At 70.0% G+C, this 55,358-nt stretch carries 56 protein-coding genes (1 of these 56 running past the window's edge); 20 read left to right on the top strand and 36 right to left on the bottom strand.

The genetic code is table 11. From position 1 onward, the window contains the following. Positions 1–371 carry the beginning of a sensor histidine kinase gene (locus tag ACWEOO_RS39615; protein ID WP_452147433.1) on the bottom strand. The gene continues 571 nt to the left of window position 1, outside the view, so 371 of the gene's 942 nt are visible here — the first part of the coding sequence; its start codon is at positions 369–371; its stop codon lies off the left edge, out of view. Next, a complete protein-coding gene (locus ACWEOO_RS39610; protein WP_452147432.1) occupies positions 347–697 on the bottom strand; it encodes a hypothetical protein in 351 nt (116 codons plus the stop codon). The genes ACWEOO_RS39615 and ACWEOO_RS39610 overlap by 25 nt, the downstream gene beginning before the upstream one ends. A 55-nt stretch (positions 698–752) precedes the next feature. Between ACWEOO_RS39610 and lipA the strand changes: the two genes are divergently transcribed. The 3 genes from lipA to ACWEOO_RS39595 all read left to right on the top strand — a co-directional run bounded on the left by lipA (position 753) and on the right by ACWEOO_RS39595 (position 3,806). Continuing rightward, positions 753–1,691, top strand: coding sequence for a lipoyl synthase (gene lipA / locus ACWEOO_RS39605; RefSeq protein WP_355688566.1), 939 nt, complete (start codon positions 753–755; stop codon positions 1,689–1,691). Between the two features lie 11 nt (positions 1,692–1,702). Continuing rightward, on the top strand, positions 1,703–2,398 hold the full coding sequence (locus tag ACWEOO_RS39600; RefSeq protein ID WP_355688567.1) for a DUF4191 domain-containing protein: 696 nt from the start codon (positions 1,703–1,705) through the stop codon (positions 2,396–2,398). 112 nt (positions 2,399–2,510) lie between these two features. Next, a complete protein-coding gene (locus tag ACWEOO_RS39595) occupies positions 2,511–3,806 on the top strand; it encodes a class I SAM-dependent methyltransferase (RefSeq protein WP_452147431.1) in 1,296 nt (431 codons plus the stop codon). Here the strand turns inward: ACWEOO_RS39595 and ACWEOO_RS39590 are convergent. Beyond that, positions 3,803–4,264 (bottom strand): RDD family protein, encoded by a 462-nt coding sequence (locus ACWEOO_RS39590; RefSeq protein ID WP_359932872.1) that lies wholly within the window; start codon positions 4,262–4,264, stop codon positions 3,803–3,805. The genes ACWEOO_RS39595 and ACWEOO_RS39590 overlap by 4 nt on opposite strands. A gap of 189 nt (positions 4,265–4,453) precedes the next feature. Here ACWEOO_RS39590 and glnA point away from each other — a divergent pair, with 189 nt between their 5' ends. Both glnA and ACWEOO_RS39580 read left to right on the top strand, forming a co-directional pair. Continuing rightward, positions 4,454–5,878, top strand: a complete 1,425-nt coding sequence (glnA, locus tag ACWEOO_RS39585) for a type I glutamate--ammonia ligase (protein WP_363713791.1) — start codon at positions 4,454–4,456, stop codon at positions 5,876–5,878. Between the two features lie 183 nt (positions 5,879–6,061). Continuing rightward, complete coding sequence (locus ACWEOO_RS39580) at positions 6,062–6,877, top strand: class II glutamine amidotransferase (protein ID WP_452147430.1); 816 nt, start codon at positions 6,062–6,064, stop codon at positions 6,875–6,877. Positions 6,878–6,894: 17 nt separating this feature from the next. Here the strand turns inward: ACWEOO_RS39580 and ACWEOO_RS39575 are convergent, their stop codons facing one another. Beyond that, a complete protein-coding gene (locus tag ACWEOO_RS39575; protein ID WP_452147445.1) occupies positions 6,895–7,725 on the bottom strand; it encodes a helix-turn-helix transcriptional regulator in 831 nt (276 codons plus the stop codon). Between the two features lie 111 nt (positions 7,726–7,836). On the opposite strand from ACWEOO_RS39575, the gene ACWEOO_RS39570 reads away from it, so the two are divergent. Together ACWEOO_RS39570 and ACWEOO_RS39565 are read left to right on the top strand one after the other, a co-directional pair. Then, the gene (locus ACWEOO_RS39570; RefSeq protein WP_452147429.1) at positions 7,837–8,850 is read left to right on the top strand and encodes an aldo/keto reductase; all 1,014 of its coding nucleotides are present in this window, start codon (positions 7,837–7,839) and stop codon (positions 8,848–8,850) included. Positions 8,851–8,968: 118 nt separating this feature from the next. Beyond that, positions 8,969–9,745, top strand: coding sequence for an SDR family NAD(P)-dependent oxidoreductase (locus ACWEOO_RS39565; RefSeq protein WP_452147428.1), 777 nt, complete (start codon positions 8,969–8,971; stop codon positions 9,743–9,745). Position 9,746: 1 nt separating this feature from the next. On the opposite strand, the gene ACWEOO_RS39560 is transcribed toward ACWEOO_RS39565, so the two are convergent. Both ACWEOO_RS39560 and ACWEOO_RS39555 read right to left on the bottom strand, forming a co-directional pair. Continuing rightward, a complete protein-coding gene (locus tag ACWEOO_RS39560; RefSeq protein WP_452147427.1) occupies positions 9,747–11,618 on the bottom strand; it encodes a glycoside hydrolase family 76 protein in 1,872 nt (623 codons plus the stop codon). A 113-nt stretch (positions 11,619–11,731) separates the two neighbouring features. After that, positions 11,732–12,481 (bottom strand): aldo/keto reductase, encoded by a 750-nt coding sequence (locus ACWEOO_RS39555; protein ID WP_452147426.1) that lies wholly within the window; start codon positions 12,479–12,481, stop codon positions 11,732–11,734. A gap of 122 nt (positions 12,482–12,603) precedes the next feature. On the opposite strand from ACWEOO_RS39555, the gene ACWEOO_RS39550 reads away from it, so the two are divergent. The 3 genes from ACWEOO_RS39550 (at position 12,604) to ACWEOO_RS39540 (ending at position 14,965) form a co-directional block, all read left to right on the top strand. Beyond that, a complete protein-coding gene (locus ACWEOO_RS39550) occupies positions 12,604–13,653 on the top strand; it encodes an LLM class flavin-dependent oxidoreductase (protein ID WP_452147425.1) in 1,050 nt (349 codons plus the stop codon). A gap of 122 nt (positions 13,654–13,775) precedes the next feature. Continuing rightward, positions 13,776–14,654, top strand: a complete 879-nt coding sequence (locus ACWEOO_RS39545; RefSeq protein ID WP_452147424.1) for a peptidoglycan recognition protein family protein — start codon at positions 13,776–13,778, stop codon at positions 14,652–14,654. Positions 14,655–14,659: 5 nt separating this feature from the next. After that, positions 14,660–14,965 carry a pyrophosphatase gene (locus tag ACWEOO_RS39540; protein ID WP_452147423.1) on the top strand — a complete coding sequence of 102 codons (306 nt, stop codon included), beginning with the start codon at positions 14,660–14,662 and terminating at the stop codon, positions 14,963–14,965. Here ACWEOO_RS39540 and ACWEOO_RS39535 read toward each other — a convergent pair. From ACWEOO_RS39535 to ACWEOO_RS39510, 6 genes are all read right to left on the bottom strand, one after another. Further along, complete coding sequence (locus ACWEOO_RS39535; RefSeq protein WP_452147422.1) at positions 14,953–15,519, bottom strand: HAAS signaling domain-containing protein; 567 nt, start codon at positions 15,517–15,519, stop codon at positions 14,953–14,955. The genes ACWEOO_RS39540 and ACWEOO_RS39535 overlap by 13 nt on opposite strands. Positions 15,520–15,598: 79 nt before the next feature. Continuing rightward, positions 15,599–15,838: a hypothetical protein gene (locus ACWEOO_RS39530; RefSeq protein ID WP_452147421.1), complete on the bottom strand. Its 240-nt coding sequence runs from the start codon at positions 15,836–15,838 to the stop codon at positions 15,599–15,601. Then, the gene (locus tag ACWEOO_RS39525; RefSeq protein ID WP_133781728.1) at positions 15,835–16,176 is read right to left on the bottom strand and encodes a PadR family transcriptional regulator; all 342 of its coding nucleotides are present in this window, start codon (positions 16,174–16,176) and stop codon (positions 15,835–15,837) included. The genes ACWEOO_RS39530 and ACWEOO_RS39525 overlap by 4 nt, the downstream gene beginning before the upstream one ends. A 61-nt stretch (positions 16,177–16,237) precedes the next feature. Continuing rightward, positions 16,238–17,806: a DUF6297 family protein gene (locus ACWEOO_RS39520; RefSeq protein WP_452147420.1), complete on the bottom strand. Its 1,569-nt coding sequence runs from the start codon at positions 17,804–17,806 to the stop codon at positions 16,238–16,240. Next, positions 17,803–18,447 (bottom strand): ABC transporter ATP-binding protein, encoded by a 645-nt coding sequence (locus tag ACWEOO_RS39515; protein WP_359932836.1) that lies wholly within the window; start codon positions 18,445–18,447, stop codon positions 17,803–17,805. Before ACWEOO_RS39515 ends, ACWEOO_RS39520 begins: the two co-directional genes overlap by 4 nt. Further along, a complete protein-coding gene (locus ACWEOO_RS39510; protein ID WP_359932833.1) occupies positions 18,444–19,079 on the bottom strand; it encodes an O-methyltransferase in 636 nt (211 codons plus the stop codon). Before ACWEOO_RS39510 ends, ACWEOO_RS39515 begins: the two co-directional genes overlap by 4 nt. 96 nt (positions 19,080–19,175) lie before the next feature. Here ACWEOO_RS39510 and ACWEOO_RS39505 point away from each other — a divergent pair, with 96 nt between their 5' ends. Continuing rightward, positions 19,176–20,156: a carbohydrate kinase family protein gene (locus ACWEOO_RS39505; protein WP_359932830.1), complete on the top strand. Its 981-nt coding sequence runs from the start codon at positions 19,176–19,178 to the stop codon at positions 20,154–20,156. Here the strand turns inward: ACWEOO_RS39505 and ACWEOO_RS39500 are convergent. Then, entirely contained in the window at positions 20,153–20,569 is a 417-nt protein-coding gene (locus ACWEOO_RS39500) for an ester cyclase (RefSeq protein WP_355688603.1), read from the bottom strand. The two genes, ACWEOO_RS39505 and ACWEOO_RS39500, sit on opposite strands and share 4 nt — an antisense overlap. A 73-nt stretch (positions 20,570–20,642) precedes the next feature. Here ACWEOO_RS39500 and ACWEOO_RS39495 point away from each other — a divergent pair, with 73 nt between their 5' ends. Then, positions 20,643–21,236: a TetR/AcrR family transcriptional regulator gene (locus tag ACWEOO_RS39495; RefSeq protein ID WP_452147419.1), complete on the top strand. Its 594-nt coding sequence runs from the start codon at positions 20,643–20,645 to the stop codon at positions 21,234–21,236. Here ACWEOO_RS39495 and ACWEOO_RS39490 read toward each other — a convergent pair. From ACWEOO_RS39490 to ACWEOO_RS39450, 9 genes are all read right to left on the bottom strand, one after another. After that, a complete protein-coding gene (locus tag ACWEOO_RS39490) occupies positions 21,224–21,910 on the bottom strand; it encodes a GntR family transcriptional regulator (RefSeq protein WP_355484395.1) in 687 nt (228 codons plus the stop codon). The genes ACWEOO_RS39495 and ACWEOO_RS39490 overlap by 13 nt on opposite strands. Positions 21,911–21,964: 54 nt before the next feature. Next, complete coding sequence (locus tag ACWEOO_RS39485) at positions 21,965–23,242, bottom strand: alpha/beta fold hydrolase (protein WP_452147418.1); 1,278 nt, start codon at positions 23,240–23,242, stop codon at positions 21,965–21,967. After that, a complete protein-coding gene (locus ACWEOO_RS39480; protein WP_452147417.1) occupies positions 23,239–24,063 on the bottom strand; it encodes an ATP-binding cassette domain-containing protein in 825 nt (274 codons plus the stop codon). Before ACWEOO_RS39480 ends, ACWEOO_RS39485 begins: the two co-directional genes overlap by 4 nt. Beyond that, entirely contained in the window at positions 24,060–24,863 is an 804-nt protein-coding gene (locus ACWEOO_RS39475; protein WP_452147416.1) for an ABC transporter ATP-binding protein, read from the bottom strand. Before ACWEOO_RS39475 ends, ACWEOO_RS39480 begins: the two co-directional genes overlap by 4 nt. After that, positions 24,860–25,843, bottom strand: coding sequence for an ABC transporter permease (locus ACWEOO_RS39470; RefSeq protein WP_452147415.1), 984 nt, complete (start codon positions 25,841–25,843; stop codon positions 24,860–24,862). The genes ACWEOO_RS39475 and ACWEOO_RS39470 overlap by 4 nt, the downstream gene beginning before the upstream one ends. Next, a complete protein-coding gene (locus ACWEOO_RS39465; RefSeq protein ID WP_452147414.1) occupies positions 25,840–26,793 on the bottom strand; it encodes an ABC transporter permease in 954 nt (317 codons plus the stop codon). Before ACWEOO_RS39465 ends, ACWEOO_RS39470 begins: the two co-directional genes overlap by 4 nt. After that, positions 26,790–28,484: an ABC transporter substrate-binding protein gene (locus ACWEOO_RS39460; RefSeq protein WP_452147413.1), complete on the bottom strand. Its 1,695-nt coding sequence runs from the start codon at positions 28,482–28,484 to the stop codon at positions 26,790–26,792. Before ACWEOO_RS39460 ends, ACWEOO_RS39465 begins: the two co-directional genes overlap by 4 nt. Then, positions 28,484–30,355 carry a glycoside hydrolase family 127 protein gene (locus ACWEOO_RS39455; RefSeq protein WP_452147412.1) on the bottom strand — a complete coding sequence of 624 codons (1,872 nt, stop codon included), beginning with the start codon at positions 30,353–30,355 and terminating at the stop codon, positions 28,484–28,486. Before ACWEOO_RS39455 ends, ACWEOO_RS39460 begins: the two co-directional genes overlap by 1 nt. Before the next feature lie 744 nt (positions 30,356–31,099). Continuing rightward, positions 31,100–31,171 (bottom strand): hypothetical protein, encoded by a 72-nt coding sequence (locus ACWEOO_RS39450; RefSeq protein WP_452147444.1) that lies wholly within the window; start codon positions 31,169–31,171, stop codon positions 31,100–31,102. Positions 31,172–31,241: 70 nt separating this feature from the next. Here ACWEOO_RS39450 and ACWEOO_RS39445 point away from each other — a divergent pair, with 70 nt between their 5' ends. Then, on the top strand, positions 31,242–31,862 hold the full coding sequence (locus ACWEOO_RS39445) for a hypothetical protein (RefSeq protein ID WP_452147411.1): 621 nt from the start codon (positions 31,242–31,244) through the stop codon (positions 31,860–31,862). Position 31,863: 1 nt separating this feature from the next. Here the strand turns inward: ACWEOO_RS39445 and ACWEOO_RS39440 are convergent, their stop codons facing one another. Together ACWEOO_RS39440 and ACWEOO_RS39435 are read right to left on the bottom strand one after the other, a co-directional pair. Beyond that, entirely contained in the window at positions 31,864–34,386 is a 2,523-nt protein-coding gene (locus ACWEOO_RS39440) for a polynucleotide kinase-phosphatase (protein ID WP_452147410.1), read from the bottom strand. Beyond that, positions 34,383–35,783, bottom strand: coding sequence for a 3' terminal RNA ribose 2'-O-methyltransferase Hen1 (locus ACWEOO_RS39435; RefSeq protein ID WP_452147409.1), 1,401 nt, complete (start codon positions 35,781–35,783; stop codon positions 34,383–34,385). Before ACWEOO_RS39435 ends, ACWEOO_RS39440 begins: the two co-directional genes overlap by 4 nt. Positions 35,784–35,999: 216 nt before the next feature. Here ACWEOO_RS39435 and ACWEOO_RS39430 point away from each other — a divergent pair, with 216 nt between their 5' ends. Then, positions 36,000–36,320, top strand: coding sequence for a hypothetical protein (locus ACWEOO_RS39430; RefSeq protein ID WP_359932792.1), 321 nt, complete (start codon positions 36,000–36,002; stop codon positions 36,318–36,320). An 18-nt stretch (positions 36,321–36,338) separates the two neighbouring features. Here ACWEOO_RS39430 and folE read toward each other — a convergent pair whose 3' ends face one another. Further along, on the bottom strand, positions 36,339–36,950 hold the full coding sequence (folE, locus tag ACWEOO_RS39425; protein WP_359932789.1) for a GTP cyclohydrolase I FolE: 612 nt from the start codon (positions 36,948–36,950) through the stop codon (positions 36,339–36,341). An 81-nt stretch (positions 36,951–37,031) separates the two neighbouring features. On the opposite strand from folE, the gene ACWEOO_RS39420 reads away from it, so the two are divergent. Together ACWEOO_RS39420 and ybaK are read left to right on the top strand one after the other, a co-directional pair. Continuing rightward, positions 37,032–37,697: a helix-turn-helix transcriptional regulator gene (locus ACWEOO_RS39420; RefSeq protein ID WP_452147443.1), complete on the top strand. Its 666-nt coding sequence runs from the start codon at positions 37,032–37,034 to the stop codon at positions 37,695–37,697. A gap of 31 nt (positions 37,698–37,728) precedes the next feature. Then, positions 37,729–38,217, top strand: coding sequence for a Cys-tRNA(Pro) deacylase (gene ybaK, locus ACWEOO_RS39415; protein WP_452147408.1), 489 nt, complete (start codon positions 37,729–37,731; stop codon positions 38,215–38,217). Here ybaK and ACWEOO_RS39410 read toward each other — a convergent pair. From ACWEOO_RS39410 to ACWEOO_RS39400, 3 genes are read right to left on the bottom strand one after another with little or no spacing between them, the layout of a single operon-like run. Continuing rightward, the gene (locus ACWEOO_RS39410; protein WP_452147407.1) at positions 38,204–39,508 is read right to left on the bottom strand and encodes a glycoside hydrolase family 32 protein; all 1,305 of its coding nucleotides are present in this window, start codon (positions 39,506–39,508) and stop codon (positions 38,204–38,206) included. The two genes, ybaK and ACWEOO_RS39410, sit on opposite strands and share 14 nt — an antisense overlap. Before the next feature lie 40 nt (positions 39,509–39,548). Then, positions 39,549–41,633, bottom strand: coding sequence for a phosphocholine-specific phospholipase C (locus ACWEOO_RS39405; RefSeq protein WP_452147406.1), 2,085 nt, complete (start codon positions 41,631–41,633; stop codon positions 39,549–39,551). A gap of 54 nt (positions 41,634–41,687) precedes the next feature. Beyond that, the gene (locus ACWEOO_RS39400) at positions 41,688–42,767 is read right to left on the bottom strand and encodes a 3-deoxy-7-phosphoheptulonate synthase (protein ID WP_452147405.1); all 1,080 of its coding nucleotides are present in this window, start codon (positions 42,765–42,767) and stop codon (positions 41,688–41,690) included. Between the two features lie 291 nt (positions 42,768–43,058). Here ACWEOO_RS39400 and ACWEOO_RS39395 point away from each other — a divergent pair, with 291 nt between their 5' ends. The 3 genes from ACWEOO_RS39395 to ACWEOO_RS39385 all read left to right on the top strand — a co-directional run bounded on the left by ACWEOO_RS39395 (position 43,059) and on the right by ACWEOO_RS39385 (position 44,476). Beyond that, the gene (locus ACWEOO_RS39395; protein WP_452147404.1) at positions 43,059–43,397 is read left to right on the top strand and encodes a hypothetical protein; all 339 of its coding nucleotides are present in this window, start codon (positions 43,059–43,061) and stop codon (positions 43,395–43,397) included. Between the two features lie 3 nt (positions 43,398–43,400). Beyond that, the gene (locus tag ACWEOO_RS39390) at positions 43,401–43,955 is read left to right on the top strand and encodes a histidine phosphatase family protein (RefSeq protein WP_452147403.1); all 555 of its coding nucleotides are present in this window, start codon (positions 43,401–43,403) and stop codon (positions 43,953–43,955) included. A 227-nt stretch (positions 43,956–44,182) separates the two neighbouring features. Next, positions 44,183–44,476 (top strand): WhiB family transcriptional regulator, encoded by a 294-nt coding sequence (locus ACWEOO_RS39385; RefSeq protein ID WP_131350551.1) that lies wholly within the window; start codon positions 44,183–44,185, stop codon positions 44,474–44,476. A gap of 12 nt (positions 44,477–44,488) precedes the next feature. On the opposite strand, the gene ACWEOO_RS39380 is transcribed toward ACWEOO_RS39385, so the two are convergent. Genes ACWEOO_RS39380 through ACWEOO_RS39355 form a run of 6 tightly spaced genes read right to left on the bottom strand, consistent with a single transcriptional unit; the run spans position 44,489 to position 48,751 of the window. Continuing rightward, positions 44,489–44,887, bottom strand: a complete 399-nt coding sequence (locus ACWEOO_RS39380; RefSeq protein ID WP_359932768.1) for a PLD nuclease N-terminal domain-containing protein — start codon at positions 44,885–44,887, stop codon at positions 44,489–44,491. 36 nt (positions 44,888–44,923) lie between these two features. Continuing rightward, complete coding sequence (locus ACWEOO_RS39375) at positions 44,924–45,814, bottom strand: ABC transporter permease (protein ID WP_359932766.1); 891 nt, start codon at positions 45,812–45,814, stop codon at positions 44,924–44,926. Further along, positions 45,801–46,583: an ABC transporter ATP-binding protein gene (locus tag ACWEOO_RS39370; RefSeq protein WP_452147402.1), complete on the bottom strand. Its 783-nt coding sequence runs from the start codon at positions 46,581–46,583 to the stop codon at positions 45,801–45,803. Before ACWEOO_RS39370 ends, ACWEOO_RS39375 begins: the two co-directional genes overlap by 14 nt. 25 nt (positions 46,584–46,608) lie before the next feature. Next, positions 46,609–47,670 (bottom strand): ABC transporter substrate-binding protein, encoded by a 1,062-nt coding sequence (locus ACWEOO_RS39365; protein WP_359932760.1) that lies wholly within the window; start codon positions 47,668–47,670, stop codon positions 46,609–46,611. A 33-nt stretch (positions 47,671–47,703) separates the two neighbouring features. Next, positions 47,704–48,612, bottom strand: coding sequence for a sulfite exporter TauE/SafE family protein (locus tag ACWEOO_RS39360; RefSeq protein WP_359932757.1), 909 nt, complete (start codon positions 48,610–48,612; stop codon positions 47,704–47,706). Between the two features lie 40 nt (positions 48,613–48,652). Continuing rightward, the gene (locus tag ACWEOO_RS39355) at positions 48,653–48,751 is read right to left on the bottom strand and encodes a putative leader peptide (protein ID WP_452147401.1); all 99 of its coding nucleotides are present in this window, start codon (positions 48,749–48,751) and stop codon (positions 48,653–48,655) included. 155 nt (positions 48,752–48,906) lie between these two features. Between ACWEOO_RS39355 and ACWEOO_RS39350 the strand changes: the two genes are divergently transcribed. Continuing rightward, on the top strand, positions 48,907–51,495 hold the full coding sequence (locus ACWEOO_RS39350; protein WP_452147400.1) for a family 78 glycoside hydrolase catalytic domain: 2,589 nt from the start codon (positions 48,907–48,909) through the stop codon (positions 51,493–51,495). Here the strand turns inward: ACWEOO_RS39350 and trmB are convergent. Both trmB and ACWEOO_RS39340 read right to left on the bottom strand, forming a co-directional pair. Then, entirely contained in the window at positions 51,479–52,192 is a 714-nt protein-coding gene (gene trmB, locus ACWEOO_RS39345) for a tRNA (guanosine(46)-N7)-methyltransferase TrmB (RefSeq protein ID WP_452147399.1), read from the bottom strand. The two genes, ACWEOO_RS39350 and trmB, sit on opposite strands and share 17 nt — an antisense overlap. Before the next feature lie 33 nt (positions 52,193–52,225). After that, complete coding sequence (locus ACWEOO_RS39340; protein WP_452147398.1) at positions 52,226–55,225, bottom strand: bifunctional [glutamine synthetase] adenylyltransferase/[glutamine synthetase]-adenylyl-L-tyrosine phosphorylase; 3,000 nt, start codon at positions 55,223–55,225, stop codon at positions 52,226–52,228. Positions 55,226–55,358: the final 133 nt, after the last annotated feature.

The following is a 55,358-nucleotide window of genomic DNA, read 5'->3' as shown; positions in this document are numbered from 1 at the left end:
CCGATACTGCTGATGTGGTGCGCGACGACGTCGTGCAGCTCACGCGAGATCCGCAGCCGCTCGTCGATCACCGCGCGCCGCGAGTTCGCCTCCTGCTGCGCGGCCAGCTCGGTCGCCTGCTGCTCGAGCTCGAACCGCTGCCGGGCGGTCGCCCACGCGGTCCGGCCCCAGAAGTACGCCCCGAAGAAGTAGAGGACGTTCAGCACGACCGTCAGGATCACGCTGGAGACGTACGGCGAGAACAGGGCGTGGTTCGGCCCGTCGATCGCGTTGTTCCGCAGCGCCGAGACGAAGTTCACCGCCAGCCAGCCGAACATGCCGACGAACACGACCGTGATCGCGGCCTTCATCGCCGCCGGTCCCGCGCCCACGCGACGGCGGCGTAGATCGCCATGAACATCGTCGCCTGGGTGACCAGGTTGCCCGCGAACGCGAACGCCGCGCGCTCGCCGTTCACCACGAACAGCACCGCGACCAGCAGCAGCACCGGGATCGGCCAGCGGCGGCGGAAGCACAGCGGCAACGCGGCGGCCGCGCTCAGCACGTACGGCTCCACCCCGCCGATGCCGAGGTCCACGTGCTGCGGCGCCGCGCCGCGGGCGAGTTCGGCGCCGAGCAGCCCGGCCAGCGCCATCCCGAGCCCCAGGAGTACGTCGTACCGCTGCTCGCGCGCGGTCGGCACCGGACGTGTCCACATTCTCATCAGCCTACGGGTGGAACGCGCCCGATCCGGGACGCGTACCCTGGAGGGCGTGACCATCGCCCCAGAAGGACGGAAACTGCTCAGGCTCGAGGTGCGCAACGCGGAGACCCCGATCGAGCGCAAACCCGAGTGGATCAAGACCCGCGCCAAGATGGGCCCGGAGTACCAGGCACTGCAGAAGCTCGTGAAGTCCGAGCAGCTGCACACGGTGTGCCAGGAAGCCGGCTGCCCGAACATCTTCGAGTGCTGGGAGGACCGCGAGGCGACCTTCCTGATCGGCGGCGACCAGTGCACCCGGCGCTGTGACTTCTGCCAGATCGACACCGGCAAGCCGGAGGCGCTGGACCGCGACGAGCCGCGCCGCGTGGCCGAGTCCGTGCGCACCATGGGCCTGCGGTACGCGACCGTGACCGGCGTCGCCCGCGACGACCTGGACGACGGCGGCGCCTGGCTGTACGCCGAGACGATCCGCCAGATCCACGAGCTGAACCCGGGCACCGGCGTGGAGATGCTCGCGCCGGACTTCAACGCCGTCCCCGAGCAGCTCGCCGAGGTGTTCTCGTCCCGGCCGGAGGTGTTCGCGCACAACGTCGAGACGGTGCCGCGGATCTTCCGCCGGATCCGCCCCGGGTTCCGCTACGAGCGGTCGCTGGACGTCATCACCCAGGCCCGCGACTACGGGCTGGTCACCAAGTCGAACCTGATCCTCGGCATGGGCGAGACCCGCGACGAGGTCAGCCAGGCGCTGAAGGACCTGCACGCGGCCGGCTGCGAGATCATCACGATCACGCAGTACCTGCGGCCCTCGGTGCGGCACCACCCGGTCGAGCGCTGGGTGCGGCCCGAGGAGTTCGTGGAGCTGGACGCCGAGGCGCAGGAGATCGGTTTCGCCGGGGTCATGTCCGGTCCGCTGGTACGGTCCTCGTACCGTGCCGGGCGGCTGTACCGTCAGGCCGTTGAGTCACGTATGAACAACCAGGACAGGTAGAGCAGGTAGAGATGGCCAAGAACGACGCGCCCGAAGAGAAGACCAGCCGGCTGAAGCAGATCCGGTCGGCGTACCAGCTGACCAAGAAGTCCGAGCCGCTGGTCGGCCTGGTGCTGGCCGGGATCTTCCTCGGCATCGTCGGGCTCGCCGTGCTCGGCGGGTTCCTGGTCGGGCCGCTGCTGGTGTGGATCCCGCTCGGCGTCGCGCTGGGCTTCCTGGCCGCGACCATCGTCTTCGGCCGCAAGGTCGAGAAGGCGGCGTACAGCCAGATCGAGGGCCAGGCCGGTGCGGCCGCCTCCGCGCTGCAGACGCTGCGCCGCGGCTGGAACGTGGCCCCGGCCGTCGCGGTCACCAAGAACTCCGACATCGTCCACCGGGTGGTCGGCCGGCCGGGCATCATCCTGGTCGGCGAGGGCCAGCCGAGCCGGGTGAAGAACCTGCTCGCGGCCGAGGCCAAGAAGCACAACCGGGTGGCCGGCGGCGCCCCGGTCACGCAGATCGTCGCCGGTCAGGGCGAGGGCGAGATCGACATCCGCAAGCTGACCAAGTACGTCATGAAGCTGCCGGCGGTCCTGCAGCCTTCCGAGATCACCGACCTGCTGCAGCGGCTGAAGGCGCTGGACGCGGTCCGGCCGCAGGTGCCGATGCCCAAGGGCCCGGTCCCGACCAGCCTGAAGGGCGCCCGCCAGGCGATGCGCGGACGGTGACCACAAGGTAACCAAGCTGCATGCTCGGCAGTTGATCTGTTCAGAGATGCGCCGTGGGGAGGCTGGTTGCCCTTAGGGTGCGACCAGGACGGATTACAGGGGAACAGCTGAAATGACGGATCTGATGCCGCGTGCGCAGCGTGCCGTGCACGAGCCGGTGGCCGAGACCTGGCCGACGCTGGCCCGGCCGCGCTCCAATCCGGTCCGTCGGTACGGCGCGGCGACGGCGATCCGGATGATCGCCAAGGACCTGCCGGCCACGATCCACCTGGACAGCAACCGTTCGTACGGTCTCGGCGGCCCGTCGATGCGCGTGCACCGGACGGCGGCCTTCCTGGACCGGCTCGGGCAGGACGCCGGATCCGGGTTCGGCGAGGCGTACCTGGCCGGCGACTGGGACCCGGAGCCGGGCACCGACCTGGCCGATCTGCTCGTCCCGTTCGCCGAGCGGTTCAGCAACGAGGAGACCCGGCACCTGCTGCCGAAGTGGGCGCAGTCGCTGCGCTGGCTGGTCACGAAGTCCCAGCCGGGCGAGCAGGACAACGACCGCGCCGGCGCCCGCGAGAACGTCAGCCGGCACTACGACCTCAGCAACGCGATGTTCTCGGAGTTCCTGGATCCGACGCTGACCTATTCGGCCGCCTACTTCGGCTCCGCCGATCCGACGGCGGACCTCGCAACTGCTGCGTACGAGGACCTTACGGATGCGCAACTTCGCAAGCTGGACGCGATCCTCGACGCCGCCGGGGTGCGGTCCGGGTCCCGGGTGCTCGACATCGGCTGCGGCTGGGCGAGCCTGGCGATCCGCGCGGCCCAGCGCGGCGCGTGGGTGACGGCGATCACGATCGCCTCCCAGCAGGCGTTGCTGGCGCAGCGCCGGATCGCCGACGCGGGCGTCGGGGACCGGGTGCAGGTCGCGCTGCGCGACTACCGCGACCAGATCGGCGAGTTCGACGCCGTGCTGAGCGTGGAGATGATCGAGGCGGTCGGCGAGAAGTACTGGCCGGTCTACTTCGACGCGATCGAGCGCCGGCTCGCGCCCGGCGGCGTCGGCGTCGTCCAGGCGATCGTGATGCCGCACGAGCGGATGCTCGCCACCCGGAACACCTTCACCTGGGTGCAGAAGTACATCTTCCCCGGCGGGCTGATCCCGTCGATCAAAGTGATCGAGGACGTCACCGCCCAGCACACCGGCCTGCGCGCCGAGGTGATCCGGCATCTCGGCGCCGACTACGCCCGCACCCTGCGGATCTGGCGGAACCGGTTCATCGAGCGCTGGCCGGCGATCGCGGCGCTCGGCTTCGACGACACGTTCCGGCGGATGTGGGAGTTCTACCTCGCCTACTCCGAGGCCGGGTTCCGGACCGGCTACCTGGACGACGTCCAGCTGCTGCTGACGCGGCGCTAGCGGCGTACGACGATCGTCTTCGCGGCGAGGTCGTGCAGGCCGCGCCGGTCGCGGTCGAAGACCACCGCGGGGATGACCAGGCAGATCAGCAGCGACCGGACGATCCCGGCCAGCAGTCCGGGCGGGGCGACGAACGTCTTGCCGGCGCGGACCGGGCGCACCTGCAGCCCGCAGATCCGGTGGCCGATCGTGCAGCCGAGCAGCCCGGTCAGGATCGCGGTCGTCCCGAAGAAGACCGCCGTGTTGATCGAGCCGTAGTTCGGGCCGCCGTCCCAGATCGGGCGGGCGGTGATCACGGACGTGATCAGGGCCGCGATCAGCCAGTCGATGAGCAGCGCGAGCACCCGGCGGCCCCAGGTCGCCGCCGAGGCCGGGCCGTCCTCGGGCAGACCCAGCCGATTGCCCGGGTAACGGAATTCTTCGGTGGGCCCGGTTGCGGCCGCCGGGGATGATGCCATGATGTCTAGCCTACGGACACGTCGTGAGCGGTCCCACGCGGGCCGCGATATCTCACGCCGTAACCGCCGTACACCAGTGGGTCAGCGCGGACACGCTGGGCGTAACATCCGCGAAACATCAGGGTCATGACGGAGAAACCGGCGGGCCCTACGTTCAGATGCAATCTCTGAGCCACCCTAGGAGTACGTATGTTTTCCAGCGCTGAGGAGCTCCTCGCCTACGTCAAGAACGAGGGCGTCGAGATCGTCGACGTCCGGTTCTGCGACCTGCCGGGCATCATGCAGCACTTCACCGTCCCGGTGTCGTCCTTCGGGCCCGAGGTCTTCGAGGACGGCCTGGCGTTCGACGGTTCGTCGGTCCGCGGTTTCCAGCAGATCCACGAGTCCGACATGAAGCTGCTGCCGGACCCGACCAGCGCGTACATCGACGAGTTCCGCACCGCGAAGACGCTGGTGATCAACTTCTTCGTGCACGACCCGCTGACCGGCGAGGCGTACAGCCGTGACCCGCGCAACATCGCCCGCAAGGCGCAGGAGTACCTGAAGTCGACCGGGATCGCCGACACCGCGTTCTTCGCGCCGGAGGCCGAGTTCTACGTCTTCGACGACGTCCGGTTCGAGACCAAGTCGAACGGCGCGCACTACTCGATCGACTCCGTCGCCGGCGCCTGGAACACCGGCCGGGTCGAGGACGGCGGCAACCGCGGCTACAAGGTCCGCTACAAGGGTGGCTACTTCCCGGTCGCGCCGACCGACCACTTCGGCGAGCTGCGCGACGACATCACGCTGGCGCTGGAGCGGTCCGGCCTGATCGTCGAGCGCGCCCACCACGAGGTCGGCACGGCGGGCCAGGCGGAGATCAACTTCCGCTTCGACGAGCTGCTCAAGGCCGCCGACGACGTGATGAAGTTCAAGTACATCGTCAAGAACAAGGCGTGGGAGGCCGGCAAGACCGCGACCTTCATGCCGAAACCGATCTTCGGTGACAACGGCTCCGGCATGCACTGCCACCAGTCGCTGTGGAGCAACGGCGACCCGCTGTTCTACGACGAGTCCGGGTACGGCGGTCTGTCCGACACCGCCCGCTGGTACATCGGCGGTCTGCTCAAGCACGCCCCGTCGCTGCTGGCCTTCACGAACCCGACGGTGAACTCCTACCACCGCCTGGTGCCGGGCTTCGAGGCGCCGGTCAACCTGGTCTACTCGTCCCGGAACCGCTCGGCCTGCATCCGGATCCCGATCACCGGATCGAACCCGAAGGCGAAGCGGATCGAGTTCCGCTGCCCCGACCCGTCGGCGAACCCGTACCTGGCCTTCGCGGCCCAGCTGCTGGCCGGCCTGGACGGTATCCGCAACAAGATCGAGCCGGCCGACCCGGTCGACAAGGACCTGTACGAGCTGCCGCCGGAGGAGCACGCGGGCATCGCCCAGGTGCCGACCTCGCTGCCGGCCGTGATCGACGCCCTCGAGGCCGACCACGCCTTCCTGCTCGAGGGCGACGTCTTCACCGAGGACCTGATCGAGACCTGGATCGACCTCAAGCGCGAGCAGGAAATCGCCCCGATCCAGCTCCGCCCGCACCCGCACGAGTTCGAGCTGTACTACGACGTCTGAGTTGTAGCTCCCGAGAAGCCCACCCGGTCCGTCCGGGTGGGCTTCTTCGTGTTTCAGGGGTCGTTCTGCACTGGCGTGTGGGTCCTTGGACTCTGGGGCGACAGCGATCCGGCTTCGTACCGTGGAGGGTCCCGGCGGACGACTGATGAGGGGGTTCGGGACATGTGTCGATGGCTTGCCTACTTGGGAGAACCCCTCAGACCGTCCAGGCTGGTCCTGGACTCGCAACATTCGCTGGTCGCGCAGTCGCTCGACTCGCCGTTGGGCGCGGAGACGGTGAACGGTGACGGGTTCGGGTTCGGGTGGTACCCGGGCGATCCGGAGCCGGGTGCGGAGCCCGGGCTCTTCCACAGCATCGAGCCCGCGTGGAACGACCAGAACCTGAGGGAGTTGACCCGGGCGGTCGAGTCGTCGCTGTTCTTCAGTCATGTGCGCGCCGCGGCCGGCCCGCCGATCCAGCAGACGAACTGCCATCCCTTCCGGTACGCGAACTGGCTCTTCATGCACAACGGCGTGCTGGCCGGCTTCGGTTCGGTCAAGCGTGACCTCACCTTCGCAGTGGATCCGTCGCTGTATCCCCACATCAAGGGGACGACCGATTCCGAGGTGCTCTTCTATCTGGCCTTGACCCTCGGGCTGCAGCAGGAGCCGGTGAGCGCCATGTCGAAGGCGGTGCAGATGGTGGAGTCAGTCGGGCACGACCATGGAGTCAGCTTTCCTGTTCAGGGCACTGTCGCCGTGTCGGACGGCAAGACCATCTGGGCGTTTCGCTACTCCTCGCAGCATCGCAGCCGCACCCTCTTCCACTCGGTCGACATCGAGACACTGCAGCAGATGTACCCCACCGAGGAGCGCCTGCGCTCCTTCGGCCGGAACGCACACGTCGTGGTGTCGGAGCCGCTCAACGATCTTCCCGGCGCGTTCGCCGAGGTCCCCGAGTCGACCGTCGCGATCCTCGACCAGTCGGGCTACCACCACGAGCCGTTCCTTGCCCAGTGACGCCCGGCGCCGCAGGGTCAGGCGAAGGACTGGGTACCGATGACGCGGAGGAGTTCCAGTTTTTCGCGGGCTTCAGTGCCTTCGATCGGGACGAAGGCCCGGATCCGGAGGTCTGCCTCGGGGGTGAGCAGGAGTTCGCAGGTCAGGTCGAGGGTGCCGACCTCGGGGTGCAGGATGCGCTTGCTGGCGAGGCGGCAGACGGCGACCCGGTGCAGCTCCCACAGGTCGCGGAACTCCTGGCTGCGGTCGAGGAGCGCGTCGACCAGTTCGGTGACGTCGCGGTCGCCGTTGCGGCGGGCGTGGGTGGCGCGGAGGTCGGCGACGTGGGCGGCCGAATGGGCCTCCCAGTCCTCCTCGGGGAACAGCCGCCGGGTGCCGGGTTCGGTGAACCACGCCCAGGTGAGGTTCCGGCCGGCTCCGCCGCCGAGCACGACGTCGGCCAGGTGGTTCTGCCAGAGCACCTCTTCGATGTCGGTGGTGATCGCGACCGGGATGTCGTCGAGCCGCTGGACCAGCCCGATCAGGCCGGGGTTGATGTGCCGCCCGGCGCGGCGCAGCGGCGGCGTGAATCCGGCCAGGTGGTACAGATGGTCGCGCTCGTCCAGGTCACAGCGCAGCGCGCGGGCCAGGCCGGCGACGATCGGCTCCGACGGGTTCGCGCCGCGGGACTGCTCCAGCCGCGAGTAGTAGTCCGTGGACATCCCGGCCAGCTGCGCGACCTCCTCGCGGCGCAGTCCCGGCGTACGGCGGCGTGCGCCCTCCGGGAGGCCGACGTCGGCGGGCCGCAGCACCTCGCGGCGGCGTCGGAGGAAGTCGGCCAGGGCGTCACGATCGATCACACGTTCCATCATGCGTGACCGGCCAAGCGGGTATCCAGGGACAACCTGTCCGTGGATGAAGTGGGCCTTCTCCGCGCCCGGCGGCGGGACCAGGGTGGAGGCAACCAAGGAGGATCAACCATGCATTACCGCACACTCGGCCGGACCGGTATCAAGGTCAGCCCGTACGCCCTCGGCGCGATGATGTTCGGTGCCGTCGGCAACGACGACCGCGACGAGTCCGTCCGGATCGTCCACAAGGCGCTCGACGCCGGGATCAACTTCGTCGACACCGCCGACATGTACTCCCACGGCGAGTCCGAGGAGATCGTCGGCGAGGCGCTCAAGGGCCGCCGTCAGCACGTCGTCCTGGCCACCAAGTCGCACCTGCCGATGGGTGACGACCCCAACCAGCGCGGCAACTCGCGGCGCTGGATCATGACCGCCGTCGAGGACTCGCTGCGCCGGTTGCGGACCGACTACATCGACCTGTTCCAGATGCACCGGCCCGATCCGGAGACCGACGTCGAGGAGACGCTGTCCGCGCTGACCGACCTGATCCGCAGCGGGAAGGTCCGCGCGATCGGTACGTCGACGATGCCCGCGAGCGAGATCGTCGAGGCGCAGTGGGTGGCCGAACGGCGCGGTCTCGAACGGTTCCGCACCGAGCAACCGCCGTACTCGATCCTGAACCGCGGGATCGAGCGCGAGGTGCTCCCGATGGTTCAGAAGTACGGGATGGGCGCTCTGGTCTGGAGCCCGCTCGCGGGTGGGCAGCTGACCGGGCGGGCGCCGTCGGACCTGCGGCGGACGGCGATGTTCCGGCACATGTCCGACCAGCGCCGCCTCGACGCCGTCGAGCAGCTGGTCCCGGTCGCCGACGCCGCCGGGCTCAAACTCACGCATCTGGCGATGGCGTTCGCGATCGCGCACCCGGCGGTCACGTCCGCGATCATCGGGCCGCGGACGATGGAACACCTCGACGACGCCCTGGCCGGAGCCGACGTCGTCCTCGGCGACGACGTGCTCGACCAGATCGACAAGATCGTCCCGCCGGGCACCGACGTCGGCCGCCTCGACATGGACTACAACACTCCCGCGATCCTCGACGCGGGCCTGCGGCGCCGGAACCTCGGCGACCGGCCGGCGGCCTAGCAGCCGGCGGCGGTTCCCGGCGGTCCCTGGTCCTGGCACTCCCAGGGACAGCGGGACCTGGTTGGCCCGGTCGCGATCGCGGATCCTCGGTGGTGGGACCACTGAAAGGACTGTTGCCATGAGCAAGCTCGCTCTCGTCACCGGAGCCACCTCCGGCATCGGCCGGGCGTTCGCCGACCGTCTCGCGGCCGACGGCTACGACCTGATCGCCGTCGGCCGCAACACCGACCGCCTCGACCAGCTCGTCGAGGCCCGGCCGGACGTGAAGATCTCGCCGGTGGCCGCCGACCTCTCGACCCTCGACGGCATCCGGGCGGTCGCCGACCTGGCCGCCGCCGAACCCGTCGACCTGCTGGTGAACAACGCCGGCGTCGCGCACTACATGCCGCTCGCCGAGCTGCCCGCGGACAAGGCGGCGGAGCTGGTGATGGTCAAGGTTCTCGCTCCCACCCTGCTGACCCGGGCCGTGGTCGGCGGGATGCAGCAGCGCGGCAGCGGGGCGATCGTCAACGTGGGCGGGATGATCGCGTTCAGCGGACCGGCGCCGAGCACCGTGATGCCGCGGCGCGCCGTGTACGCCGGGGCGCTCGCGGACCTGCTCACCTTCTCCCAGACGCTGAGCGCCGAGCTGGAAGGAACCGGCGTCAAGGTGCAGGCGCTTCTTCCCGGTGTGGTCGCCACCGAGTTCCACACCCGTCAAGGGCTCGATCTGAGCGCGATTCCGCGGATGAGCGCCGAGGACGTCGTCACGGCAAGCCTGCACGGGCTGGAACTCGGCGAGACGGTCACGGCTCCGGGAGTTGAGGACCTCAAGCTCCTGGAGACCGTGTTCGCCGCGGACCTGGCCGCGTTCGGCGGCCAGAGCCCGCAGCTGGCGACTCGCTACCGAGACTGAATCAGTTGTACGTCGCCGTCACGTGGTAGACGCGGCCGCCCCAGCCGTCGTCCGGGAACGAGTCCGAGATGCGTACGTACCCGGCCTTGTCGGCGCCGAGGTGCGGCGTCAGGTCGAAGGTCCGGACGGCCTTGTTCTCGCCGTCGTGGTACGGGGTCGTCTCGGTCGCCACCGTCGTCCAGTTCTGCCCGTCGCCGCTGACCTGGATCACGAACTGGTTGTCGATGGTCAGCGCCACGGACGCCGACGTCGCGTCGGACGGGAACGGGAACCGGTAGACGAAGTACGAGTGCCCATCGGCGAACCGGTTCTGGACGCCGTTGCTCTGCGACCCGTCGGCGTCCCACAGCCACGGGGTCTCGGCCGCCGTACCGGTGTCGAAGTCGGCGGTGTGCGCGATCAGGATGTCGGACCGGGTGCTGTACGACAGCTGGGATCCGGACGTCACCGCCGCGGTCACCGAATGCAGACCGTCGGCCGTCCCCGCGGGGATCGTGACGTCGAGCTCGACCGACGTCTGCACCGGCACGGCGTTGCCGCGCGTCCGCAGCGTCACCGTGGAACGAGCCGGCGTCACCGTCCAGCCGGAGGGAGCGGTCGCCTGGACCACAGCCTGGAGCTGGTCGCCGACCGGGCCGGTGGCTTGGACGTCGACCTTGACCTTCACGTGCGTCCCGCTGCCGGTCGCAGGCATCACCACGGGCAGGGCGGGATCGGTCGTCGCAGACAACGACCGCGTCGGCGGCGTGGCCGGTACGGCGGCGATCAGGGCGCTCAGCGCACTGGCCTGGGTCCGCCAGTCGAAGACGTTCGGGGTCGCGCCGGACCACCGCTCACCCAGCCGGTCGGAGGCGTCGCGGTCGTTGTTCCAGACCGTGGCGGCCTGCTGTGCCACGAAGTCGGTGTAGCGACGGTCGCGCGTGGTGTCCGCGAGATCCATCCAGTAGCGCATGAAGATGCCCTTGAACTGCTTGCCGTTGTCGTCGCACGTGCGGCCGGGGACGTCGCAGGCCTCGGTCAGAACCCCGTCGGTCACCAGTCCGCCGGGAGCGATCGCAGCGTCGGCCAACCGCCGTACCGTGGTCAGCAGTTTCGGGTCGCGGGTCGCGCGGTAGAGCTCCAGGCCGGCACCGATCGCGAGGCCCTGGTTGTAGCTCCAGACCGTGTCGCCGTTGCTCTCGCAGTTGCTCCGCAGGCCGTCGTTGACGAGGCCGGCCGAGTTGATCATGCCGCTGCCGGTGAACCAGGTCCAGCCTTCCTTCGCGCGGCCGAGCCAGCGCTGGTCGCCGGGCATCCGGTTGTGCAGCTCGGCGGTGAGGCGGATCCACAGGCCGTTGGTGACGGCGTTCTTGTAGGTGCGCTCACCGTCCCACCACACGCCGCCGCCGCACGAGCTCGGATCCCAGTAGCCCTCGACGTACTCGGCGATCGTGACCGCCATGTCGAGGTACTTGCGGTCCTTGGTCAGGTCGTACGCCTGGATCCAGGTCAGGCCCCACCACTCGGAGTCATCGATGGCGCGGCTGGTGAAGTTCCCGAGCAGCGGGTCACCGGACAGGTACCCGGCCGGGAAGACGCCCTTGTCCTTCTCGAACGTGTTGTCCAGCTGCCCGAGATAGCGCCGGTCGCCCGTGCGCTGCATGTAGTCGCCGATGGTCTGCAACGCGACCGCGGAGTTCCACCAGCTGGACGGGAACCAGGCCTTGTTCGGCTCGTACGAGCTCATCAGCTGGTCCGCGGCGACCCGGGCGCGGGCGACCGCGCTCGCTCCGTCGGCGGCGCCCGTGGCGCCCGCGGACTGTGGGGCGAGGGCCGCGGCGAGCAGGATCGCCCCGGCCGTGAATACCTTCAGAATCTGCACACGACGATTCACGCGCTCTCCTCGAGATGCTTCGTGGCGGCTCGGCGCACCGAGGTTTGGAAACGTTTCATCAAGCTTCGAGGCAGTATCGTCGTCGCCCCAGACAACGATGTCAATGGTGAGTGTCAGGCCAGAATCGCGGCAATCTCGTCCAGCTGCTCCGCCGTGAGCGCGCCGTACCGCAGTGCACCGGCGTTCTCCTCCACCTGCGCGAGCGTCCGCCCGTCCGAGTTGAGCACGTCGCGGATCGCGTCGAGCCGGCGCAGCGACTCGGCCTGGTCACCGCCGCGGAAGTCCCACCCGTGCCGTACGTCGTCCGCGGGCAGCGTGCTGTCCTGGTCGAACTTCCCGGTCAGCAGACCCATCCCGAGCGGACCGCGCACGATACTGGCCAGCCCGCGCTGCTCACACAACTCGAGTACGTCGACGTTGCCGCCGAACACATTGAAATGCTGCTGGATCGCCTTGCACTGCGGGCTCTTCGCGAACAGCGCCGCGCGCTCGGGGTCGTCCGTGCTCCACCCGATCGCGCGAATCTTGCCGACGGCAACCAGCTCCTCGAAGACCGCGAGCACGTCGTCCGCCTTCGCGAGGTCGTAGCCGCCGAGGTGGAACTGGTACAGGTCGATGCGGTCGGTGTTCAGCCGCCGCAACGACTCGTCACAAGCCCACCGGATGTACTCCGGGTCGCCGTTCTCCCCCGGCGCCTCGCGGGTCTCCTCGACGTAGGTGTACCCGGCCTTCGACGCGATCACGATGTCGTCGCGGACATCCCCGAGCGCCTCCGCGATCAGCTTCTCGCTGTGCCCGCAGCCGTAGACGTCCGCGGACCGGACCCCCCCTGGCGGGCGTGCGGCCCGCCGATGGCCCAGCACCCCATCCCGAGCGCACTGATCTCCGTCGCACCGATCGACCGCCGAATCATGGGAACCTCCAGTGTCGACCAGCACGCGAGACACCCAAAGTCTAGTAAATGACTGAACTTAAACTGCTTCGCATGACCTTTCTCTGGTACATCCCGAACCAGGTCGGCCCCGGGCACCGTGGGGACGACGCCGTCCAGGGACACAACAGCATCGAGCGGCTGACCGAGCTGGCCCGGCTCACCGAGGAGCACGGGTGGTCGGGTGCGCTGATCGGCACCGGGTGGGGCCGGCCGGACACGTTCACCGTCGCGACCGCGCTCGCCGCGCGGACCACGACGTTCCAGCCGCTGGCCGCGATCCGGCCCGGGTACTGGCATCCCGCGCATTTCGCGTCCGCGGCGAGCACGCTCGACCAGCTCACCGGCGGGCGGCTGCTGATCAACATCGTCTCCGGTCAGGACAACCTCGCGGCGTACGGCGACAGTGAGGGCGACCAGCCGCAGCGGTACGCCCGGACCAAGGAGTTCCTCCAACTGGTCCGGCGGCTGTGGACCGAACAGGACGTGACGTTCACCGGCGAGTACTTCTCCGTCACCGGCTCCACGGTCGCGACGCGGCCCGTCGTACGGGAAGGGCGGCCGCATCCCCGGCTGTACTTCGGCGGCGCGTCGGACGCGGCGCAACGGGTCGCCGCGACGGAGGCCGACGTCCAGCTGTTCTGGGGCGAGCCGCTGGACGGCGTCGCCGGGCGGATCGCCCGGCTGCGCTCACTGGAGCAGGAGCTCGGTCGCGAGCATGCGCCGCTCGAGTTCGGGTTGCGCATCACGACGCTGGTTCGGGACACGACCGATCAGGCCTGGGCCGACGCCGAGGCGAAGGTCGCCGAGATGGCCGAGAAGCAGGGCTCGCGGGACCGCCGCTGGTTCAAGGCGGTCGGCCAGCAACGCCTCCTCGACCTGACCGAACGCGGCGAGGTCCTCGACGACAACCTCTACACCGCCCCGGCCAAGTACGGCGGCGGCGGCGCCGGCACCACGTGGCTCGTCGGCTCCCCCGACGACGTCGCCAAGTCCCTGCGCAGATACCGCGACCTCGGCATCACCCACTTCATCCTCTCCGACACCCCGTACCGCGAGGAAACCGCCCGCATCGGCGACCAACTGCTGCCGCTGCTCGGCTGAGATGGTCCCCCTGACTGAAAGGATGTGCTCCATCGCTTGACGTGTGCGTGCCGGCCGTGATCGGTTGATTACCGAGCGCCAACCGCGGGTATGTGGCGTTGTGAGGCATGTGAGGAGCACTGATGGTCGATTACCTGCCCCGGTCCGCATGGAACGCGCGGCCGCCCAACGGCGGGCCGGGAAACCTGACCGTGTCGCGAGTCGAAGGTGCGGTCATCCACTGGCCGGGCACCGGATCGACGTCGGTCATCCACACCAAGGCCGCGGTCGCGTCCGCGTTGCGCGGGTGGCAGGACTACCACATGGACACCCGCGGCTGGTCGGACATCGCGTACCAGGTGGCCGTCGACCAGGCCGGCCGGGCCTGGACGCTGCGCGGCCTGCGGACCCAGTCCGGCGCCAACGGCGACACCGACGTGAACGAGCGGTACGGCGCGATCCTGCTGATCCTGGTCACCGGGGAGCAGCCGTCGGCCGCGATGAAGGCGACCACCCGCGCGGTGATCGCCGACTTCCGCAGAATCTACCCCCGCGGTACGGCGATCCGGCCGCACTCCGCGGTCCGCCCGGAGCCCACCGACTGCCCCGGCGACCCCGCCCGCGCCGCGATCGCCCGCGGCGAATTCACCCCTGGCCACTCGGAGGACGACGACATGACCCCGGCGCAGATGCAGGAACTGAAGAACTTCATCGAGGCCCGGACACAGGCCTACGCGCTCTGGGTCCACAAGCAGCTGCGCCGCGACCTGTCCGCGGTGGTGAAGGCGTACGCGCTCGACATCAAGAACTACGAGCGCCAGACCGATGCCGCCGACGCCGCCCGGGCCGCCGCCGCGGTCTGGGCGACCGCCCCGACGAGCCTGCAGGCCAACGGCGAGGCTCCGGCTGCTCCGGAGCAGCCGGCCGCGCCGGACCCGAACGTCGATCCGGAGCTCAACCTCCCCGACCTCGACCCGTTCCCGGACGCCCCGGCCGAGGATGCCGCCGACGCGTCCAAGTAGTCGGGATGGACCTCGAGCAACTGTCGGAGCGGCTGGAGAAGATCTCGGTCGGGTACGGCGAGCGCCTCGGCTTCGACCGTGACCCGGACTGGTTCCTGCTCAAGCTCCAGGAGGAGGTCGGCGAGCTCACGCAGGCCTACCTCCAGCACACCGGCCGCGCCCGCGCCAAGGGCGCGACACCGGACGGCATCCGGGACACGTTCCACCAGGAGTTCGCCGACGTGCTCTGCCAGCTGCTGCTCTTCGCGCGCCGGCACGACGTGGATCTGCCACGCGAGATCGAGCGGAAGTGGCTGGTCTACGAAGCCTGAGTGCTGCGGCCCGGGCCGGCGTTCCTGATCAGCAGCCCGAGCACGACGAACGGCGCCAGGCCGACCAGGATCGCGATCGGAACCCCCAGCCACGCCGGCAACGTGAAGCCGGTCTGCAACGTCACCAGGAAGTACACGAAGACGAAGCCGAACGGCCAGACGAGGGTGCCCAGCCATTTCTCGCCGCGGGTCCACCGGTCCGACGTCCAGAGCAGAACGGCGCCGACGACCCAGCCGATCAGTGCGAGGAACCCGCCCAGCGGGAGCAGGCACAGCGCCAGCACCTCGCGGCCGCGGAACCTCGGGCGGTACCGGTCGACCAGCACCAGCCCGTCCGTGGACGCCGCGACGAGTTCGTCCGGGTCCCCCAGCCGCTGCAGCATCCGCCGTACGTCGTCCTCCGACGTCGCTCCCGCGGCCCGGGCCTCCGCGATGTGCGACGTGACGTCGGCGAGCAGGTCGGTCCGCCGTCCCTCGGGCAGCGGCTCGGCCGCCTCGGTCAGGTACTTCAGGTAGGCGTCGACGAGGTGATCGCCGTCCGGTCGCACGCTCACGCCGGGGCCTTCGGGTTCCGCGCCTCGACGAACACGGCGATCAGCAGCGCGAACTCCACGACCGTCGCGATCGCGACGCTCAGCCAGAGCGGCGGCTGGAACCTCTCGGCGCCGACCGCCGCGGCCAGGCGAGCGTGCCGACGATCTTCCAGACCCAGGTCCAGCGGTTCGACGCCCACAGCAGCCAGACACCGACCAGCCAGCCGACGATCGCCAGGAACGGCCCGAACACCAGCAGCGCGAGCGCACCCCAGTCCCACGGCCGCAACCGCGGCTCGGCCGCCGGCACCACCACGCCGCCCGTCATTTCCCTGTTCATCCCCGTCTCCCACTCTCCAGGATCGCGTCAACCGAGGCGCAGAACCGTTGCCAGTCCGCCGTGAACGCGGCCAGTGCCTGGCTGCCCTCGGCCGTCGATGTGTAGTACCGCCGCGGCGGCCCGGACTCGGACTCGCGCCAGCTCGTCTCCACCAGACCTTCCCGTCGCAGCCGGGCCAGCAGTGGATAGATCGTGCCTTCGGTCGTCACCAGACCGTCGACCTCGCCCAGCGCCTTCACCAACTCGAAACCGTAACGGGGCTCTCCCTGCAACAGCGCCAGCACGCAGAACTCCAGCGTCCCGCGGCGCAGTTGCGTGAAGACCTTCTCCGCTACCATGCGAGACAAGGTACCTGTCCGCACCAAGATGCGGCAAGGATGGCTGCCGCGTCAGCGATCCTCAGTCGGTTTTCGGGCGGACGGCCAGCATCGCGAGCAGTACGACGCCCGGGACCACCACGACCCAGAGCGGGCTGAGGTTGAGCAGCACCGGCGCCAGGCACAGCACGAGCAGGTCGAAGCCGCGGGCCGGCTGCGAGAACAGGCCGGGCGGGATCGCGCCCATCGGCGACGTGACCAGCGGGCCGGCGTACGACGGCGGCCGGGCCGACGCCTGCCGGACGGCGCCGGAAATGATGCCGGCGGCAACGGCGAAGGAGGCCGACGCGCTGCCGATCGCCGGGAAGGCGCAGGCGGACCAGACGATCGTGAACAGGCCGGGGACGACCGCCATGATCACCCGGAGCTCGCGCAGGTCCCAGCCGAGCGCGCGGACCAGACCGGTCGAGCGGCAGGCGGTGCGGAGGCCGTCGAGCATCGGCCGTACGGCGATGAAGCCGGCGATCGCGGCCGCGACAGGGACCAGGATGTGGAAGCCGGCGCCGTGCACGGCGTACGGGACCACGAGCAGCGCGAACGCGACGGCGAGCCGCCGCGGCCAGCGCAGGATCCGGAGAAACTCGCGATGCACGAGCGCGGCGCCCTGCGCACCCCGCCCGCGCCGCGAGTGCACCCGGCCCTTGAGCCGCCAGTGCCGTCCGGCGATCACGTCACCGAGCATGCTGATGTCGAGACTGCTCGCCGCCCCCGCCAGTCCGGCCAGCAACTCCCCACCCGCAATCACACTGATCCGCCCCAGCCGGTCCAACGTCCGCGAGACGAGGAAGACCAACACAGCGCACACAACGACTGCTACCGCAAACACCAGCAGGGGGACGGCGCCGGACCGATCGTCCTGGATCTGGCCGAACGCGAGCGTCGGGTAGCCGTACTCGTCGACCAACTGCGACGCCAGGACCACGGTGCTGGACTGATCCTCGCGCGGCTGGAAGGCCAGCAGCACCGCCGGCACCACGGCGGCCAGCAGCAGGACATCCGCGACGCGCAACGCCCATCGGCTGCGTCGCGCCGATTGCTGCGCCCACACTGTCGCGACCGCGGCGCAGACCAGCGTCGCGCCGATCAGAACGGCCGCCAGAAGTACGTCGGTCAGCGAGGCTCCGAGGAGTGCCCAGACGAGCGCGCCGACGACGACGCCGAGCACCGCGACAGATCCCATCACCAGCCGGTACGCCGGGCGCAACAAGGCGGCTCGGTCGACCGGAGTCGCGAGCAGCCAGAAACCGGTGGCGCGCGACGCCGACACCGGCCCGATCGCGAGCAGCACCCGGAGGGTGATTGCCAGCAGCAACGGTACGGCGATCCACGGCATCCAGTCGGCGAGCTGACCGCACGTCCGCGACGTACAGCCGGACGCGTTCGAGTTCAGGTGCCGTACGACGTTGCCGCCGGTCGCGCCGGCCATCGCGATCGTGAACAGGACCAGGTAGACGTCCTCGAAGATCTCCCAGAACGACCGGTCCGCGTGCTGCCGGCGCGTCGTCCGCATCCACTGCCGCAGCGACCGCGACGACGGGATCGCCCCGAAGTCCGCCGGATCGAACTCGACCGGCCCGTCGGCAGCGCTCATGGCAGCGGAGTGAGCGTGACGACGGAGTCCGCGACCGTCTCGACGAGCGCCGGGTCGTGGCTGGCGAAGAGGATCGCCGTCCCGGACTTCTTCTCCGCGACGAGGCGCTCGGACAGCCACTGCACACCGCCGGTGTCGAGCCGGGCCTCGGGCTCGTCGAGGACCATCAGCTTGCGCGGGCGGACCAGCGCGGTCGCCAGCGCGAGCCGGCGGCGCTGACCGGACGACAGCGAGCCCGGCAACTGGTCGGCGGCCGGCAGCAGGCCGATGTCGTGCAGAGTGGTGTCCACGAGGTCTTCGGGCGACGCGTTGCCGTGCGCACGGGCGAGCAGGTCGAGATGCTCGGCCGCGGTCAGGTCCGGGAAGAAGTCCAGGTCGTCGAGCAGCGTGGCGACATCCCGGCGAACGGCATCGGCCCGCTCGTCGATCGGCACGCCGTCGAGCAGGATCTTCCCGGCGGCCGGTTCGGCCGCGCCGACGATGCACTTGAGCACGGTCGTCTTGCCGGCGCCGTTCGGCCCGACCAGCGCGATCGCCTGACCGGCCGCCAGCGTGAACGTGAGACCCTCGATCACCGGCCGGTCGCCGTACTTGTGCTGCAGATCCGCCACCGAGAGCCGGGGCGCCGCCTTCTTGCTCACTTCTTGCGGACCAGCGTCAGTCCGTCGCCGATACCGAGCATGATGACGTCCACCCGGTCGTCCTGCGCGACGTGCGCGTTGAATTCCTTGCGGTCGGCGGGCCCGTCCTCGTCGATCACCCGGCCGCCGGCCAGCGTGTTGTCGAACAGCAGCAGCCCGTTCGGCCGGATCAGCGGCAGCACGGTCTCGAAGTACCGGATGTACCAGTCCTTGTCGGCGTCGACGAAGGCCAGGTCGAACTCGCCGTCGAGCCGGGCCGCCGACTCGTGCGCGTCGCCGATCCGCAGGTCGATCTTGCCCGCGACGCCGGCCCGCTCCCAGTACTTGCGGCCGATCGAGGTCCACTCCTCGCTGACGTCCAGGCAGATCAGCTCGCCGTCGTCCGGCAGCCCGCGGGAGATCGCCAGCGCGGAGAACCCGGTGAAGGTCCCGATCTCGACCGCCCGGCGGGCGCCGATCAACCGGGTCAGCGTGGTCAGCAGGCCGGCCTGGTCAGCGGTGGTCAGCATGCCCGCGGGGCTGCCGAGTTCCTCGGTCTCGGCGCGCAACTCGGTCGCGATCTCGTCCAGCGGCATGCCGTGGGCGAGCATGTATTCGTGCAGTTCCTCGGTCACCGGCACCTGATGGCCCATGGAAATCCAGCCCTCCGTGTATTAGATCGGTCGCCTGTAGTCTCTATGGGTTGTTCGTCGCTCTGACACCCACCCCACCCGAGGGAGCACCCAAGCATGCGCATCGCCGTCGCCGGATCGATCGCGTCCGACATCCTGATGACGTTCCCGGGCCGGTTCAAGGACCAGTTCCTCGAGGAGCAGCTGCACAAGGTCTCCCTGTCGTTCCTGGTCGACGAGCTGGTGGTGCACCGCGGCGGCGTCGGCGCGAACATCTGCTACGGCATGGCCCAGCTCGGGTTCCCGTCGCTGCTCGTCGGCTCGGTGGGCGCCGACTTCGCCGAGTACGGCGCGGCGCTGACGGCGGCCGGCGTGGACATCTCGCACGTCCGCGTCTGCGCAGACGTACACACCGCGCGGTTCACCTGCACGACCGACCTGGACGCGAACCAGATCGCCTCGTTCTACACCGGCGCGATGGCCGAGGCGCGCGAGCTCGACCTCGGCGCGATCCACCAGGCCGCGGGCGGTGTCGACCTGGTGCTGATCGGCGCCGACGACCCGGACGCGATGCTCAAGCACACCGAGCTCGCCAAGCAGCACGGGATCGCCGTCGCGGCCGATCCGTCGCAGCAGCTGGCGCGGATGGACGGCGAGGACATCCGCACGCTCGTCGACGGCGCGGCGTACCTGTTCAGCAACGAGTACGAGGCCGGCCTGCTGGTGCAGAAGACCGGCTGGAGCCACGACGAGATCCTCGAGCGGGTCGGCGTCCGGATCACCACGCACGGCGGGGACGGCGTCGTGATCGAGGACCGCACCGGGATCCTGGCGAAGATCCCAGCCGTCCCCGCGCCGGACCTGGTCGACCCGACCGGCGGCGGCGACGCGTTCCGGGCCGGCTACCTCACCGGTCGCGCCAACGGTCTCGACCACGAGGCGGCCGCGCACCTCGGGTGCACGCTGGCGACCACGGTCCTGGAGACGGTCGGCACCCAGGAGTACAGCCTCGACCACCCGACGTTCCTCGACCGGCTGACCAGCGCGTACGGCGCCGACGCCGCCGCGACCGCGAAGCAGGCGCTCCGGTCCGCCTAACCCAGGCGGGTCAGGACACCCGTCTGGGCGAGCAGCGCGAAGCGGTCCGGGCAGCCCCAGTGCTCGACGATCCGGCCGTCGACCACCCGCGCCTGCTCGAACAACGCCATGTCGATCGGCGCGTTGCTCGGCGGCCCGAAGAACGCCCCGGTCGCCGTACCGCGGGCCCGTCCGCGCGCCCAGACCAGGTCGCCGACGACGACCGAGTCCTCCAGCGTGTAGACGATGTCCGGCATCAGCTCGTGCACCTGCCGGATCGCGGCCTTCACCTGGTCCCGCGCCTGCTCACCCCGCCCGGACAGGCCGAACTGGTGCTCGATCAGGTCGGGCGCACACACCTCGTCGACGATCGCCGCGTTCCCCGTCGCGAACCCCTCGTGCAGGATCCGTTCCAACACCGCCAGCGGTTCCATGATCCCCTCCCGTTGCACTATTGATGCACTCGATGCAGTGCTACTGCACTGAACACAGTGATAGTGTGCCGACGTGCCCGAAGCTGTCAAGACCTACCGCCAGGTGCAGGCGGCGGAGACCCGGATCCGGATCGCCGGGGCCGCGCGCCGGCTGTTCGCCGCGCAGGGGTACGGCGGCACGAGCATCGACGCGATCGCCAAGGAGGCCGGCGTCGCGACCCGGACCGTGTACTCGGCGTTCGGCACCAAGCGCGAGATCCTGTCGCTGATCTGCGACCGGTGGCTCCAGGAAGCCGGCGCGATCGAGCGCGCCGAGCAGGTGTTCGCCATCGCGGACCCGGTCGACCGGCTGCGCGGTGCCGCGGGCTGGCTGACGAACCTGTACTCGGCAGGCTTCGACGTCGTCCTGATCTTCGAGGCGGCGACCGACGAGAGCCCCGAGACCAAGGCCTTGCTGCGGTCCAAACTCGCCGGGCGCAACCAGGTCATGGACGCGATGATCGCGTCCCTGGAGGACGTCCTGCGGGTGCCGCTGAAGCAGGCGCAGGCCGTTTACCGCGCCCTCGCGGCGCCCGGTGTCTACCAGGAACTCGTCGACGAGTCCGGGTGGACACCGGCCGAGTTCGAGACGTTCGTCGCGGACTCGCTGCAGCGTCAGTTGCTCTGAGAGCGGGCCCACAGACCGCGGACATGGCCGATGTGGCGCCGCATCAGTTGTTCGGCGCCCTCGGCGTCGCCGGCTTCGACGAGGTCGAGCAGGTCGTGGTGCTCGGTGGCCGACGGAACCAGGCGGCCGCTCTCGACCAGCGGGGTCAGACCGAGCAGCCGGGTCTGCGAGCGCAGGTCCGACACCACGTCGACGAGCTTCTGGTTGCCGGAGTACGCGAGCAGCGTGACGTGGAAGACCCGATCCGCCTCGATGTACGCGATCAGGTCGCCCGCCTCGGCCGCCACCACGATGTCGTCGGCCAGCCGGCGCAGCCGCGGGTAGTCCTTCGCCGGGATCGCCGGGACCACGTCCCGGATCGTCGGCGGCTCGATCAGCTGCCGGACCGCGGCCACGTTGTCCAGGTCCTCGTCGGACACCTCGGTGACCCGGAAGCCCTTGTTCCGCAGGGAGATCACCAGGCCCTCGCGGACCAGGTCGAGCATCGCCTCGCGGACCGGCGTCGCGGACACGCCGAACCGCGCGCCGAGGGTCGGCGCCGAGTACACCTCTCCCGGCTTCAGCTCGCCCGAGATCACCGCCGCCCGGAGCGCGTTGGCGACGCTGTCGCGCAGGTTCTCGCGCTGCGCCAGCCGCCGTACGCTCGGCAGCGGCCCGATCGAATCGGCAGCCATGGGTTCACCTCCTGGGTCGCCGCCTATTGTGAAGCACCGGCCGTCGTTTCGACGTCATTGGTGCGGGACGCCACCCCCGATCGACGCGACCAGCTCGGTGAGCCGCTCGAACACCCGGTCCGCGCCGAGGCCGTCGTGCTCGTACTCGTTCGTCACCCAGGCCTGCACGTTGCCGACCCGGCGTGCGGTGTCCAGCTGCAGCCCGGAGTCGACGTACATGTCATCGAAGTACACCGCGGCCGCCACCGGTACGTCGTTGGCAGCGAGCCGGTCGAGGTCGTACAGCTCGGGCCATCGCGGCCGCTTCGCGAGCAGCTCGACCGCGCCCTGGAACGGCCGCAGGCCACGGATCTCGGCGAACATCCAGGGGTACATCATCTCGCCGGTGAACAGCAGCGGCCGTGCGTCTTCGGCGAACTCGGGGCGCCGTGCCCGCTCCGCCTCCGCCGCCCAGGCCGTCGCGCCTTCGCCGGACCCGTAGATGCTCTCCTGCAGCGCGGCGAACAGCGGGTTGCCGAGGTACGACGAGAGGCCGAGCGCCTGCCCGAGGAACGTGTCGGACAGCTCATCGCCGTCCAGCGCCTCGTCGATCAGCCAGTGGATGCGCTCGTACCCGGGCTTCATCCCGAAGTCGATACCCAGCGACTGGAAGCGGCGTACCGTCAGGCGATCGCCGTCCGGCAGCCGGACGTCGGATTCGGCCAGCCGGTCCGCGATCCGGCCGACGCGCTCCACGTCGTGCGGGTACCGGCGGTAGAACTCCTGGTTCTTGGCCGCGACGCGCGGATAGGTCCGCCGGTACACCTCGGCCGCGGACGGGTCGATCGAGGCCAGCCCGCCGGTCACGTAGCAGGCGGTGAGGCCCTCGGGCGCCTTCGACAGGTAGGTGAGCGTCAGGAAGCCGCCGTAGCTCTGCCCGAGCGTCGACCACGGCTTGCCGCCGAACACGGTCTTCCGCAGGTGCTCCGCGTCGGCGACGATCGAGTCCGCCCGGAAGCACGCCAGGTAGTCTGCGCCCTCCTCGGCCGTCATCGACGCCATCCGCCGCGCGCTGACCGGCGTACTGCGCCCGGTACCGCGCTGGTCCAGCAGGACCACCCGGTACTTCTTCAGCGCCTGCCCGATCCACCCGTCCGCCCCGGTCGGCCGCGGTCCCTTCCCACCGGGCCCGCCCTGCAGGAACAGCAAGCAGGGCAGGTCCTCGTCCTTCCGCGCCGGGTCGACCAGCTCCCGCGCGAACACGCTGATCGACTCGCCCGGCCGCTCCCAGTCCAGGGGGACCGAAACGGTGTGCTCCCGGACGTGCATCCGGGGAATCGTGTAGCTGGTCATCCCGCCTCTTTCTGCCTGCGCCTGGCGTCCCACTCCGGATTGATCCGCGGTACGGCGGCCAGCAGCGTCTTCGTGTACTCGTCCTGAGGGTCGCCGAAGACCTGGTCCCGCGACCCGCTCTCCACGATTCTGCCCCGGCTCATCACCGCGACCCGCTGCGAGATCTGCCGGACGACGGCCAGGTCGTGCGCGATGAAGACGTAGCTGAACCCGCTCTCGCGCTGCAACCGCATCAGCAGCTCCAGCACCTGCGCCTGGATCGACACGTCGAGCGCCGACACCGCCTCGTCGCAGATCACCAGCTTCGGGTTCACCGCCAGCGCCCGGGCGATCCCGATCCGCTGCGCCTGGCCGCCGGAGAACTGCGCCGGGTACCGCCGGCAGTGGTCCGGGTTCAGCCCGACCCGCTCCATCAGCTCCTGGGTGAACGCCCGCCGGCCGCCCTTGGGCGTGATGCCCTGATACGTCAGCGGCGCGGTGACGATCCGCTCGATCGTGTACCGCGGGTTCAGCGACGAGAACGGATCCTGGAACACCACCTGCACGTTGTTCCGGAACGCCGCGAGGTCCTTTCCGCGGGCGTTCGTCACATCCTGCCCGTCGAACACGACACTGCCCGTGGTCGGCTCGAGCAGCCGGGCCGCGATCCGCGCGGTCGTGGACTTGCCGCTGCCCGACTCCCCCACGATCGCGAGCGTCTCACCGAGCTCGACCTCGAAGCTAACGTCGTCCACCGCGGTGAACGTCGACTTCCGCGCCATCGCGCCCTCGCCCCGGGTGACGAACTCCTTCGTCACACTCTTCACTTCGAGCAACGTCACGACGCAACCTCGTCATCTATCCGCGGTACGGCGTCCAGCAACATCCGGGTGTACTCGTGCCGCGGGTCCGAGAACACCTGCTCCGCGGTCCCGTACTCGACCGGGTCGCCCGACCGCATCACCAGCACCCGCCGGGCGATCGAGCTGATCACCGCGAGGTCGTGGGTGATGAACATCAGCCCGGTCCCGGTCGTGGCCTGCAGCTCGGCGAGCAGCTCCAGGATCTGGGCCTGCACCGTGACGTCGAGCGCGGTCGTCGGCTCGTCCGCGATCAGCAGCGACGGCGAGCAGCACAATGCCATCGCGATCATCACGCGCTGCCGCATGCCGCCGGAGAACTGGTGCGGGTAGTGGTCGACCCGGCGTGCCGCGTCCGGGATGTGCACGCGCTCCAGCGCCTCGATCGCGACCTTCCGGGCCGCGCTCCGCGACCCGCCGCGGTGTGTGCGGTACATCTCGGCGATCTGCAGGCCCACCGTGTAGTACGGGTTCAGCGACGACAGCGGATCCTGGAACACCATCGAGATCGCGTTGCCCCGCACGGATCTGAGCTCGCGGTCCGACCGCCCGAGCAACTCGGCGCCGTCCAGCTTGACGCTTCCCGACGTCCGGGCGCCGCGGGGCAGCAGCCCGAGGACCGCGAGCGCGGTCATCGACTTGCCTGACCCGGACTCGCCGACGATGCCCACCGTCTCGTCCCGGTCGACCGTGAACGAGACGTTCTTCACCACGTCGACCGGTCCGCTGCTGGTCGGCAAGGTGACAGTCAGATTGTCGACAACGAACAATGCAGCGCTCATGCCGACACCACCCGGACCCGCGGGTCGAGTGCCGTGTACAGCAGGTCCACCACAACGTTGCCGACGACAACGAAGAAGGCGGCGAGCAGGGTCACGGCCATGATCACCGGCTGGTCGTTCTTGGCGATCGAGTCGGCGGCCAGCTTGCCGATCCCGTTCAGGCCGAACACGGTCTCGGTGATCAGCGCGCCGCCGAGCAGACCGGCGAAGTCCATCCCGAAGATCGTGGTGATCGGCGTCAGCGCCGGGCGCAGCGCGTGCCGGCGCATGATCAGCGCGCCGCTCAGCCCCTTCGCCCGCGCGGTCCGGTAGTAGTTCTCGGCCAGCGTGTCGATGACGTTGCTCCGGGTCAGCCGTGCGTACAGACAGGCGTACCCGACGGCCAGCACGACCCACGGCATCAGGTACGACTCGAACCAGACGAGCGGATTGTCGGCAAACGACACCGCCGACGGGAACGGCAGCACCTGCAGCTTCACCACCAGCACATACTGCAGCACCAGCGCGAGCACGTAGTTCGGCACGCTGACGCCGCCGAGCGCGAGGCCCATACCGGTCCGGTCCCACCACGTGCCCTGCTTGACCGCGCTGACCAGACCACCGATCACGCCGGCCAGCAGCCACAGCACCGCGGCGCCGACCGCGACCGTGATGCTCACCGGCAGCCGTGCGGTGAGCATGCTCCACACCGACTCGTTGGTCTGGAAGCTGTACCCGAGACACGGCGCCGAGCAGTGCACCGAGCCGTAGTCGCGGCCCGCGAAGATCCCGCTCAGGAAGTCCCAGAACTGCGTCAGCAGCGGCTGGTTCAGCCCGAGCACGTCCCGGATCGAGTCGATGCGTTCCGGCGTACACGTCTTGCCGCAGATCATCACTGCCGGATCCGGCGAGAGCTTGAAGAAGATCAGATACGTGAACAGGCAGACGGCCAGCAGGATCACCACGACACCACCGAGCCGGCCGAGAACGTAGCGCGTCATGCTGCCGCTCCCTGGTCGACGAGGGTACGGATCTTGTCGCCGAGGACCGTCAGCGAGAGCACGGTGAGGAACAGGAACATGCCCGGGATCGCGAAGAACATCGGATCCACCGAGTACCAGCTCACCGAGCTCGAGATCATCTGGCCCCAGGACGCGGTCGGCGGTGCGACGCCGACGCCGAGGAAGGACAGGCCGGCCTCGGTGCCGATGAAGCCGGGGATCGCCAGCGTCGTCATCACCACGATCGAGCCGCGCAGGTTCGGCAGGATCTCGCGGAACACCACCTGCGTGTCCTTCGCGCCGGAGGCCCGGGCCGCCTCGACGAACTCGCGGTTCGCCAGCGTCATGGTCTGCCCGCGGATCACCCGCGCCAGGTACGGCCAGCCGAACGCGCTGATCACCACGACCAGCAGCACCGGCCGGTTCCCGGACGGCAGCGACGACAGGATCGCGATCATGAAGATCAGCGCCGGGAACGCCATCAGGAAGTCCATCAGCCGCGAGATCACCTGGTCGACCCAGCCGCGGTAGAACCCGGCGAGCATGCCGAGCACCACGCCGAGAACTCCGGTCAGCAAGGTTGCGGACAACGAGATGGTGATCGATACCCGCGCGCCGTAGACGATCCGGGCGAACAGGTCGCGGCCGTTCTGCGGCTCGACACCGAACCAGTGCGAGCCGCTGATCCCGCCGAGCGCACCGTGCGGCACCCCGCCGAGGTCGGAGTTGATCGCGCCCGAGTCGAACTGGTACGGCCCCCAGCCGCTGAGCTTGGTGATCAACGGCGCGGCCACGGCCATCAGCACCACGATCGCCAGGAACACCACGCACGCCAGCGCGCCCTTGTCCCGCGTGATCGTGGTGAGGATCCGCCGGCCCGAGGCGGGCGGTGTCGTCGGGGCCGACGGCACCGCCTCCTCGACCTCGATCAGGGCCGGGGTGGTGGTCACTTGCCGGTGTCCTTCAGGCCGACGGACACCAGGTCGATGCCGCCGGAGAAGCCGTCGTGCAGGTACGCGCCGCCGATGTTGCTGCCGACCAGCATCAGCACCTTCTCGTAGAGCAGCGGGACGATCGGCGCGAGCTCCATGATCTGCTTGTCCAGTTCGCCGTACGCCGCGTTCGCGGCCTGGACGTCGGTCAGCTTGGCGATCTCGTCGATCTTCGCGTTCACGCCCGGGTCGTTCAGCTGCGCCAGGTTCGTGTTGCCCTTCGCGGTGATGTTGCGGCCGTCGAACAGCGGCGGCAGGAACGTCTGGCCGGACGGCCAGTCCGGGCACCAGCCGGTGATCGCCGCGTCGTGCTGCTGCGACGTCGTCCCGATCACCTCGTAGTACGTCGCGGTGTCGATGGTGTTGATCTTCACGGTGATCTTCAGCGGCTCCAGCGCCTGCTGGATCGCGACGGCCATCGCCTGCATCTTCGGCTGCGCCCGGGTGTCCAACGTCATCGTGAAGCCGTTGGCGAATCCGGCGTCGGTGAGCAGCTTGCGGGCGCCCTCGGCGTCACCCTTGTGATCCGGGCTCGGGTACGGGTCGTAGTCCACCCGGCCGGCGATGGTCGGCGGCTGGATGGTGTTCGCGATCTCGGCCAGCGCCGACCCGCCGTCCGCGTCCCGGACCGTCTGCTTGTTCACCGCGAGGTTGATCGCCTGCCGGACCTTGACGTTGTCCAGCGGCTTCTTCGTGGTGTTCAGGCCCATGTACGTCGTACATCCGCCGAGCCCCGTCATCGTCCGCTGCTTGAGCTGCGGCGTCTGGATCCGGGCGACCGACGCGGCCTGGATCGTACCGGCGATCGCGTCGGCGTCGGTGCCCTGGCCGGCGATCATCCGCTCGTCGATCGTCGCCGGGTCGAGGCCGAACGTCCACTGGAACGCGTCCGGGTTCGCCGTCCGCACGTCGTCGGTCTTCTTGTCCCACTTGTCGTTGCGGACCACCTTGAGCGACGCGCCCGGCTTGTACTCGGACACCTTGTAGGGCCCCGACGCGATCGGCTTGCTGTCCAGCGCGTTGCCCGCGCCCTGGCCCTTCGGCACCGGCGTGAACGTGTTCTGCGCGACCACGCTGCCGAAGTCCGCGAACGGCTTCTTCAGGTGGAACACGACCGTCTTCGCGTCCGGGGTCTCGATCGTCGCCAGGTCACCGGACTTGTACGGGCCCTGGTACGCCGCGGGCGCCTCGATCAGCTGCTTCGCGTACGGCGAGCCGATGCCGATCTCGGGGTCCCACGCGCGCTCGACGCCCCACTTCACGTCGGCACTCGTGATCGGCGCGCCGGTCTCGAAGAACAGGCCGTCCTTCAGCGTGAACGTCCAGGTCTTGCCGCCGTCGGACGGCTTGCCGGTGTCGGTGGCGAGGTCCGCCACGATCTTGGTGCCCTCGGCACCCGGTGCCGCGCCCTGGGTGGTGAGAGTGCGGTAGATCAGCCGGTAGAAGTTGTTCACGCCGCCGTCGAAACCGCGCGCCGGGTCCAGGTGCGAGAACGCCGCGTTCGCGAGCACCTGGAGCGTCCCGCCCTGCGCGGCCTTGGCGCCGGGCCCGGCGGCCTCGTCCTTGGCACCGGACGCACCGCCGCCGCACGCGGTCAGCGCGAGCGCGGCCGACGCCACGAGCCCCACCAGCATGGAAGTTCTCTTCATCAGTGTTCTCTTTCGGTTCGCAGCCATACACGCATGGCCAGGGCCTGACGGTTTCCCCAGAGGAAGTACGGCACCAACGTCACCGGCACTTCGCCGACGGCGGACTCTGCGGGCTGTTGAGTGGGCTGTTGAGTGGGCTGTTCGGAGATCACGGGATAAAGCTCGGCAGCCGGCGGATGGGCGACTTTCGCGGTCAGCTCCAGCACGAGATGCTCGTCCTGCTCGCGCACTGTCGCCGCATGCACGGCCGCCGGGCTCAGCAACAGGTCGTCCACCGGTGCCGCCGCGTCTTGTTGCTCAACGCAATAAACCAGCGGTCCTCGGGCCACGGCGATCGCTCCCCGAGCCGCATCCACGTACGGATGCACCCCATGCGCCCGAGGCGCCATGGGCAACGTCAACCGCACAACGTCCCCCGCCACGAACGTCCGCCGGACAACAGCCCATCCGTCCACCTGTTCGCCGGCCGGGGTGATGTTCGCTTCCGTCGCCCACGCCGGAACGCGGAGCGCGATGGCGCGTTCCTCGGGTGGGGCGTTCTCGACGGTGAGGGTGATTTCGCCGTCCCAGGGGTAGTTGGTGCTCACCTTGACGGTGAGGTCGTTCGCGGTGATGCGGGCGTCGGCGTAGATGCCGACGTACAGGACGTTGTCCCGGGCAACTGCCAGGTGGTCCTGGAGTTCGGACATCCAGCGGATGATGTTGGGCGGGCAGCACGGGCAGCCGAACCAGGCGCGGCGGAGGAGTTCGCCGCCGTCCTCGGCGCCGGAGCGCTGCTCGTGGTCCGGCCGGCGCTGCAGCGGGTTGTCGTAGAAGAACGCCGTACCGTCGGCCGAAAGCCCCACGGCGTAGGCGTTGTAGAGCACCGTCTCGTACACGTCCAGGTACTTCGCCCGGCCGGTCGCGCGGAACATCCGCCACGCCCACTGCATCGTCGCGATCGCCGCGCACGTCTCGGCGTACGCCCGCTCGGACGGCAGCTCGTAGCGGTCGCCGATCGCCTCGTCGGAATGCCGGCTGCCGAGCCCGCCGGTGAGGTACAGCTTGGTCGCGACCATGTCGTCCCACAGCCGCTCGAGCGCCGCGACCAGCGTCGGATCACCCGTCTCCAGGTGTACGTCGGCGGCACCGGCCGCGAGGTACGCCATCCGTACGGCGTGACCGGTGACGGACGGCAGCTCGCGGAACGGCACGTGATCCTGGAAGTACTCCCCCGGGAAGATCGTGTGCTCGAGCTTCCCGCGACCACGCCGGTCGACGAACAGCCGCGCCTGGGTGAGGTAGTCCTCGTCGCCGGTTTCTCGATAAAGCTCGACAAGCGCCATCTCCACCTCGGGATGCCCGTCGACGACCTCTTCCCCGTCGGCGCCGTACTTGCGGACGACGAGATCCGCGAACCGCCGGGCGATTGTCAACAATCGGCCGTCCGACAATCTGCGGTTCGCCGCGACCGCCGCCTGGATCAGGTGGCCGAGGTTGTACAGCTCATGCCCCCAGCCGAGGTCCGACCACGGCTGTTTGGGCTGGTCCGGGTCCTGGAAGTACGAGTTGAGGTAGCCGTCCTCGGCCTGCGCCCGCTCGAGCAGCTCGACGACCTCGTCGTAGAACGCGCGCGCTCCCGCCGGCGCGTCGTCGCGGCCGACTTCGTAGGCGAGTCCTTCGAGGGTCTTGTAGAGATCCGTGTCCAGGAACGGGTACCGCCCGCGGTAGGGCCCGACCGAGGGATCGGCCAGCCGGCGCAGGTTCTCCAGGTTCCCGGCCTTGCGCAGCTCGGCGATCGCATGCGGGATCGTCGCGCGCCGGTTCCGCTCCTGCCAGCCGTGCAGCAATCCACCCGTCAGCCGCGCGTCCAGCTCTGTACCGTGTGACATTGCACAGACCCTAAGTGCAATGTCACACCTTGCCAACCCCTCCCGGAAGACGTTTACACGCCGGAAACGAATGACCCACGGTGCACCCTCGGCCCGGCATCGTGATGCCGTGACCATCCCGCGCCCCGACGCGCGCCGCCCACCACCGAGGCCGGCCGGAAACCTCTACCGAGTCGCCGCCGTGACGAGTTTCCTGACCCTTCCCCTGCTCTGGGTCGCCTACCTGGTGCTGCCGCAGCCCGGGCCGGTCCCGTGCCAGGACCACGTTTGTCCACCGTCGACCGACGTGGTGCGTCGCTCGCTCGAGCCGCCGGAACTCGTCCTCGCGGTCGCCGGCGCCGAGCTCGCCGTGATCGGGTGTTACCTCGCACTGGCCGCGGCACGCCGGACGCTCGATCTCCGCACCGGCCTGCGCTGGTCGCCGGCGGCGGTCGCCATCGTGGCGCTCGCCGTCGGCGGCTTCGGCTGGCTGATGGACGGCGGGTCCGGGCTCAGCATCGACGGCGTGGAGTTCGCCTTCCTCGTTCTGCTCCTGCTGTGGCTGCTGACCCCGCTGGTCCTGTACAGCGTGCATCGTGGCGACCGGCGCGCCGTGCTTCCCGTCGCGGTCGGCCTCGCCCCGACCGCCGTCGGCAACGCACTGGTGGTGCCGGAGGATCCCTTCACCCCGCTCCCCGCGATCATGCTCGTCGCCGGCGTGATCACCATCCTGGTCGTGCGCCGGCGCACCGGGGCGCCGGCGGGTCAGAGCCGACGATCGACCGGCTCCGACTCCAGCGCGAGGACGCCGAACACGCACTCGTGATTGCGCCACAAGGGCTCGCCGCAGGCGGCGGTGGGGTGGCGATAGCGTGGGGTGGCCCCCTTTGGCGACAGGGTGGTTTGTGTGACTGCCCCGCGCCTCGATGTTCACCGGCCGCCGCTCAGACCCGCGGGCAACCTGCTGCGTGTCACTGCGGCGGTTGCGGCGCTGTCGGTTCCGCTGGCTCTCGCGTCCTACGTCCTGCAGGTTGCGACCGGTGCGGGGCAGTGTTCGCCTCAGCCCGAGTGTCAGGAGTTGATCCTCCCCGAGGTCTACAGTCCGTTCGTCCTCAGCACGACGGTCGTCGCCGAGCTCGTGCTGGTCGGTTGCTATCTCGCGCTGGCGACGGCACGCGGCAGGCTCACGCGGGACGCCGCGCGCCGCGCGTTACCGGCCGCGCTCGGTGTCGTGTTCCTTGCCGTCGCCGGCCTCGCAGGCTGGCTGGAAGCGCCCACCAACCACCCCGGCGATGCCCCAGTAGGAACCGGCTATCTGATCCTGCTTGGCCTGTGGCTGCTTGCGCCGGTGGTGCTTTACGGCGTCCATCGCGGCGACCGGGGTGCACCGATTCCAGTAGCACTCGCGCTGGTCCCCACGGCGTTCGTCAGCATCGGCGCGCTGCCGAAGGTCCCGTTCGCCGCGTTGCCTGCCGTCATGCTCGCCGTCGCCGTCGTCGCAATCGCGATCGTTCGCCGACGACGGTGAATCACAGGCGAGGATCGATCGGCTCCGACTCCAGCGCGAGGACGGCAAAGACGCACTCGTGGACGCGCCACAGCGGTTCGCCGCGGGCGGCACGGTCCAGTGCCTCCAGGCCGAGAGCGTATTCGCGAAGCGCCAGGGACCGTTTGTGGCCGAGGTTGCGGTCGCGGAGCCGAGCGAAGTTTGCCGGCTCGGTGTAGTCGGGCCCGTAGATGAGCCGCAGGTACTCCTGCCCGCGTACCTTCAGCCCCGGCTGGGCAAGCCCCTTCGCGGTGCGGGTCAGGTTTGCGGCCGGCTTGACGACCACGCCCTCTCCCCCAGCGCCGGTCAGCTCCTCCCACCACGTGACCCCGGCGTCCCAGGTGCCGCTGTCCACGAACAGCCGGCGCGTCGGCGTGATCAGCTCCGGGCCGGCGGCAACCATCCGGTCCGCGATCGCGAGGTGCCACACATGCGGCCGGTCCTGATACGTCGCGCCGTCGGACGCGAGCACCTGGAACGGCGCCAGCCGGACACCGTCGAGCCCGTCGGTCGGCCAGCAGTACCGCCGGTACGCCGCGGTGAACCGCTCCGCGTTCGCCGTCCGCCGCTCGGCCGACACCAGCAGCTCGTCGACGTCGAGCCCGGCCGCCTGAGCGGAGCGCAGCGCAGCAGTTGCGGCTGGCAACGACGTACGAGCGGCCGCGCCGACGGCGGCGTACTGGTTCCGGAGCAGGTCCTCGGCCTTCGCGCTCCACGGGAGCAGCTCGGCGTCGAGCAGCAGCCACGACGTGTCCAGCTCGTCGAACAGCCCCGCCCGCGCGGCGACCGCGCGCAGCCGCAGCAGCAACTCGTCGGTCAGCGAGGAGTTGAAGAACGATCGCCCGGTGCGCGTGTGGATCGCGCCCCGACCGGCGAGGCCGAATCGTTTCCCGGCCACGTCGTCGTCCCTCGTGAGCAGCACGACCGCTCGCGAACCCATGTGCTTCTCCTCGCACACCAGTTCGGTGACGCCCTGCGCCTGGTAGGTCTCGAACGCCTGCCGCGGATGTTCCAGCAGCCCCGGCTCCGGCGACGTCGCGACCGGGCTCATCGTCGGCGGCAGGTACAGCAGGAACCGCGGGTCGATCGCGAACCGGCTCATCACCTCCAGCGCCGCGCCGGCCTGCTCGGCCCGGATGCTCAGTCGCCCCTGCGACGCGGTCTCGATCACCCGGCGACCCGTGACGTCGGTCAGCTCGAGGACATCGGGTTCGCGCGACGGTGCCGTTGCCACGTGCAACGGTTTCGCCGGGGCGTAGTACTCCTGGGCTGCCCGCACCGACACCAGCTCCCGCTCCGGGTAGCGCAGCGCGGTCAGCGAGCCGCCGAACACGCAGCCGGTGTCGAGACAGATCGTGTTGTTGATCCACTCCGGCTCCGGCGTCGGGGTGTGACCGTAGACGACCGTCGCCCGACCGCGGTAGTCGTTCGCCCATGGGTAGCGCACCGGCAGCCCGAACTCGTCGGTCTCGCCGGTCGTCTCGCCGTACAGGCAGAACGAGCGGACGCGACCGCTTGTCCGGCCATGCATCCGCTCGACCAGGCCGGCGTGCGAGACGACCAGCTTGCCGCCGTCGAACACGTAGTGCGAGATCAGCCCGTCGATGAACGTCGCCACCTCGTCGCGGAACTCCTGAGGCTCCAAGGCGAGCTGCTCGAGCGTTGTCTCCAGTCCGTGGCTGATCTTGACATTCTTGCCCCGCAGCGCCCGCAGCAGCTTGTCCTCGTGGTTGCCGGGAACGCAGTACGCGTTGCCGCTGGCAACCATCCCCATGACGAGCCGCAGCACGCCGGGGCTGTCCGGGCCGCGGTCGACGAGGTCGCCGACGAAGACCGCTCGGCGGTCCCGGTGGACGGCGTCGACCGGGCGGCCGGCGTCGTCGCGGGTGAGCGTGTAGCCCAGGTCGGTGAGCAGCTGCTCGAGCTCGGGGAGACAGCCGTGCACATCACCGATGACGTCGAACGGGCCGGTCCGATCCGTGAGGTCGTTGTACAGCCGGGTGCGTTCGATGCTGACGGCATCGATCTCCTCGACGCTGTTCAGCACGTGGACGGTACGGAATCCCTCGGGCTTGAGGCTGCGCAGCCCGCGCTTCAGCTGCGACCGCTGCCGAGCGATCACCTTGGACCCGAACTGCCGGTCCGACCGCTGCTCGTTGCGCTCCACGCACACGCGCTCCGGCGGGTCCAGCACGATCGCGACCGGGAGTACGTCGTACTCGCGGGCCAGGTTCACCAGCTCCTTGCGGGCGTCCGGCTGGACGTTGGTGGCGTCGATGACCGTCAGCCGCCCGGCCGCGAGCCGCTTGCCCGCGATGAAGTTGAGCACCTCGAAGGCGTCCTTCGTCGCGGCCTGGTCGTTCTCGTCGTCGGACACCAGACCGCGGCAGACGTCGCTCGAGATCACCTCGGTCGGCAGGAAGTGCTTGCGTGCGAAGGTCGACTTGCCGGAGCCGCTCGCGCCGACAAGAACCACGAGGGACAGCGCAGGTACGTCGATGGTCATCGCGCCTCCTCCCGCCGGAACAGTGCGAGCTGCGTGGGCGGACCCACCTCCGGGTCCATCGCACCGACGGGCCGGAACTCGACTGTGTAGCCGTACCGGTCAGCCACCTCGCCGGCCCACGCGCCGAACTCCGGGCGGGTCCATTCGAAGCGGTGGTCGGGGTGGCGGAAGGTGCCTGCCGGCAGGGACGGGAAGCGCACGTTGTACTCGCTGTTCGGGGTGGTGACGACGACTGCGGCGGGACGGGCGGTCCGGAAGACCGCATGGGCCAGAGCGGGCAGCCGCGGCGGGTCGACATGTTCGACGACCTCCATCAGCACGACCGCGTCGAGCCCGGCGAGTCGCTCGTCGGCGTACGTCACCGACGACTGCAGGAACGTCAGCCGGTCCCGCTGGCGGTCGGGCAGGTCGTCGTAGTGCAGCCGCCGCTTCGCCGCGACCAGCGCCCGGGCCGATACGTCGGTCGCGATCACCTCGCCGATCATCGGATCCTTCAGCAGCTCGCCGGCGAGCGCGCCCTCGCCGCAGCCGATGTCGGCGATCCGGCGGGCGCCGAGTTCGCGCAGGACGCCGGCCACCGTCGTCCGCCGTTCGACGGCCAGGGACACCGAGCCCTCGTCCGTCGTCTCGTCGGCCAGCTCGAGGCCGTCCGCCTCGGCGAGCCGCTCCAGCGCGGCATCGGCCAGGTACCGGCGGTGCGCGAGGTAGCGGTGCGAGATCAGGTCCTTGTCCGGATGCGCGGCCAGCCAGCCCTCGCCGGCGCGGACGAGCTTGTCGACCTCGTCCGATCCGACCCAGTAGTGCTTGGCGTCGTCGAGGACCGGCAGCATGACGTACAGGTGATTGAGTGCGTCGGCCAGCCGCAGTATGCCGGTCAGGCGCAGATCGACGTACCGCGAGTCACCCCAGGCCGGGATTTCCGGGTCGAGCGGCACCGGACGCGCGTCGACGGTCCAGCCGAGCGGCGCGAACAGGCGCGCGGCGAGCTCGGTGCCGCCGTTGCAGGGCAGCGCGGGGACGTGGACGTCCAGCGGGATCGCCCGCGCCGCCAGCTCCGGGCGGGCGTCGCAGCGGCCGTTCATCGCCGTCCGGAAGAGTTTCCCGAGCGCGACGGCGAGCAGGCTCGAGGCGGCGTAGGGGCGGTCGTTCACGTACTGCCCGAGCGTGAATCCTTCGGCGGCCTTGCCGCGGCCGGACCTCACCAGGCCGATCGGGTCGATCTCGAGCAGCACCGCCGCCGTGCACCGCTCGTCGGTCGCCTCGGGGTAGAAGACATGCGCCGACCCGCCGGTGACGTCGATCGCCTGCGGGCGTGCGGGGTTCTTGTGCAACAGGAACCCGAAATCGCTCGCGGGCGCGCCTGCTCCGGCCAGATCGGTGCCAAGTGTCAGGAACACTTGAGGTATTCGATCACGTGTCGCAGTTCGAGACACGCGGATTAGGGGCTGGCGTGTTCGCTGGAATGGTTCTAGCTTGTGGTGAGAAGATGAGTCGCTACAGACCGTCCTTCCCCGCTGACAGTCGGTAATTGTCCCCGGTTTGTGGCGAGAATCCACTGCGCCTGACGGGGAAAGGATCATGGCAACTTTGTCACGCCACACGGGGTGTCGCCGGTGAAACCCCAGACGTTCGAACTCGTCCGTTACACCGACATCAGCGGGGTTTCCGGAACCGGCGTCGTCGCCGAAGGCTGTGTGTTCACCGACGGCTCGGTGGCACTGCGCTGGCACGGCGCGAACCCCTCGACCGCCGTCTGGCCGGACCTCGACTCGATCCTCGCGGTCCACGGCCACAGCGGCGCCACCGTCGTGCGCTGGCTGGACGTCTCCGAGATGGAGCCCGTCCCCGGCACGGACCTGCTGCCCGGCGAGCTCACGCACATCCTCGCCACCGGCCGCCGGTCCCACCAGCCCCCGGCGGTCGCCTCCGCCTGACGCTTCGCCCGGCCGCCCCTACGGGGTGAGGCCGGTGAGGGCGAAGAACTCGGCGCGCGAACTGGGATTGTTCCGGAGGGTGCCGTGGAGCGCCGAGGTGACAGTGCGCGAGCCGGCCGCCCGGACGCCGCGCAACGACATGCACTGGTGCTCGGCCTCGATCACGACACCGACGCCCTTCGGCGACAAGTGGTCCTGCAGCCAGTCCGCGACCTGCTTGGTGAGCCGCTCCTGCACCTGGAAGTCGCGCGCGAACAGCTCCACCACCCGGGCCAGCTTGGACAGCCCGAGGATCCGGTCGCCGGGCAGGTACCCGACGTGGGCGACGCCCTGGAACGGCAGCAGGTGGTGCTCGCACAGCGACTGCACCGGGATGTCCTTGGCCAGGACGAGCTCGTCGTACCCCTCGTCGTTCGGGAACGTGGTGAGCTCGAACTCCCGCGGCGTCAGCATCTCCGCATACGCGTTCGCGACCCGGCGCGGGGTGTCCGCGAGGTGCGCGCTGTGCGGGTCCCGCCCGAGCGCGGTCAGCAGGTCCGCCACGGCACGCTGCGCGGCGGGAAGGTCGATCTCCTCCCGGCGCGCGACGATATGGAGGGGGACGGACTCGAGGTCGGCCGAGATCGCCATCTGCACACTCCCTGAAGTATCAGCGAACTGACATCATACTGTTACGCCAACCAGAGTTGTCGATAGAATCATCCCGTGGACATGTCGTGGGACGCCTCGGTGCAGGCGGTCGCCGTCCTGGAGGAGCCGACCCGCCGCCGGCTCTACGAGTACGTCGTCGGCCGGCCGGAGCCGGTGAGCCGGGACGACGCCGCGAGCGCGCTCGGCATCCCGCGGACCACGGCCGCGTTCCACCTCGACCGGCTCACCGAGGAGGGTCTGCTCGACACCTGCTACGAACGCCGCACCGGTCGCACCGGCCCGGGGGCCGGCCGCCCCGCGAAGCTGTACCACCGCTCGGACCGCGAGATCGAGATCAGCCTCCCCGAGCGCCAGTACGCCGTGGCCGGCCAGCTTCTCGCCGCGGCCATCCAGGACGCCGAGGCCACCGGCGTCACACCCCGCGAGGCGGTCAACCGCCGCGCCCACGAGTACGGCGAGACGCTCGGCCGGGCCGCTCGCGACCGCGGCGGCTTACTGCAGGTGCTCGAGGCCTACGGTTTCGAGCCCCGGCCCGACGCGGACGGGATCGCACTGGCGAACTGCCCGTTCCGCCGGCTGGCGAAGGACCACCCGCAACTCGTCTGCGGTATGAACCTGCATCTCGTCGCTGGGCTGCTGACCACTGTGGATGCCCCGCTCGAGGCGGAGCTCACCCCGCGAGCCGGCCACTGCTGCGTCCGGATCACCGGACGTCCCTCACTGTGAGTGGTGGGCGTCCGCGAACTAAGCTCACCCCGTGGCTAAGGCGAAGCAGAGCCAGGGAACGCCGGCGACGGTGGCGCTGACCAAGGCGAAGGTCGAGTTCACGACGCATGCGTACGAGCACGACCCGGCCGCGAAGTCGTACGGGCTGGAGGCCGCCGAGGCACTCGGGCTGGCGCCGGAGCAGGTGTTCAAGACGCTGCTCGTCGAGGTGGACGGGAAGCTCACCGTCGGCGTCGTCCCGGTCGCCAAGCAGCTCGACCTGAAGGCGATCGCGGCCGCGGCGGGCGGCAAGAAGGCGGTGATGGCCGACCCGGCCGCCGCGGAGCGCACCACCGGCTACGTCGTCGGCGGGATCAGCCCGATCGGCCAGAAGCGCGCCCTGCCCACGGTCGTCGACAGCACCGCCATCGACCACCCGACCGTCTACGTGTCGGGTGGCCGGCGCGGCCTCGACATCGGCCTGTCCCCTGCTGACCTGATCACCGTGACCAAGGCGCGGACGGCGGCTATCGCCAGATAGAGCCGAGCCGGCAGATGGTGACCCGCTCGACGACCGCGCGCCCCTCGGCGATCAGCTCCAACTCCGAGGGGCGAACGTTGTAGCTCTGGTAGACCGCCCCGTCGTTCCCGAAGACGTCCAGCTGGTCACGATCGACCAGCAGGTGCAGCGTGATCCTGCCGTCGACCGGCCGCAGTTTTGCCCCGTCGAGCGTCTGCTGCTCGCCGTCGTACACGATGTCCCGACCGGTCTTGACGATCAACCTGCGTGCGTCTCGGACGTCGATTGTTGCCTCGAGCTCGTAAGTGTCCGTCGCCGGAAGCTGGTGTGTGCCGTCCTCGACGGTGAGGTTCTCCCAGGTCTGCGCCTCGCCGCGGAGGACTGCGAGTTCGGGGATCGGCGTGCTGAACACGCGCAGACCGTCGTCGGTACGGCGGAGCGTGAGGTCGACCGGGAAGGACGCGTTGCCGGTCCAGATCGAGCCCTTGTTCTCGCCCTGCCAGGCCATCGAGACGATCCGGTCGTCCGGCAGGTTCTCGAACGTCAGCCCGGCGTAGTACCCGCCGCCGGCGCGGGTCTCGGTCTGGTTGATCTTCTGCGGAGCCGTCCAGTCGGTGTGGAACGCCGCACCGTCCCAGTCCCCGACCAGGTAGTTGCCGCCGCCGTCGTGCAGGACCCAGCGGTGGCCGCCGTCGATCGGCATCCGCATCATGTTCGGGCACTCGAACAGCCACTCGGCCGGGTACCGGGAGCCGAACGTCCAGTCGAGCAGGTTCGCCGAGGTGTAGAAGTCGGCGCCGTTGCCGCCCTCGTCCGACCACACGACCATGCCCCAGTGGCCGGACACCGGATCCCGGAACACCTTCGGGTCGCGGCTGGTGCCGCCCGGTGTCACGACTTTCTTGCCGTCGGCGTACGCCGTGAACGTGGCGCCGCCGTCCAGGCTGTAGAACACCGTGACGCCGTTCGTTCCGGAGTAGACGACGATCGGGTCGTCGTCGCCGGCCTTCAGGCCGCTCGCGTTGCCGGTGTCGACGACGCCGCCGCCGGACCACAGGTCGCCGGGGTGGGTCTTCGGGTCGAGCGCGATCGGCTGCTGCGTCCAGTGCACGAGGTCGGTGCTCGTCGCATGCCCCCAGTGCATCGTGTCCCACACCAGGCTGAACGGATTGTGCTGGTAGTAGAGGTGGAACACGCCGCGGTAGTACAGCGGCGCGTTCACGTCGTTCATCCAGCCGGCGCGGGTGCTGAAATGGAACTGCCCGCGGGCGTCTTCCTGGTAGTTCGTCTCCGGGTACGGAAAGTCCGTCATGAGTCAATGAGACCATCTGGCTCATCGACTCAGATGCCCGCTACCCCGTGATGCTGGGCCGGCCGGTTTCGAGGTGACCGGACAGCCGGCGGCGGTAGGCCGGGTCCTCGGGGGTCGTGACCTCGACGTCGTACCAGCCGCTGTCGGTCGGCCAGAACAGCGGGCGGGACTGCTTGCCGCGGAGCTCGATCGTCGTGGTCTTGCTGGTGTAGCCGCGCGCCTTCAGCTTGAGGGTCAACGGCTTCCTCGAGCCGTTCACCAGCAGGAGCTGGAGAGCGCCGGCGCGGTTCTCGATCCGTACGTCGAGGGCTGCCGCCGCGCCGGCGGACGTCCCGGCGACCTCGGCCCAGAAGCGGTTCGGGCCCTGGACGGCGAGTTCGAACGGGCCGTCCACGGGGATCGTGACCACGGCCGGCGTGGCGCCGTGGCGGACGTCCAGGTGGGTCGGGGCCGGGAGCTCACCGCCGTACGGATAGATCGCGAAGTGCGCCGACTGCGAGCCGTTGTTGCTCAAGGCCAGCATCAACTTGCCATCGGCAACAGAGCCCGAAACCGACGGCCCGTAGGGCAGCGCGCGAGCCGGACGGCGGCCGGGTTCCTGCACCGGGAGGGCCTGATCGGCGGGCGGCGTCGGGTGCCAGCGATTGATCGGCGCCGGGACCGGACCGGGCCGGTCGACCGACGGCTGCCGGTACGTCCGGTCGAAGTCGAACGCCGACGTCAGGTCACCGCAGACCGTCCGCCGCCAGGAGCTGATGTTCGGCTCCCGGACACCGGTCCACAGTTCGAGGAACCGCAGGACCGAGGTGTGGTCGAAGACCTGCGAGTTCACGTGACCGCCGACCGTCCACGGCGACACCACGGTCATCGGGACCCGCGGGCCGAGCCCGATCGGCTTCCCGGCGTACCAGTCGTCGCCGGCCCCGGACGGCGGCTGCGGCGCGACCGGCGGCGGGACGTGGTCGAAGTACCCGTCGTTCTCGTCGAAGTTGATCAGCAGCACGGTCTTCGACCAGGTCTCCGGGTCCGACGCGATCGCGTCGAGGACGTCGTAGATCAGGTTCGCGCTACCGACCGGCGTGGACGATCCGGGGTGTTCGGAGTCGACCGCCGACGGCACCAGCCAGCTCACCTTCGGCAACGTCCCGGCCTTGATGTCGGCGCGCAGCCGCGGCACCAGCGACTCCGGCTCGGAGCGGTACATCGCCTTGCGGAACAGCTGCTGGTCCGCGGCCGGGAGCTTCCCGACCGCCGCGTCGAGCTGCTGCAGCGCCGCCGCCCGCTCGGCCTCGCTCTTCGCGAACAGCTTGTCGTAGAACTCCTCGGTCGTCCGGTAGCCGCCCGGCACGTTCGCGAGGATCCGGTGCCCGATGTCCTTGAAGGTCTTGAAGTACTCGACCGCGTTGTCGGTGAAGTTGTCCCACTCCTGGTAGATCTGCCAGGACACACCGGCTGCTTCCAGCCGTTCCGGGTACGCCGTCCAGTCGTAGCCCTTGTGGTCGTACGAGTACGCCGCGTTCGTCACCGCGCGCTGCGTCGTCCCGGGCTCGTAGCCGGTCGTGCCGGACCACAGGTAGTTGCGGTTCGGGTTGGTCGAGCCGTTGACCGAGCAGTGGTACGCGTCGCAGATCGTGAACGTCTCGGCGAGCTCGTACTGCAACGGGATGTCGCGGCGGTCGTAGTGGGTCATCGTGGCCGCCGTCTTGGCCTGTACCCAGTCGTCGTTCCAACCGCCTGCCCAGGCCTGGGTGGCGTCGCCGTAGCCGTGGGCCAGCGCACCGAGGTACTGGATGTCGCCCGGGGCGCGGCCCGCGTCGGCGGCGGCCTTCCGGAGCGAGAACGGCAGCACCTCGCCGCCGCCCGTCTTCGGCTGGTGGAAGACGCTCTTGCCGTTGCGCAGCCGCAGCGGCTGGCGGTCGCCGTACCCACGGACACCGCGCAGCGTGCCGTAGTAGTGGTCGAACGAGCGGTTCTCCTGCATCAGCACGATCACGTGCTCGATCGCGCGCAGACCACCACGCCTCACAGGTTGCGCCATCGCGGTGTGCAGCGACGGTGGGAGCAGCGAAGCCGCTGCCCCACCCGCCACCGAACCGAGGACCAGGCGCCGGGAGATCTCAGTCATGGTCCCGGACCTTAGGTGGCCCCTGTAGCCGCTGCGCGGCCTGCAGATGAACAGCTATCCGCGGCGGACGACCGCCGCGTCCCGGAGCTGCTGCAGCACCTCTTCGGTCGTGTCCCAGCCCAGGCAGGCGTCGGTGATCGACTGACCGTAGGTCAGCTCCCGGGTCGGGTCGAGGTCCTGGCGACCCTCCTGCAGGAACGACTCCAGCATCACACCGACGATCGCCCGGTCGCCGGCCGCGACCTGTGCGCCGATCTCCGCGGCCACGACCGGCTGCCGGCGGTGGTCCTTGCGGCTGTTGCCGTGGCTCGCGTCGATCACGACCCGCTCGGGGAGGCCGGCCTTGCGGAGCAGCTCGACGGCGCCGGCCACGGACTCCGCGTCGTAGTTCGGGCCACTGTCCGAGCCGCGCAGGACCAGATGGCAGTCCGGGTTGCCGCGGGTGTGCAGGATGGCGGGCGCGCCGTCGTGGTCGATACCGGTGAAGACGTGCGGGACGGCGGCCGCCTTGATCGCGTCGACCGCGGTGCCGATCGAGCCGTCCGGGCGGTTCTTCATCCCGATCGGCATCGACAGGCCGGACGACAACTGCCGGTGCACCTGGCTCTCCACGGTCCGGGCGCCGATCGCACCCCAGCTCACAACCTGAGAGATGTACTGCGGGGTGATCGGGTCGAGGAACTCGCAACCAACCGGCAGTCCAAGCTTGGTGACTTGCGTGAGCAGCCGAAGGGCAGTCCGCAGCCCGCGGTTCACGTCGCCGGAGCCGTCCAGACCTGGGTCGTTGATCAGGCCCTTCCAGCCGAGGGTCGAGCGCGGCTTCTCGAAGTACACCCGCATCACGACGAGCAGGCCGTCGGACAGCCGCTCCGCGACCGGGCGGAGCCGCTCGGCGTACTCGAGGGCCGCGTCGGCGTCGTGGACCGAGCACGGGCCGACGACGACCAGCAGACGGTCGTCGACGCCGTTCAGCACGTCGGCCACCGCCTGCCGGCCGTCGGCGATCGTGCGGGCCAGGTCGTCGTCGAGCGGGTACTCGTCGTGCAGGGCCTGCGGCGTGATCAACGGGACGGCCTTCTCGATACGTCGGTCGACGACGCGGGACTGTTCGCCCGGCTTCGGGAGGGTGTTCATGACTGGGGACCTTTCCGCCGGTCCGCATGCGATGTCGCAGTCAGCCGGCTGGGAACGAGAAAAGGCAAGGACGGATGTCCTTGCCTTCGTGCCGGCTCTGGTGTCTGCGATTGGGCGTCAGCGATCGGCTGAGTCGCCCGGCACCGGGGCCGGCCACTCAAAAAATCGCCAATAGCTGCGCTTCACACCACCGACAATAGCAGTAACCATCCTTGGGGTGGCTTCGTTGGATCCAATGCAGCGTTGGATGCTGCAAGACCGGGTCGAGACATCGGGGAGTGCAGCAAGGTGGTGAGGCCGCGAACTTTCGAGTTGGTTCGGTACCGGGATCCCAGTGGCGTGTCCGGGACCGGCGTGGTGGCGGAAGGGTGTGAGTTCACCGACGGCTCGGTGGCCCTGCGCTGGCGCGGCGACAACCCCGCGACGGCCGTCTGGCCCGACGTCGAGTCCATCCTGGCCGTGCACGGCCACCAGGGCGCGACGGAGATCCGCTGGATCGACTCCCCCAGGACACCTGGCGGCCTCTTCGAGGAGCTGCACCAGGTGCGGCCCGCGTCAGCAGTCACCGATCCGCTCCAGCCGCCGCCCGGCCACCCGCGTGGATGGGCAGGGGCCAGACACCTCAGGTAGGCCATGTCCGTCACGCAGATCTATCTGGTCCGGCACGGTGAGCCGGACTACGGGCCGATCGACTCCCAGGCCTGGCCGGGCATCACGGCCGACTCCGCTCCGCTCACCGCCCTCGGGATGAAACAGGCCGAGGAGCTCGCCGACCTGCTCGGCGGCATCCGCGCGACCTACCTGGTCAGCTCACCGTTCACCCGCGCCCTGCACAGCGCCGCGATCATCGGTCACCGGCTGGCCCTCGGCGTCAAGGTCGACCACGACCTGCGCGACTGGCTGCCGGACGACACCGGTCGCCGCCGGGGCGCCGCCGACGTCCGCGCCGCCCGCGCCGAGTTCGAGGCGTACGACGGCGAGTGGCCGGACGGCATCCAGCGCCCCTGGGAGCCGCTGTCCCGGGTCCGCGAGCGCGCTCACGCCGCACTCGCCCGGCACACCGCGAGCACCGACGGACCGGTTCTGGCGATCACCCACGCCACCGTGATCCGCGCCCTGACCGGCGAGCGAGACACCGCCCACGGCGCCCACGAGCACCACCGATTCGACCCCGCGATCGGTGCCTGAGGCATCTGCACGTGCAGACGAACTTGCACCGTTGAAGTGACTCATGTCACATCAGCTGCGGACGTGAACACGCCTCCCGCCTGAAAACCGCCGATCGCGGCACGCGGGCGCCTGCGGCGATAACGAATGGCTCGAACTTCGAGACAACAAGGGTTGAACTACGTAAGAGATGAGCATAGTTTTCACCGAGCGCCCGTCCGCGCTCACGGTGAGTCAAGGAGGTTGCCATGTCGAGAGGGATGCCTCGCCTGCCCCGCCCGCTCATGGATCTGTGGGACTGGCAGTCGCAAGCCGCATGCCGGGACGTCAACCCGGAGCTCTTCTTCTCGCCCGAATCGGAGCGTGGCGTTCGCAAACGCGCCCGCGAGATGGTGGCCAAGTCGCTGTGCGGAACCTGCCCGGTCCAGCCCGAATGCCGGCAGCACGCCCTGTCCGTCGGTGAACCTTACGGCGTGTGGGGCGGCACCACGGAGTCCGAGCGCGACAACACCCTCCTGCCCGAGCACCGCAAGTCCGCGTAGGAGCCGGCGGTCCTACCGTTCAGGATTTCCGTCGTCGGTCTCGGAGGACGACTCGTCGGAACCCTTGGAGTCCTTGGGTTCCGGCGTGTCCTCCGGATCCGGCGGCTTCACCGTCGTGCGCGGGTCCCGGTAGCGGTCCAGTGACTTGAGAAAGTCCGGATCGTCGTCGGGCGCCACCGGCCGCGCGGTGGGCCGCGGCGGCTGTCGCCGTACGACGGTGTCCTGGCGGTTGGCGTGCGCGCGCGACATCAGCAGCCAGACGATCGGCCCCGCGAACGGGACGAACACGATCAGGACGATCCACAGCAGCTTCGGCAGATGCGGCACGTCCTCGTCGGGTGTCTGGATGCACGAGAACAGCGCATACACGGTGAGCACCAGGCTGATCAGGAACGGCAGAAATCGGACCACGTTCCAACAGTACGGCGCGCAGTGTGTCAGCGGGGATCAGCGGGCGGACGCGGTGAGTCCCCGCGCCCGCAGCACGCTGTTCTCCAGCGGCCGGAACACCAGCAGCTCGATGCCGACGCCGACCACGAAGATCAGCACGATGCCGGCGAACACCATCGAGATGTCGGACAGCGACATGCCGTTGTGCAGGTACTGCCCGAGGCCCTCGCCGAGCTCCGGCGAGGTCGCGATCAGCTCCGCGGCCATCAGCGACCGCCACGAGAACGCCCAGCCCTGCTTGAGCCCGCCGAGGAACCCGGGCAGCGCGGCCGGCAGCAGGATGTACCGGATCCCACCGAGCCTCCCGGCGCCGAGCGCCTGGCCGACCCGCGGCAGGATCGGCGGCACCTGGTCGAGACCGGACACCAGACCGTTCGCGATCGACGGCACCGCGCCGAGCAGCACGACCCAGTAGATCGCGCGGTCGTTCAGCCCGAACCACAGGATCGCGGCCGGCACCCACGCCACCGACGGCAGGCTCTGCAGCCCCGACACCAGCGGCCCGATCCCGCGCCGGACGACGCGCAGGTTCGCGATCGCGAGGCCCAGCGGTACGGCGATCAGCAGCGAGATCGCGAACCCGATGACGGCACGGTGCACCGACACCCAGAACAGCTCGGCGATCTCGCCGCTCGTCACGAGCTGCCAGATCTGGCCCCACACGTCGACCGGCGCAGGCAGCTTGAACTCGGGCCAGAACGCGGCCGCCCACAACGCCTGCCAGATCGCCACCAGGACGACGACCGCGCCGACCGGCGGCAGCACCCGGGCCGCGATCCGGCGCAGGCGGGAGCCGTCCGGAGCGACGACCGGCGTGTCCAGGGCGTCGAGCCCGGCCTCGACCGACCCCGCCGTCGAACCGTCGTCGCGGACGTCAAGCTGCGGCATGGCTGCTGATCACCTTGCGCAGTGCGGTGTTGATCTCGTCGACCGCATCGGGCGACTCGTCGACGGCCCACTGCTGCACCACACGCCCGGGCCGCGACGACAGCAGGACGACGCGCTGCCCGAGCCGCACGGCCTCGCGGACGTCGTGCGTGACGAACAGGATCGCCGTACCGGTGGCGCGCCAGATCCGCAGCAGCTCGCCCTGGAGGACGTCCCGGGTGATCGCGTCCAGCGCGGAGAACGGCTCGTCCATCAGCAGCAAGGACGGCTTGTCCACGTCCGAGCCGCCGGTGCTGTCGGTGGTCGACGCGAGCGCACGAGCCAGCGCGACTCGTTGCCGCATGCCACCGGACAGCTCGTGCGGCCGCTTGTCACCGAGACCGGCGAGCCGGACCAGCTCGAGCAGCTCGGCGGCTCTGGCCCGCCGTTGCGCCTTCGGTACGCCGGCCATCCGCAGCGGGAGCTCGACGTTCCCGGCAGCGGTCAGCCACGGCATCAGCGCGGCCTCCTGGAAGACCACCGCCGGGCGCGACGAGTTCAGTTCGATCCGTCCGGCGGTCGGGCGGTCGAGGCCGGCGACCAGGTTGAGCAGGGTCGTCTTGCCGCACCCGGACGCGCCGAGCAGGCAGACGAACTCCCCGGCCCGCACCTCGAGATCGACGCCGTCCAGCGCGACCACCGATTTCCGGCCGCTGCCGAACGCCTTGCCTACGTGGTGGAACCGCACCGGGCTGAGCTGATCCGGCGGCGCGTCGAGAGTTGCGGTCACGGCTGTCCTCCTCCTGCTCTGCGTCCTACTTCGCGTCCAGGCCCGCGGCGTCGACCGCCGGCTTGCCTGCCTTCGCGAGTACCTCGTTGAGCGGCCCCAGGTCCGCGAAGCCGGCCACGGCCGGCGCCTCCTTCGCGATGCCCGCGGTGACCTGGTCCTTGGCCAGCTGCGGGAAGGTGCCGGCGATCGGGTCCGCGGTGATCGTGATGTGCTCGAACGCCCGGTCGATGACGGCCGGCTTCAGCGCCTTGCCGGTCGCCTCCTTGAGCTGCTCGTTCACCACGGTCTTCGCCTGCGCGGCGTTCGCCGTACTGAAGTCGATGGCCGCGACCAGGCCGGACAGCAAGGCCTTCACGGTCTCCGGGTGCTCCTGCAGGAACTGGGTGCGGACGATCAGCACGGTCGTCGGGAACTTGCCGTCAGGCCACAGCGACGCCTCGTCGAGCAGGACCTTCGCGCCGGCGTCCAGGACCAGCCGTGACGACCAGGGCTCGGGCAGCCAGGCGGCGTCGACGTCACCCTTCTTGAAGGCATCCAGGGTCTGCGCGTTCTCGAGGTTGGTGACCTTGACCTTGCCGGTCAGCTTCTGCTCGGCGAGCCACTTCTTCAGCGACACGTCCTGGGTATTGCCGAGCTGCGGCGTGACGACGGTCTTGCCGACCAGGTCGGCAGGCTTGGTGATGGTCGGCTTGACGACGAGCTGCGCACCGCCGGACGTCGCGCCGGCGATCAGGCGGACCGCTTCGCCGTTCGACTTCGCGTAGGCGTTGATCGCCGGCCCGGAGCCGATGAACGACGCGTCCAGCGAGCCGCCGAGCAACGCGCCGACGGCCTCCGGCCCGGCGTTGAACTTGGTCGGCACCAGCTTCGTGCTGCCGAGCTCCTTGGTGAACAGGCCCTGGCCGAGACCGACCAGTGCGGCGGCGTGGGTGACGTTCGGGAAGTAGCCGAGCCGCAGTTCGGCGGCAGGGCCTTTGTCGTTCGCGGCCGGGGCCGTCTCGTTGCCGTCGGCACGGGAACAGCCCGCGGCGGCAACGGTCAGGGCGAGAGCGCCGGCGAGCAGGCGGAACGGACGGAAGATGCTCACAGGGGGAACCTCTGTCTTGACGGAGGAGAAAGTTCAGGAAGCGGGCTCGAGCTCGGTCTCGTCGAGGAGACGCTCGGCCTCGCGGACGGTACGGCGGGCCTGGGCGCGGACGCCGTACGCGACGATGGCGGCCCAGCCGAGCACGAGCGCCGCGTAGACGGCGTACCGCGGGCCGGTGGCGACATCGAGGCCGTTCAGCACGGTGCGGGCGTTGGTCAGGATCAGCACCAGGCCGACGCCGACGCCGAGCCAGCGGGTGGCCAGGCGGGAGACGAGCCACGCGGCCAGCGGTGCCGCGAGCACGCCGCCGATCAGCAGCGCGGCGACGATGCCGAACGGCAGGTTCTTCCCGCCCAGGCCGAACAGGAACCCAATGCTGGCGGCGACCGAGACCAGGAACTCGGCCGCGTTCACCGACCCGACGGCGCGCCGCGGCGCGAGTTTGCCGCTGGACAGCAGCGCGGAGTTCGCGACCGGTCCCCAGCCGCCGCCACCGGTGGCGTCGATGAAGCCCGCGACCAGACCGAGCGGCCCGAGGAACCGCCCGGCCGGGCGGCCCTCGATCACTGCCCGGACCTTCCCAGTGCCGAACCGGACCAGGATGTAGACGCCGAGCAGGAGCAGCAGACCGGCCACCCACAGCGACGCGGACTCGGTCGACAGGCTGGACAGGAACGTCGCGCCGGCGAACGCGCCGGCCGCGCCCGGAACGCCGATCAGCGCGACCACGCGCCAGTCGACGTTGCCGAACCGCCAGTGCGACAGACCGGAGGCGAGTGTGGTGCCGACCTCGGCCAGATGCACCGAGGCGGAGGCGACGGCCGGGGTGATCCCGGTGATCAGCAGGGCGGTGCTGGCGGTGACGCCGTAGGCCATGCCGAGGGTGCCGTCGACGAGCTGGGCGATCGAGCCGAGCAACGCGATCAGGATGAGACGACGCACGGAGCTACTCCTGCGGACGGGAGGGAGACGGACGGAAGAGTTACGCCGTCGCCCGACAACCCGAAGAGTTCACGCGCAGCAGATCGACGTGCCGGCGCCGGGTGAGGGCGTCCCCGGGCGCGTTCGCGATGATCTGCATGGCTCTATGAAAGCGGACAAAGTCGAGCAAGATGCTCAGGTTTCAGGATGTGGACCTACGAATCACGAACCGAGACGAACGATCATTTCCGATCATCCGGCCGGATCTGGTCACACGGTTGAAAGCCGGGCGCCCCGCTGCCTACGGTCCTCAGCGTGCTGACTCCTCGATCGCTCAAGACCGAGTACGCCGATCGGCCGCTCGGGCTCGACGTAGCGCGCCCACGGTTCAGCTGGGTCGCCGTCGCCCCCGGATACGGCGCCGCGCAGACGGCGTACCAGGTCCTGGTCGCCTCCGCGCCCGAACTGCTGACGCCGGAGCGCGCCGACGTGTTGGACTCGGGCAAGGTCGGGTCGGCGCAGACCTTCGGGATCGAGTACGACGGCCCGGCGGCCGCGCGGACCCGGTACTACTGGACCGTCCGGCTGTGGGACCGCGAAGACCGGGCCGGCGGATGGGCCGAGCCGTCGTGGTTCGAGACCGGTCTGCTCGACGAGGGGTTCGGGACCGCGCAGTGGATCGGCGGCGCGACGCAGAGCGCACCGCTCCTGCGGCGGAGCTTCGCGGTCGACGGCGCCGTACGGCGGGCCCGGCTCTACGCCAGCGGCCTCGGCTACGCAGACCTCCGGCTGAACGGGCAGGCGGTCAGCGACGCGGTCCTGGATCCGGGGTTCACCGCCTACGACCGCACGGTTCTGTATGTCACGCACGACGTGACCGAGCTGCTGCGGTCCGGCGACAACGTGGTCGGCGCCGAGCTGGGCCGCGGCTTCTTCGGCATGACCTCGGTGAACGTCTGGCGCTGGCATGACACCCCGTGGACCGCCGAGCCGCGGCTGCTCGCGCGGCTGGTCGTCGAGTACGACGACGGCCGCGTGGACGAGGTGGCGACGGACGGGACGTGGCGCATCACCGGTGGGCCGACGCTGTCCGACTCGCTGTACACCGGTGAGACGTACGACGCCCGGCGGGCGCTGCCCGGCTGGGACACGGCAGGATTCGACGACGCGTCCTGGTCTGCTGCCGCCGTCGTCGAGCCGCCGGGCGGCACGCTGACCGCGCAGGCCCACGAGCCGATCCGCGTGATCGAGACCGTCGACCCGGTCGAGGTGACCGAGGTCCGGCCGGGCGTGTGGATCGCCGACTTCGGCCGGACCGTCGCGGGCTGGACCAGATTGTCGACCACGGCGCCGGCCGGTACCACGATCACCCTCACGCACGGCGAGACGGTTGCCGATGGCAACGTAGCGGCGTGGAACGTGCACGTCGACGGCGACCGGATCCAGCGCGACGAGTACGTCGCCGCCGGCACCGGGGTCGAGACGTGGGAGCCGCGGTTCTCGTACAAGGGCTTCCGCTACGTGCAGATCGAGGGCGCGCCGGCCGAGGTGCAGATGCGGGTGGTGAACTCCGACGTCGCGTCGGCGACGCGGTTCGCCTCGACGCAGTCGGCGTACGAGGTGTTCGAGCGGGCCATGCGCCGCACGATCCTCGGCAACCTGCACGGGATCCCGACCGATACGCCGTACTTCGAGAAGAACGGCTGGACCGGCGACGCGCAGGTCGGCGCGCCGACGATGCTCGCGACGCTCGACCTGGCGCGGTTCTTCACCAAGTGGCTCGGCGACATCCGCGACAGCCAGGCGGACTCCGGGCAGCTGCCGGTGATCGTGCCGTCGAGCGGCTGGGGATTCACCGACCTCTCCCCCGCGACCGAATGGCCGACCGTCTACCCGTTCCTGCTGCGCGAGATGTACCGCTGGTACGGCGACGAGCGGCTGCTCCGTGAGCACTGGGAATCGCTGACGCGCTACCTCGGGTGGGAGCTGGACCGGGTCGAGGACGGCTTGTCGGTCAGTGTGCTCGGCGACTGGCTCCCGCCCGGCTTCGGCAGCGGCCCGGCGCCGGAGGACCGGCGACTGACGGGGACGGCGTACCTCTACCGGGCGCTCGTCGTCGCGGCGGAGATCGGGGATGTCATCGGGCGGCCCAACGCCTACCGGAAGGCCGCCGCCGAGCTCGCGGACGGGCTGAACCGGACGTTCCTGGACCGCGCGGCCGGTCGGTACCGGTCGGCGGAGGACCCCGACTACCGCCAGACGTCGAACGCCGTGCCGCTGGCGTTCGGGATCGTCCCGGAGGACATGGTCGCGCGGGTCGCCGAGGGTCTCGCGGCGGACGTCGAGGCGCGCGGCTTCCACCTCAACACGGGCTGCCTGGGCGTCGGCGTATTGCTCCCGGTGCTGACCGCGCACGGGTACGCCGAAGTGGCGACGAAGGTCGCGTTGCAGCGGAGCTACCCGAGCTGGGGGTACTGGTTCGATCTCGGCGCGGACACCATGTGGGAGAAGTGGGAAGAGGACTCGCGGTCGCGGAACCACTACTTCCAGGGCACGGTCGTGCAATGGATCTTCGAGAACGTCGCCGGGCTGCGCGTCGTCGACGCGGGTGCCGAGCGGATCGTCGTTCGGCCGGACGCGCGCGACGAGACCGACTCGGCGAGCATCCGGACCGAGACGATCCGCGGACGGGTGTCGGTGTCGTGGAAGAAGACCGGACGGGTGCTGTCGCTGGACGTCCAGGTGCCGGTCGGCAGCACGGCCGAGATCCACGTGCCGTCGGCGCGAGCGTCGGACGTGGACGCTGTGCCGCAGTCGTTCGCGGGAACTGCGACGTACGACGCGGGCTACACGGTCTATACGGTCGGCGCCGGGCAGTGGGCGTTCACTAGCCGGTCTGCTTGACGTAGATGAGGTCGCGGACGTCGCGTCCCTCGGCCTGCGCGCGGGACTCGAACTTGGTCACGGGCCGCCACTCGGGACGTGGCGCCCAGCCGTCGGACTCACCGCCGTACTGGTTGCGCAGCGTCGGCTCGGCCTCGCACACCGCGAGCATGCCGTCGGCGTAGTCCGCCCAGTCCGTTGCCAGGTGCAACGTCCCGCCCGGCTGCAGGCGGTCCGCGATCAGCGCGACGAACGGCGCCGTGACGAGCCGCCGCTTGTGGTGCCGCTTCTTCGGCCACGGGTCTGGGAAGAAGATCCGTACGCCGGCCAGCGCGCCGGGCGCGACGTGATCACGCAGGAAGTCCAGCGCGTCGCCCTGCAGCAGGCGGACGTTGTCCAGGTCGTACTTCTCCACCCAGAGCATCAGCTGACCGAGACCGGCCGGGTAGACCTCCGCGGCCAGGTGGTTGACCTCCGGCATCGCGACGGCGAGCTGCGCGGTCGCCTCGCCCATCCCGGAGCCGATCTCCAGCACGGTAGGCGCTTCCCGCCCGAACCACTCGGCCAGGTCGAGGACGCCGGGCGGCAGATCCTCCTGGGTCCGGCCCAAGTCCCGCCAGTGGGACTCCCAGACGCGCTTCTGTCCCACCGTCATCCGCACACTACGCCGGACGGTGCTGAACACACCGGCTTGCCTGACCTGATCCACTGCCTCCACCAGCCGGAGTCTAGCGTTGACGATCGTCACGTTTCAGTCGTCCCAGAACAGGTGCGCCACGGTGTTGTGGGCGCGGCGGGTGGTGCGCAGGTAGTCGTCGGAGAACCGGCCCGACTCCCCCGGCGGGTAGCCGCAGATCTGGGCCACGGCGGCCAGGTCCCGCGGGTCGCGGGGCAGGGAGTCGCCCGGGCGGGCGCGGACCAGCATGATCGCGTTGCGGATCCGGGTGGCCAGCTCCCAGGCCGCCTGCAGCGTGTCGGCCTCGGACGCGTCCACGAGGCCGGCCTTCACACCGGCCCGGAGCGCGGCGAGCGTGCGCGTCGTCCGCAGGCTGGGTACGCGGTGCGCCTCGCGGAGCTGCAGCAGCTGGACGGTCCACTCGATGTCGGCCAGACCGCCGCGACCGAGCTTGGTGTGGGTAGCTGGATCCGCGCCGCGCGGCAGCCGCTCCGCGTCGACCCGCGCCTTGATCCGGCGGATCTCCATCACGTCGCGCTCGCGGATGCCGTTCTCCGGGTAGCGCAGCGGGTCGATCAGCTCCCGGAACGATCGGCACAGGTCGGCGTCACCGCACAACGGGTCGGCCCGCAGCAGCGCCTGCGCCTCCCAGACGGCCGACCAGCGCGCGTAGTACGAGGCGTACGACGCGAGCGTCCGGACCAGCGGCCCCTGCCGGCCCTCCGGGCGCAGGTCCGCGTCGATCGCGACCGCCGGGTCGGCGCCGGGCAGCGACAGCATCCGGCGGAGCTCGGTCGCGGCCTGCGTCGCGAAGTCCGTCGCCTTCTTCTCGTCCGCGCCGGGGAGCGGGTCGTGCACGAACATCACGTCGGCGTCACTGCCGTACCCGAGCTCGTGCCCGCCGAAGCGGCCCATCGCGACGATCGACATCCGGGTCGGCTCCGGCTCCCCCGCTCTCAAGATGCGCTGTGCGACCGCCTTCCGGACGACCTCGAGCGCGGTCGTCAAGGTGCCGACCGAGACGTTCGTCAGGGCGTCGCCGACGGCCTCCACGTCGAGCAGTCCGGACAGGTCCGCGGCCGCGATCCGGAACAGTTCCCGGCGCCGGACCGCGCGGATCGCCGCGACCGCGGCCTCCGGGGCGTCCTGCCGCCGGGCGGCCGCGGACATCTCGGCGAGCAACGCCTCCTGGGTGCGCGGCGTCAGCTCGCGTTCGTCGGCGAGCATCGCGGTCGCTTCCGGCGCGCGCTGCAGCAGGTCGACGGCGTACCGGCCGCTGGCCAGCAGGTGCGCCAGCCGCTCGGCCGACGCGCCTTCGTCACGCAGCTGGCGCAGGTACCAGGGGGTGGAGCCGAGGGCGTCGGAGATGGTGCGGAACGCCAGCAGGCCGGCGTCCGGATCGGGTGACTCGGCGAACCAGCCCAGCATCGCGGGCAGCAATGCCTTCTGGATCGACGATCGCCGCGAGACGCCTTCGGACAGGGCTTCGATGTGCCGCAGCGCCGACGCGGGATCGGCGTACCCGAGCGCGGTCAGGCGTTGCTTGGCTGCCTCGGGTGTCAGCCGGACCTCGCCGCCGGGGATCCGCGCGACGGCCGCGAGCAGCGGGCGGTAGAACAGCTTCTCGTGCAGGCGCCGTACCTCGAGGGCGTGCTTCTTCCACGCCGCGGTCAGGTCGGCGACCGGGTTCTTCGTGAAGCCGAGCGAACGGCCGAGCCGCCGCAGGTCGGCCTCGTCGTCCGGGACGTGATGCGTACGGCGCAGGCGGTACAGCTGGATGCGGTGCTCCATCGACCGCAGGAACCGGTACGCGTCGGCGAGGACGGCGCCGTCCGTGCGGCCGACGTACCCGCTGCTCGTCAGACTCTCCAGCGCGACCAGCGTCGTACCGCTGCGGACCGACTCGTCGCTGCGGCCGTGCACGAGTTGCAGCAGCTGGACGGCGAACTCGACGTCGCGCAGTCCACCGGGGCCGAGCTTCAGCTGGCGATCGACGTCGGCCGCCGGGATGTGGTCGATCACGCGCCGGCGCATCGCCTGGACGTCGGCGACGAAGCCTTCGCGGTCGGCGGCCGACCAGGTGAGCCGGCCGATCTGCTCCATGTACTGACGGCCCAGCTCGCGATCGCCCGCGACCGGGCGGGCCTTGAGGAGCGCCTGGAACTCCCAGGTCTTCGCCCAGCGCTGGTAGTACGCGAGGTGGCTGTCGAGGGTGCGGACGAGCGGACCGGACTTGCCTTCCGGGCGGAGCGCCGCGTCGACCGGCCAGAGCGTGCCCTCGCCGGTGTGCGCCGAGCAGATCCGCATCGCGGCCGCGGCTAGCTGGGTCGCGGTCTTCAGCGCGGGCAGCTCCGGTTCGCCGTCGTGCGGCTCGGCGACGAACAGCACGTCGACATCGCTGACGTAGTTGAGCTCCCGGCCGCCGCACTTGCCCATGGCAATGATCGCCAGCCGGCAGTCCGCGGCGCCGGGATGCGCGGCGAAATACTCGTTGCGCGCGATGTGCAAGGCGGTCTCGAGTGCTCCCCCGGCGAGATCCGCGAGGACGGCGGCGACCTCGTCGACGAGCAGCCCCTCGGCGAGGTCCCGCGCGGCCAGCCGGATCAGCAGCCGGCGGTACTCGATCCGGAGCGCGTCGACCGGGTTGTCGGCGTCGACCGCCGTGGCCAGCTTGGCGGCGACGTCGTCGGCCGACGGCCGAGACCCGGCGAGCGCCGGGTCCGCGAGGTCGTACCAATGCCGCGGATGGACGCCGAGATGCCGCCCCAGCGCTTCGCTCGCGCCGAGCACGTAGACGAGCCGCCGGCGGAAGTCCGCGTCCATCTCGAGCGTGCGGGCGAACGCGGCGAGGTCGTGCCCGTGCCGATGCAGCGACTCGGCCATCGCACACAGACTCTGCAGCGCGAGGTCGGGATCGGCCGACTCCGACAGCGTGGTGATCAGCTGCTCGGTGGCCAGCGGGCTGTGCGAGTCCAGCGCGTCCAGCTCCTCGAGCATCCCCGCCGCCCGCCCCGGATCCTCGAACCCCAGCCGGACCAGCCGGCCCTCCCACGACGATCTCCGACCCTCAGCCACCCTCGCAGGCTATCCAATCCCCCTCTTTGAGCACGCACCAACCGGGCGGATTCAGCCGGTCGTCGCAACACCTGAGTTCTGGAGGTGTTGTGATGGCTGGTCGTGGTCGTCCTGCGTTGCCGCGGCAGGTGCA

It is taken from the genome of Kribbella sp. NPDC004138, from assembly GCF_053603655.1.
Note: the sequence above shows the minus strand (reverse complement) of the source record. Positions and strands in the feature narration are given on the sequence as shown.

What these genes read in the sequence shown, in the direction of transcription:
- ACWEOO_RS39545 (WP_452147424.1), top strand. Translation starts at nt 13,776, where the DNA reads ATGGTCGATTACCTGCCCCGGTCCGCATGGAACGCGCGGCCGCCCAAC.
- ACWEOO_RS39470 (WP_452147415.1), bottom strand. Translation starts at nt 25,843, where the DNA reads ATGACGCGCTACGTTCTCGGCCGGCTCGGTGGTGTCGTGGTGATCCTG.
- ACWEOO_RS39520 (WP_452147420.1), bottom strand. Translation starts at nt 17,806, where the DNA reads ATGAGCGCTGCCGACGGGCCGGTCGAGTTCGATCCGGCGGACTTCGGG.
- glnA (WP_363713791.1), top strand. Translation starts at nt 4,454, where the DNA reads ATGTTTTCCAGCGCTGAGGAGCTCCTCGCCTACGTCAAGAACGAGGGC.
- ACWEOO_RS39460 (WP_452147413.1), bottom strand. Translation starts at nt 28,484, where the DNA reads ATGAAGAGAACTTCCATGCTGGTGGGGCTCGTGGCGTCGGCCGCGCTC.
- ACWEOO_RS39600 (WP_355688567.1), top strand. Translation starts at nt 1,703, where the DNA reads ATGGCCAAGAACGACGCGCCCGAAGAGAAGACCAGCCGGCTGAAGCAG.
- ACWEOO_RS39510 (WP_359932833.1), bottom strand. Translation starts at nt 19,079, where the DNA reads ATGGGCCATCAGGTGCCGGTGACCGAGGAACTGCACGAATACATGCTC.
- ACWEOO_RS39610 (WP_452147432.1), bottom strand. Translation starts at nt 697, where the DNA reads ATGTGGACACGTCCGGTGCCGACCGCGCGCGAGCAGCGGTACGACGTA.
- ACWEOO_RS39530 (WP_452147421.1), bottom strand. Translation starts at nt 15,838, where the DNA reads ATGAACAGGGAAATGACGGGCGGCGTGGTGGTGCCGGCGGCCGAGCCG.
- ACWEOO_RS39490 (WP_355484395.1), bottom strand. Translation starts at nt 21,910, where the DNA reads ATGGCTGCCGATTCGATCGGGCCGCTGCCGAGCGTACGGCGGCTGGCG.
- ACWEOO_RS39475 (WP_452147416.1), bottom strand. Translation starts at nt 24,863, where the DNA reads ATGAGCGCTGCATTGTTCGTTGTCGACAATCTGACTGTCACCTTGCCG.
- ACWEOO_RS39485 (WP_452147418.1), bottom strand. Translation starts at nt 23,242, where the DNA reads ATGACCAGCTACACGATTCCCCGGATGCACGTCCGGGAGCACACCGTT.
- ACWEOO_RS39420 (WP_452147443.1), top strand. Translation starts at nt 37,032, where the DNA reads ATGTCGTGGGACGCCTCGGTGCAGGCGGTCGCCGTCCTGGAGGAGCCG.
- ACWEOO_RS39540 (WP_452147423.1), top strand. Translation starts at nt 14,660, where the DNA reads ATGGACCTCGAGCAACTGTCGGAGCGGCTGGAGAAGATCTCGGTCGGG.
- ACWEOO_RS39525 (WP_133781728.1), bottom strand. Translation starts at nt 16,176, where the DNA reads ATGGTAGCGGAGAAGGTCTTCACGCAACTGCGCCGCGGGACGCTGGAG.
- ACWEOO_RS39455 (WP_452147412.1), bottom strand. Translation starts at nt 30,355, where the DNA reads ATGTCACACGGTACAGAGCTGGACGCGCGGCTGACGGGTGGATTGCTG.
- ACWEOO_RS39375 (WP_359932766.1), bottom strand. Translation starts at nt 45,814, where the DNA reads ATGCCGCAGCTTGACGTCCGCGACGACGGTTCGACGGCGGGGTCGGTC.
- ACWEOO_RS39400 (WP_452147405.1), bottom strand. Translation starts at nt 42,767, where the DNA reads ATGAACACCCTCCCGAAGCCGGGCGAACAGTCCCGCGTCGTCGACCGA.
- ACWEOO_RS39385 (WP_131350551.1), top strand. Translation starts at nt 44,183, where the DNA reads ATGTCGAGAGGGATGCCTCGCCTGCCCCGCCCGCTCATGGATCTGTGG.
- ACWEOO_RS39505 (WP_359932830.1), top strand. Translation starts at nt 19,176, where the DNA reads ATGCGCATCGCCGTCGCCGGATCGATCGCGTCCGACATCCTGATGACG.
- ACWEOO_RS39565 (WP_452147428.1), top strand. Translation starts at nt 8,969, where the DNA reads ATGAGCAAGCTCGCTCTCGTCACCGGAGCCACCTCCGGCATCGGCCGG.
- ACWEOO_RS39550 (WP_452147425.1), top strand. Translation starts at nt 12,604, where the DNA reads ATGACCTTTCTCTGGTACATCCCGAACCAGGTCGGCCCCGGGCACCGT.
- ACWEOO_RS39590 (WP_359932872.1), bottom strand. Translation starts at nt 4,264, where the DNA reads ATGGCATCATCCCCGGCGGCCGCAACCGGGCCCACCGAAGAATTCCGT.
- ACWEOO_RS39390 (WP_452147403.1), top strand. Translation starts at nt 43,401, where the DNA reads ATGTCCGTCACGCAGATCTATCTGGTCCGGCACGGTGAGCCGGACTAC.
- ACWEOO_RS39410 (WP_452147407.1), bottom strand. Translation starts at nt 39,508, where the DNA reads ATGACGGACTTTCCGTACCCGGAGACGAACTACCAGGAAGACGCCCGC.
- ACWEOO_RS39575 (WP_452147445.1), bottom strand. Translation starts at nt 7,725, where the DNA reads ATGGAACGTGTGATCGATCGTGACGCCCTGGCCGACTTCCTCCGACGC.
- ACWEOO_RS39570 (WP_452147429.1), top strand. Translation starts at nt 7,837, where the DNA reads ATGCATTACCGCACACTCGGCCGGACCGGTATCAAGGTCAGCCCGTAC.
- folE (WP_359932789.1), bottom strand. Translation starts at nt 36,950, where the DNA reads ATGGCGATCTCGGCCGACCTCGAGTCCGTCCCCCTCCATATCGTCGCG.
- ACWEOO_RS39500 (WP_355688603.1), bottom strand. Translation starts at nt 20,569, where the DNA reads ATGGAACCGCTGGCGGTGTTGGAACGGATCCTGCACGAGGGGTTCGCG.
- ACWEOO_RS39355 (WP_452147401.1), bottom strand. Translation starts at nt 48,751, where the DNA reads ATGCAGATCATCGCGAACGCGCCCGGGGACGCCCTCACCCGGCGCCGG.
- ACWEOO_RS39405 (WP_452147406.1), bottom strand. Translation starts at nt 41,633, where the DNA reads ATGACTGAGATCTCCCGGCGCCTGGTCCTCGGTTCGGTGGCGGGTGGG.
- ACWEOO_RS39595 (WP_452147431.1), top strand. Translation starts at nt 2,511, where the DNA reads ATGACGGATCTGATGCCGCGTGCGCAGCGTGCCGTGCACGAGCCGGTG.
- ACWEOO_RS39440 (WP_452147410.1), bottom strand. Translation starts at nt 34,386, where the DNA reads ATGACCATCGACGTACCTGCGCTGTCCCTCGTGGTTCTTGTCGGCGCG.